Raw genomic sequence first — 54,820 nt, 5'->3', positions numbered from 1 at the left:
GCGCTACGTGAACGCCGGCGGCGCCACCATCCGCGGCATCGAGCTGCAGGTCAACCACGGCTTCAGCAACGGCTTCGGCGTCAGCGGCAACTACACCTTCACCGAAGGCAAGGCGCCGGCCAGCAGCTACCTGGACGCGCTGGGCGTGTTCACGCAGGCCTCCAAGCACAACGTCAACCTGGTCGGCTACTACGAGGACGCCAGCTACACCGCCCGCCTGGCCTACAACTGGCGCTCCAAGTACATGATCCGCGAAGGCGCCTTCTGGTACGGCAACCGCATGCACGACGCGTTCGGCTCGCTGGACGCCTCCTTCGGCTGGAACATCAACAAGTCGCTCCGGCTGAGCCTGGACATCGTCAACCTGCTGAAGGACGACGACGTGCAGTACGGCGCCGCGGCGGCCAGCAACACGGCCATCAAGACGCCGCTGCGCGCCGGCTTCCCGGCCTGGTCCTTCCAGGGCGAGACGACCTACAAGCTGGGCCTGACCGCCAAGTTCTGATCCCTGACCGCTTGTCTCCTTCAAGCCCGGCAGCCGCCGGGCTTTTTTTCGTGGCAGGTCGGCGGCTGACCACAGGGCGACGTCACGAATTCCGCCTGGTTGGGGATGCGCTGGGGCGCACAGGCGCGCAATTGCTCCGTGTCCCCCGGCCCGCTACGCGGGCCTCCTCCTTTACCTGCGCAATTGCGCGCCTGTGCGCCCCAGCGACGCCACCACGGCTTGTCTCGACGAAGGAGGGACGCAACGCAGCAGGAGGCTGACCTTCCGGGCATCAACGGGCAATGCACGAGAAGCCTGCTCTTGCCCCGCGCCGCAACGGCTCAGAAGTCGTAGAAGGTATTGACCGTCAGCCGGCCCTGGCGCGGGTCGCTGGCCAGCCCGGTGGCCGGGTGGACGATGGCCGAGTGCAGCAGGCTGCCGCGGTAGAGGGCCAGCCGGTTGAAGCGCGCGGGCAGCATGCCCAGCAGCTCGAAGCGGTCATCCGAGTCGCCGAAGTAGCGCGGCGGCGGCGCGCGGCCGTCCACCTCGGCGTAGACCCGCTCGCCATAGGCGTCGCGGTTGTCGGCCGTGATCTGCTGCAGGCCGCTGGCGCGGTGGCGGTAGAACGCCGTGCCCCCGTGCCGCTCGTCGCACAGGTACAGCAGCACGGCCATGTAGTGCGGCGTGCTGGCATCGAAATGCGGCACGCGCTGCAAAGGGCCCAGGTCGTGCGGCGCCACCGTCGTCAGCGAGAACGCGCAGGGCGTCTTTTTCAGCGGCAGCGCCTCGGGCACGCCGAAGTTGACGCGGATCAGCGGGTCCATCAGCGCCGTCAGGCTCTCGGTGTACGCCCGCGGCGCCGGCGCGCGCACGCCGGGGTAGCCGCGGCGCTCATCCGCGCCCGGGCAGGGCCGGAACGCAGCCTGGCAGGCGGCGTCGACGAGCGCCTGCGGGTCTTCGAGGAAGTCGTCGATGAAGACGACCTGGTGCTCGCCCACCTGCACGGACCGGATGTCCGGCGGCATGCGGACGGCGAAGGGATCGCCCGCCATGGCCTCAGATCTTCCAGTACCAGCCGCGCCGGTCCAGCACCCAGACGACGGCGGCCCAGACGGCCACGAAGGCCAGCGCGAACGACAGCGACTGCGCCTCGGGCCCCAGCCGCGCGCCCACCGGCGCGAACACGCCGCGGTACAGCGGGTCCATCCAGCCCGTGGCCGCCAGCAGCACGGTGCACATCCAGGCGCCGGCGTAGGCGCCGATGGCGTTCAGCCCGAAAGCGCGGCCCCAGGGGCGGTGGCCCAGGCGGTCCATCCAGCCATGCGCGGCAGCCAGCGCGATGGCGGCCAGGCCGCCGGTCCACAGCACGAAGGACGGCGTCCACAGCGGCTTGTTCCACGGCAGCCAGGTCGACCACCACCAGCCCACCGCGGCCGCCGCCACGCCGGTCAGCAGCAGCGCGCGCGGCTGCCCGCGCCGCAGCAGCCCGCCGCACAGCAGCCCGAACACCGTCGTCGCCAGCGCGCCCAACGTGGACAGCACGCCCTCGGGGTCGAACGCGACGCCGGTCTGCGGGTTCCATTCGTAGGCGAAGCGGCCCAGCACGGCCGTGTCCACGCGCTGCGCGAGGCTGCCCGCCTTCTCCAGCGGGCCGCCCCACTGCAGCAGCGCGCCGTAGCCGGCCAGCAACGCCACCAGCAGCAGCCATTGCCCGCGCTGGCGCAGCTGGATGGCCACCAGGCCCACGGCGATGAAGCACAGGCCGATGCGCTGCAGCACGCCCAGCACGCGGAACTCGGGCTTGTGCATCAGCCACCAGGCCAGCAGGTGCAGCAGGAGGCCCAGCGCGACGATGCGCAGCCCGCGCTGCACGACGCCGGCTCGCAGCCGCGCCATGTCGGCACCGGCGTCCACGCGCGGCCCCAGCGCCAGCGCGGTGGACACGCCGACGATGAACAGGAAGAACGGGAAGATCAGGTCGGTGGGCGTGCAGCCGTGCCAGGCCGAGTGCTCCAGCGGCCCGTACACATGGCCCCAGTCGCCCGGGTTGTTGACCAGCAGCATGGCCGCGACAGCCAGGCCGCGCAGCGCGTCGACCGAGGCGATGCGACGAGCAGAGTTCATCGAAGACCCTTCAACAGGATGTATTCCGGGCCGAGCGCCGGGCCGCCCCAAGCCGGCCCGCCTGAGGCCGCTGACGGCTCAATGCCGTCGGTGGCCTCGCCCCCTTGGGGGACCGACCAGGTTTGCCCGCGTTCAGCGCGGCAAGACTGGGCGAGGGGCATCACCTCGTCATCAGATTCATCGCGTCCAGCAGCCGGCCGTCATCCTGCGTCAGCTCCCACGCGAACACGCCGGCCAGGCCGGCCCGCTTCGCGAACGCGACCTTGGCGCGCACGGCGCGCGGGTCGTCGTAGCCGACGAATCGGCCGTTGCCCACCATGGCCCAGGACTGCGTGGCCTTGTCGAACCGCGGCTTCATGCCCTGCGCCTTCAGCGCGTCGATGTCCTTGAACGCGACGGACCCGTCGGCGTTGGGCCAGGGCTTGTCGTAGCTGCCGTCGGCCTTCACGCCATCGAAGCCGCGGCCGTACATCGCCACGCCGGCCACCATCTTGGCGGCGGGCACGCCCGCGGCCTTCAGGCCGGCCACCTGCGCCTCCAGGCTGGCATCGCCACCCGGCCGGGCGCTGCGCAGCGCGGCATGGTTGCCGGCGTGCTTGGTCCACGGGCCGGTGAAGTCGTAGGTCATCATGAAGACGAGGTCCAGCGACGCCGCCGCGCGGCCCATGGGCATGCGCGCCAGCTGCTCACGGGACGAGTTGATGGCCACCGTCAGCGCATAGCGCCGGCCGGTGTCACGGCCCAGCGCGTCCAGGCCCGTGCGCAGGTCCTGCAGCAGAGCCACGAAGTGTTCGCCGTCGGCCGGGCTGCCCAGCTGCACGCCGTTGGACGCGCCGTTGTTGCCGGGGTGCTCCCAATCGATGTCCAGCCCGTCGAAGCCGGGGTGGGCGCGCAGCCAGTCGGTCGCGTGCTTCACGAAGGCCGCGCGGCCTTCGCGGCTCGCGGCGAGATGGAAGAACGGGTCCGACCCGCCCCAGCCGCCCACCGAGGCCAGCACCTGCACCGCCGGGTCGCGTTGCTTCAGGCGCTGGAAGGCGGCGGAGAACGTGTCCTGATCGGCATGCGGCGCGATGCTGAAGCCGGGCTTGCCGGCGCAGGCGGAGGCCTCCTCCTGGCGCTGGCCTTCGCCGCAGATCAGCAGGAAGGCATACAGGATGTGCGACACGCGGCCGGGCTTCAACTGCTCGACGACGCCCACGCCGCGCTCGGCCAGGATGTAGGTGCCGACGACGGGCTGGGGCTGTGCCTGCGCGGTGACCGCAGCAGCCAGCGTCAGCGCGGCGATCAGGATCTTCTTCATAGGTTGCACTCGCTCGTCAGGCCCGCATCGGGCACGGTGTCCTGGCGCGCGACGCCCTGCTTGCGCAGTTGCTCGGCACGCGCCTGCATGGCGTCGGGCTCGACGGTCTTGCCGGCCTGGTGCAGCACCCAGTCGACGTCGAACTCGTAGTCGCGCACCGCGCCGGGCACGGCACCGGCCGAGATCCAGTGGTTGAAGCTGATGGCCATGGGCTTGGCCGGCACGTTGCGGCCGGTGTGTTCGCCAAGCAGCCGGCCGTTGACGTAGTGGCGCGTGCGCGTGGCCTCCACCTGCACCGTCAGCAGCTGCCAGCCGTCGTGCGAGCCGGGCACGATGGAGGCCTGGTTGAACGACTGCCAGGGGTCCACGCGCACGGTCTGCCAGCTGACGCCGTACAGCCGCGTGTCCGGGCTGCCCCAGCCGCCGTGCGGCAGGTACTCGAAGTCGACCTCGCTGAAGTCGGGGTCGTAGTCGTGGCGCAGCGGGCCGGCCAGGTAGAAGGCCTGCACGATGGGGTCGCGCGAGCCGGCCGTGTCGCGCAGGCGCACGCGCGCCGTCGTCGTGCCGATCAGGAACTTGCGCGCCGCGCACAGCTGCGACAGCGTCGTGTTGGCCGGCGTGCCGTCGGTCGTCAGCTTGAGCCTGAGCAGGCCGGCGTCCAGCGCGAGCTGAGCCGGCGAGAAGCGCGAGCCCGGCAGGCCCGGGTGGCCCGTGCCGTCGCGCAGCACCCAGCCGCTGGCGCGCAGCGCGTCGAGGTCCTTCTGCGCGAAGTCGTCGAAGAACTCGCCGCCCGTCGACGTGGCGAACGCCGGCGCGGCGGCCAGCAGCAGCCCGGTGACCCAGACACCGGACTTCATGCCGGCACCGCCTCGCCGGGCGCCTTGTCGCCACGCGGCATGGGCACCCACAGCAGCAGCAGCAGCGGCAGCACGCCGCAGGCGATGGTCCACGCGAAGAAGTGCTCGTAGCCAACGCTGACCTGGATGTCGCCGCTGATGAACTTGGCGAAGATGAAGCCCAGCTGCATGACGCCCGAGCCCAGCGCGTAGTGGGCCGTCTGGTAACGGCCCGGGGCCACGGCCTGCATGATGTACAGGATCATGCCGACGAAGCCGAAGCCGTAGCCCAGCATCTCGATGCCGACGGCGGCGCCGATGTGGATCATGTCCTGCGGCAGCGCGCTGGCGAGGTAGTAGAACGTCGCGTTGGGCACCATCATCGCGACGAGCAGCAGCGGCATCGCGCGCTTCAGGCCCAGCGCGCTGGTCAGGTAGCCGCCCAGCACCGAGCCGACGAGGAAGGCGCCCGTGCCCACCCAGCCGTACACATCGGCCACCTGACCCGTCGTCAGGCCCAGGCCACCCTTGTCGCGGGCTTCGAGCAGGAACAGCGGGCCGATGGTCTGCACCTGGCCCTCGGCAAGGCGGAACAGGATGATGAACAGCACGGCCAGCCAGATGCCGGGCTTGCTGAAGAAGTCGCTGACGACATCCTTCAGCATCGTCGTGACGCCCGCGGCCGTCAGGTCGCTGTGCTCGGTGCTCAGCGTGCCGGGCAGGAACTTGGCGTTGTAGGTGGCCAGCACGGTCACCAGCACGCACAGCATCAGGAATACGCTGGACCACGCGTTGAACGCGCCGACCTGGCCTTCCAGGTAGCCCGCCAGCTTCAGCACCACACCCGTGATGAAGAAGCGCGCGCCGTTGAAGAAGGCGCCCTGCCAGCCCGCGTAGCTGGCCTGGCGCTTGCTGTCCAGCGACGCCATGTAGAGCCCGTCGCAGGCGATGTCGTGCGTGGCCGACGCGTAGGCGATCAGGAACAGCACGATGATGGCCGCGCCGAACCAGTGCGGCAGGTGCAGCGCCAGCGCCATCAGGCCCAGGCCGGCGGCGCCCACGTACTGCGCGGCGACGACGATGAGCTTCTTGCTGCGCAGCAGTTCCAGGAACGGGCTCCACAGCGGCTTGATGGCCCAGGCCAGGCCCAGCACCGCCGTCCAGCGCGCGATCTGGTCGTTGGCCACACCCAGGTTCTTGAACATCAGCCCGGCGATGAGCATGACGACGAAGAACTGCATGCCCTGCACGAAGTACAGGGTCGGGATCCACCTCATCGGTGTCTTGGCGTCCATCACTGCAGCCCCTGCGGCGCGTGGCCGGTGGCCTGCGTGCGACCTTCCAGCCACGCCTTGAGCGCGGCCAGCGCGCCCGGTGCGAAGCCCCAGCTCAGCACCGTAGGGCCGGCGACGTCCAGCGCCTGGTAGGGGTTCCACAGCGACAGATGCAGGTCGGGCCGCCACTCGGCAGCCGTGAGGCCGTAGCGCGCGCGGCGCGTGGACACCAGCACGTTGACGCGGCCGTCCTGCGGCACGCGGCGCCAGTCCAGCTGCGCGATGTCGTCCACCATCTGCACCTGGGCATCGGTGAAGGCGTCGAACAGCGCGACGGCCTGGCGGCCCGTGGGGCCGGCCTCGGAGACCATGTCGGTGGGCACGTCGCCCTGCACGATGACGCGGATGGGCGCGGACAGCGCCGGCGGCCTGGCGCCGCGCAGCGCGGTCAGGCCGGCGGCCCAGGCCTCGGCCATCAGCGCATGGTCGGACGCTCGCGCGGCGGCATCGCCCACCACGCGGGCGGGGTAGGCCGCGGCCAGCTTGTCCAGCCGCGCGTTGGCGACCTCGCCCTGCTGCGCCGTCAGCCGGCCGCTGGCGAAGGCGTCGCGCAGCGCGTTGATGGCGACCAGCTGCTCGGCCAGCGAGCCCTGGGCCAGCACCATGTCGGCGCCGGCCTCGATGGCCATCACGGCGCTCTTGGCGTAGCCGAAGCGCTCGGCCACGGCCTTCATCATCAGCGCGTCGGTGATGACGACGCCATCGTAGCCCCAGTCCTGGCGCAGGATGCCGCCGATCAGCGCCGGCGACAGCGTGGCCGGGCGGTCGGGGTCGATCTGCGGGTAGACGATGTGGGCCGTCATCATGGCCGGGGCCTGGCCGGCCAGCGCCTTGAACGGCGCCAGCTCCAGCGCGTTCAGCTCGGCGCGGCTCTTGTCGACGGTGGGCAGCGCGTGGTGCGAGTCCACATGCGTGTCGCCATGGCCGGGGAAGTGCTTCACGCAGCAGGCCACGCCGGCCGACAGCGAGCCGCGCATCCACGCGGCGGCCAGGCGGCTGACCTCCACCGGGTCGTTGGAGAAGCTGCGCTCGCCGATGACCGGGTTGGACGGGTTGTTGTTGACGTCCAGCACCGGCGCGAAGTTCCAGTTGATGCCCAGCGACTTCAGCCCGCGCGCGACGGCCGCGCCCACGGCCTCGGCCCGCGCGGCGTCACCGCTGGCGCCCAGCGCCATGGCCGACGGCGGCTGCGGCAGGAACGTGGCGCGCACGACGGCGCCGCCTTCCTGGTCGATACCGATGAGCGCCTCGGGGCCCAGCACGGCGATGAGGTCGCCCACCAGCGCCCTCACCTCGTCCTCGGTGCCGAGGTTCTTGCGGAACAGGCAGACCGAGCGGATCTTCTGCTCGCGCAGGAAGGCGGCGGTCTCGGCGTCGAGGCTCTGGCCCGGGATGTCGACCATCACGAGGCGGCCGGGATCGAAGTTGCTCATGGCAGTCCTCAGTGAGTCTTGGTGACCTTGGCCAGGTTGGGCGGCACGTCCGGGTTGAAGCCGCGGGCCCGCGCCAGCGCCTCCACCATGGGATAGAAGCTCTGCACGAGCGCGATGGGGTCGAGGTCCTCGCTGCCGGTGGTCACCAGCGGCAGCAGCTGCACACCGGCCGGGCACGGCGTGCCGATGGGCGCGGCCAGCAGCACGCGGCCGCCGCGCGAGCTCATCTCCTCGGCAATGGCCAGCAGGCCAGCCTGCGCTGGGCCGCGCGGCGCGAACACCAGCAGCGGGTAGCCGTCGCGCACCAGCGCCATCGGGCCGTGCTTGACCTCGGCGCCCGAGAACGCCTCGGCCTGGATGCCGCAGGTTTCCTTCAGCTTCAGCGCCGCTTCCATCGCGACGGCGAGGCCCGTGCCGCGGCCCAGCACGAACAGGCGCTCCTCGTTCTGCAGTGCCGGCAGCGCGGCGCTCCAGTCGAGCTTGCTCGCCTGCTCCAGCGCGATGGGCAGCACGTTCAGCGCGGCGCGCAGGGAATCGTCCTGCTGCCAGGCCGCCACGACGCGCGCACCGGCCACCAGCTGCGCGATATAGCTCTTGGTGGCGGCCACGCTCTTCTCGGGGCCGGCGTGCAGCTCGAACACATGCTCGGCCGCAGCCGCGAGCGGCGAGCCGCTGGCGTTGACGAAGGCCACCGTGCGCGCACCGCCGGCGCGGAAGAACTGCGTCGGCGCGACCAGGTCGGGGCTCTGGCCCGACTGCGAGAACGCCAGCGACAGCAGGCCCTCGCAGTGGATGCGGCTCTGGTACAGCGTGATCAGCGACATGGGCAGCGACGTGACCAGCCGGCCCAGCCGCGCCATCACCAGGTAGGCCAGGTAGTGGGCCGCGTGGTCGGAGCTGCCGCGCGCGATGGTCAGCACGCTGGTCGGCGGCACCTCCTGCAGGGCCTGGCCCAGGCGGGCATAACTCAGCGGGTCGGCAGCCAGCTGGCGGGCCACCACGTCCGGCGCACTCAGCGCCTCCTCAAGCATCAGCGACGACATCGATTTCCTCACCTTCCACAAACACGCGCCGCAGCTCAAGCCCGGCATCCATCACGACCACATCCGCCCACGCGCCGGTGGCCAGGCGGCCTCGGTCCGCGAGGCCCAGGTAATCCGCCGCCGCGGTCGACACGCGCCGCACGGCGTCGGGCAGCCGCAGGTCCAGCTTGTGCACGAGGTTGCGCAGCGCCTGGTCCATCGTCAGCGCGCTGCCGGCCAGCGTGCCGTCGGGCAGGCGCACGCCGCCCAGGCACTTCTGCACCATGTGCTCGCCCAGGCGGTACTCGCCATCGGGCATGCCGGCTGCGGCCGTCGAGTCGGTCACGCAGAACAGGTGGGGGATGCAGCGCAGCGCGGCGCGAATGGCGCCGGGGTGCACGTGCAGCAGGTCGGGGATGAGCTCGGCATGCTGGCCGTGGGCCAGCGCCGCGCCCACCATGCCGGGCTCGCGGTGATGCAGGCCCGTCATGGCGTTGAAGAGGTGGGTGAAGCCCGACGCGCCGGCGTTCAGCGCCGCGACGCCGTCGTCGTAGCTGCCGTTGCTGTGGCCGATCTGCACGCGGATGCCGGCGTCGCGCAGCGGGCCGATCAGCGCCAGGTGGCCTGCCATCTCGGGCGCAAGCGTCAGCACCTTGATGGGCGCAAGCGCGTTCAGACGCAGCACCTCGTCCAGCGTGGCCGGAATGGCGTAGGCGGGCTGCGCACCCAGCCGGCCGGGGCTGATGTAGGGGCCTTCCAGGTGCACGCCCAGCACACGGGCCGACTGCGCGCCGCGCTCGCGGCACACCGGGCCCAGCGCGCGCAGCGCCGCCTCGATGTCGGCCAGCGGCGCCGTCATCGTCGTCGCCAGCAGGCCGGTCGTGCCATGCCGCACATGGCGGCGCGCGATGGCATCGATCGCGTCACCGCCCTCCATCGTGTCGCGGCCGCCGCCGCCGTGCACATGGATGTCGATGAAGCCGGGCAGCAGCACGGGCCGGCCGCGCTCGCCCGCCCGCGTCGCCGCGATGGGCGTGCCGTGCACGGCCTGGATGCGGCCGTTCGCGAAGTCCAGGTGGCCGGCGATCACGCCCTGAGGCGTGACGATGTCGCCTTCGAGTCGTGTCACGTCAATCCCTGCGCATCTCGGCCACGAAGTCGTAGTAGTCGCTGCGGCAGTAGGAATGGGTGAGTTCGACAGCCTGCCCGGAGGCCAGGTAGCCCACCCGGGTGATGAACAGCACCGCGGCGCCCAGCGGCACCTCCAGCAGGCCGGCCAGCTTGGCGTCGGCGTTCAGCGCGCGGATGTGCTGCAGCGCACGCACCGGCGCGCGGTCGCCGAGGTGGGTGTACAGCGACGCCTCGACCTTCTGCGGATCGGGCAGCACGCTCTGCGGCAGCACGCTCACCTCGTAGGCCATGACGACCGAGTCCGCCAGCCGCAGCCGCTCCAGCCGCGCGACGCGCTCGCCGCTCTTCAGTTCCAGCGACAGCTGCTCGTCCGGCGCCGCCGGCGTGAAGCCGCGCAGCAGCCAGCGCGAGCCCGGCACGAAACCGCGCTGGTGCAGCTCTTCGGAGAAGCTGGTCAGGCGCGTCAGCGGCTGCTCCAGCTTGGGCGCGATGTAGTTGCCCGAGCCGCGCTTGCGGATGATCAGCCCCTGCTCCACCAGCCGGTCGATGGCCTTGCGCGCGGTCACGCGCGACAGCTCCAGCTGCTCGGCCAGCACGCGCTCGCTGGGCAGCGCCTCGTCGGCGTGGAACACGCCGTCGCGGATGGCCGTCGCCAGGCTCTGCGCCAGCTGCATGTAGAGAGGCGACGCCGCGTTCGGGTCGGCCTTGAAGTCGAAAACTGCGCTCATGCGGTGGTGGTTCTTTGTTGTTGAATCAGCCAGAGCGCGCCGGCAACGGCATCGCCCTGGGGTTCGACACGGCGGGACTGCAAGGCCGCGCTGAAGCGTGGCGCCAGGCGCAACGCGATGCTGCCGGCCAGCGCCAGCGGCAGGGTGGGATGCAGGGACAGTGCCAGCTCGTCCAGCGCGCGGGCGCCAGCATCGAGGAGGGCCGCCGCGGCGGGGTCGCTGGCGTCGTTGTCGAACACCAGGCGCGCCAGCGCCGCGTAGCCGCCCTGCCCGGCCTGGGCGCAATAGGCCAGCAGGTCTTCGCGGGTGGGGCCGGTCACCGAGTAAACGCTGTCGGCCAGCGTGCCGCGCGGCGCGCGGTCGTCGTAGGCGGCCTGCGCCACCTTCATGGCCTGCTGGCCCAGCCAGGCGCCGCTGCCTTCGTCGCCGATCTGCCAGCCCCAGCCGCCGGTCATGCGGTGCGAGCCGTCTTCCAGCAGTGCCTCGGCCACCGAGCCGGTGCCTGAGATCAGCAGCCCGCCCGGCCGGCCGCCATGCGCGCCCAGCAGGCCGGCAAAACCGTCGGTGACCAGCGCCAGCCGCGCCACACCCGGATCGGCCGCCACGAAACCCTGCAGCTGCGCCGGCACGCCGGTGCCCGACAAACCCAGCCCGAGCGCACAATCCCTCAGTTGCAGATCCGGCACGCCGGCACGCTCGATGGCCTCGGCGATATGCCGCCAGGCCTGTTCCACGCCCTGGTTCAGCGCCGACGCGCCGGACTCGCCACGGCCCAGCACCCTGCCGTCGGCATCCGCCACCAGCGCACGCGTGCTGGTACCGCCACCGTCGATGCCGACCCACCAGCGTGCGGGCCGACCGGAGTCGCGGGAAGTCACAAGAGAGGGATCGAGGGCAAGCGGCATGGTCGACGGGAATCAGTCGATACCACTCTAATACCAACGACCAGGGTCGTCAATTGGTTTTAAACTGGTCTGCGGCCACTCAAGTAGGCTACGGACCGGCCCCAGGACGGGTTTGGCAAGCTCTCGGATGAACAAGAATACCAGTGAGAAACCAACCAGACGCCGCCGCCGTGTTCACGCTACAACCCGCCGCCAGCGACGCGCTGGCCGACCTGCTGGGCCGCATTGCCCGCGTCGCGCACCGCCACCCCGCGCTGGCCGACCGGCTGCTGGAGCGCCTGAGCGCCCAGTCGTTCGCGGCGGGCGACACCGCTGTCGGCGCCGACGCGCTTTACGCCCGCTTCGGCCTGCTGGAGCCGCGCGGCCGCGCGCTGGAGCTGCTGCCGGCGCTGGAGCAGGCCGGCGCGCTGGCCGCGGCGGGGCACTTCCCCGTGCAGGCCGCGCGCGTCTGCGAGGCGCTGGGCCGCATCGCCTATCAGCAGGGCGAGTACCAGCTCGCCAGCGAGCAATGGTCGCGGGCGCTGGACCTCGCCGAGGTCAGCGGCCACCTGCAGACGGGCGTCGCCGCGCGCATCGGCCTGGGCCAGATCCACTACGCGCAGGCCGACTGGGCCCGCGGCCTGCGCCAGATGCGCGACGCGGCCGAACACCTCGCGGGCACCGATGACAGCTACCTCGCCGCCAAGCTGGCGCTGAACATCGGCGTCGGCAGCTTCGAGACCGGCGACCTGCCGGCAGCCGAGCGCCACTTCAGCCACGGCCTGGCCGCGGCGCGGCGTGGCCAGCACCGCGTGTTCGAGGCCGAAGCGCACTGGCACCTCGCCCGCGCCGCGCTGGCCCGCCAGCGCATGGACTGGGCCGTGGCCGACTGCCGCCTGGCGCTGGACATCGCCGCGCGCCAGGGCTACCCCTGGCTGGAGGCGGCCGCCAGCCGCACCTGGACCGAGATCGCGCTGGCCCGTGGCGACAACGCCGCCGCCGTGCGCTCCACGCGCCACGGCCTGCAGCTCGCGCAGCGCATCCAGGCCCGCGCGCAAGCCCGCCAGGCCCACCTGCAACTGGCCGAGCTGCTGCAGGCCGAGGGCGACGCGCCCGGCGCGCTGGACCACCTCTGGCAACACCTGGCCCTGCAGTCCGAGATCGAGCGGCTGAGCCTGCCCGCGCGCACCACGCTCGCGGCGCCGCCCGCCGAGGAAGCCGGCGCGCCGGTCACGCCCGAGGAGCTGCTGCTGCACCTGTGCGGCCAGCGCCAGCGCCTGGCCACGCTGCCGCCCACGGAGGCGCTCGCCGAGCTGAAGGCGGCGAGCACGCGCATCCTGGGCCTGGCCAGCGTCATCCGCTGGCCGCTGGGCCCGGGCGGCCTCACCCCGGATGCCCAACCGCGCTACCTGGACCTGCTGACCCGCCACGGCGCCCCGCTGGCGCTGCCAGACGCCGCGCTGCACCCCTGCCACGCCGAACTGGCCGGCCTGGCCGGCGCCGCCGAGGCGCGCATCGAGGTGCCGCTGTACGACGGCGCCCAGCTGGCCGGCGCGCTGTGGCTGGTGGACGCCCGCGCCACACGGGCCTGGACGCGGCAGGAGCTGCTGATCGCGAGCCAGCTGGCGCTGCTCTTCGAAAAAGGCTGACGAGCCCCTCGCCCCGCCGTGCGTCACACTCCGCGCATGCGCCCCTCGCGCCGCGGCGCGTCCTTGATCAGCTCGCTGATGAGCTGCGTCTCCGGCATCTGCGCCCAGTAGCGCACCGGCATCTCCTTCTTCATCGCCGCCACCTTGACGCGGGCGGGGTTGAAGATGCTGCGGTAGTAGGTCAGCCACAGCGCCTCGCCGGCGTCTTCGGGCGGCGCGTCCTCGCGGCTGGCGGGGCCGGCACCGGTGAGGCGCTGGCCGTCCCAGTGCAGGCAGCCCAGCGGCGTCAGGATGGCCCAGGCGTGCTGCGCGAAGCGGTCCACGAAGAACGGCGCCGCCGCGCGCAGCACGTGGTGCACCGGCTCGAACCAGGCCACATGCCGCCGGCCGCCCGGCGCCTGCGCGTCGGCCACCTCGCGAAAGCGCACGAAGGCATGCATCTTGTGGATCTCGCGGCCCACCTGGCGGGCCATGGACTGCAGCCGGCGACGGTCGGCGTCCAGCACGTCGGCCCACAGCCCGGGCTCGCGCTGCAGCCGGCGCGCAAAGGCCAGCAGGCGCGCGTAGCGGTCGTCGTCGGCATGCATGGCCACCGCCCGGCCCAGTGCGTCCCAACCGGCGGGTGCGCGCCACGCGGCGGCCTCACCGGCTTCCGTCGCCGCCGCCTCGCCGAACAGGCCGGCCTGGGCGCCGACGTCATGCGTCCAGCCGGCACCGTCACCCGCTAGCAGCGCGGGCAGCTGCGCGGCAAAACCATCCCAGTCCGCCGGGTAGCGCAGCGGCAGCTTCATCAGAACAGCGCCACCTGCTGCGGCGCCGCCGCGGGCCGCGCCAGGGCCTGCACGTCGGCGGGGCGGGGGCGATGGTCCACCGCGACGACGAAGGGCAGCGCCTTGCGCGCCAGCGGGCCCAGCGCCAGCAGGTCGGCACGGCGCAGCCGGCGGTGCTGGCGGGCGGCCAGCAGCTTGTCCACCGAGCCCACGCCCAGGCCCGGCACGCGCAGCAGCTGCTCGCGCGGCGCCTGGTCCACGTCCAGCGGGAACTGCGCCGGATGGGCCAGCGCCCAGGCCAGCTTTGGATCGTGCTGCAGCGACAGGAAGCCGGCGTCGGTGACGATCTCGTCGGCCCGGAAACCGTAGAAGCGCAGCAGCCAGTCGGCCTGGTAGAGCCGGTGCTCTCGCAGCAGCGGCGCCGCCTGCGCCGGCAGCGCGCGGCTGGCGTGCGGGATGGGGCTGTAGGCCGAGTAGTAGACGCGCCGCAGGCCCTGGCCCGTGTAGAGCCGGCTGGACAGCTGCAGCACGGTGCGGTCGTCGGAGGCGTCGGCGCCGACGATGAGCTGCGTGCTCTGCCCGGCCGGGGCGAAACGCGGCGGCGGCGCGGTGCGCGCGGCCGCGCCGGGCAGCGCGCGGACTGCCTGGGCCTCGCGCTTCGCCTCGCGTGCGGCCTGCAGCCGCAGGTGGATGCGCGACATCGTGCGCTCGATGCCCGCGGCGTCCTTCTCCGGCGCCAGGTGTTGCAGGCTCTGCGCGCTGGGCAGCTCGACGTTGATGGACAGCCGGTCCGCGTAGCGGCCCGCGCGCTCCACCAGCTCGGGCGACGCGTCGGGAATGGTCTTCAGGTGCAGATAGCCCTTGAAATGCTCCTCCTCGCGCAGCCGGCGGGCCACCTCGATGACCTGCTCCATCGTGTAGTCGGGCGTGCGGATGATGCCGCTGGACAGGAACAGCCCCTCGATGACGTTGCGCCGGTAGAACGACAGCGTCAGCTGCACCACCTCGTCGATGCTGAAGCGCGCGCGCTTCACGTCGCTGCTCTTGCGGTTGATGCAGTACAGGCAGTCGTAGACGCACCAGTTGGTCAGCAGCACCTTCAGCAGCGACACGCAGCGACCGTCCGGCGTGTAGGCGTGGCAGATGCCGTTGCTGGTGGAGCCCAGGCTCTGGCCGTCGCGCGAGTGGCGCTTCTCGGTGCCGCTGCTGGCGCAGGAGGCGTCGTATTTGGCGGCGTCCGCCAGGATGGCGAGCTTGTCCTGAACTTCCATGCGGATACTGTAATTGCATACAGCACCAAGACCGCACATCGTCACGCCGCCGTCACGGCTTTTCATCGTCGATTCACGCGCCGCCACCACAGTGCGGCGCCAGTGCACGCCACGACCTCCAGCGCCGCCGCGCCCTGCCGCCCCCCCGCGCTGCCGCGTGGCTTCGGCCTCGTCATCGGCGCGCAGTTCGCGTCGGCGCTGGCCGACAACGCGCTGCTCATCGTCGCCATCGCGCTGCTGCTCGAGCAGGGCTTCGCGCCCTGGTGGGCGCCACTGCTGAAGGTGGGCTTCATGGCCGCCTACGTCGTGCTGGCGCCCTGGGTGGGGCCGCTGGCCGACGCCTTCGCCAAGGGCCGCGTGATGGCGGCGATGAACCTCGTCAAGATCGCCGGCCTGGCGCTGATGGTGCTGGGCCTGCACCCGGTGGCCGCGCTGGCCGTCGTCGGGCTGGGCGCAGCGGCCTACGCGCCGGCCAAGTACGGCCTCATCACCGAGCTGGCCGCGCCCGAGGCGCTGGTGAAGGCCAATGGCTGGATAGAGATCAGCGTCGTGTCCGCCGCGCTGCTGGGCGCGGTGCTGGGCGGCCTGCTGGTGAGCCCGCTGTGGCTGGGCTCGCCGCTGGCCTTCTTCTGCGACGGCTGGGACCTGCCGGCCGACAAACTGACCGGCTCGCTGGCGGCGCTGCTGCTGATCTACGCGGCCAGCAGCGCGCTGAACGCCGGCATCCCCGACAGCGGCCGGCGCCAGCGCAGCGCGTCGCACGGCGCCGCGACGCTGGTGCGCGAGTTCCGCGCCGCCAACCGCATGCTGTGGCGCGACCGCGAGGGCGGGCTGTCGCTGGCCGCGACGACGCTGTTCTGGGGCGTGGGCGCCACGCTGCAGTTCGCCGTGCTGCGCTGGGCCGGCGAGGCACTGGCGCTGCCGCTGAGCCAGGCGGCCTATCTGCAGGCGGCGGTGGCGGTGGGCGTCATCGCCGGCGCCGGCGCGGCCGGCCGCTGGCTGGCTCTGCACCAGGCGCGGCACGGGCTGTGGGCCGGCGTGGCGCTGGGGCTGCTGATGCCGGTGGTCGCGCAGGTGCACGACCTCGCGCTGGCCGCCGCCGTGCTGTGCCTGGTGGGCGCCGTGGGCGGCGCGATGGTGGTGCCGCTGAACGCGCTGCTGCAGCACCGCGGCGCCACGCTGCTGAGCGCGGGGCGCTCCATCGCCGTGCAGGGCTTCAACGAGAACCTCAGCGTGCTGGCGATGCTGGCCGTCTACGCCGGCTGCGAGGCGGCGGGGGTGGCGATCGGCGTGACGCTGAGCGGGCTGGGCGTGCTGGTGGCGGTGGCCATCCTGGCGCTGATCGGCGTGGACCGGCGCTCGCGCGCCTGAGGCGCGCAGCGCGCGTCAGTGCACCGCCGCGCTGCCGCTGCGCGCGGCGGCGAGTTCCTTCTCGGCCGCCGCCCGCGGGTCCTCGCTGTCGAGCAGGCGCGGCAGCGCCAGCGCCAGGCGCTGCGCGTCCGAGCGCAGCACGCGCTGCTTCACGGCCGGGATCTGGGACGGGTGCATGGAGAAGCTGCGCAGCCCCATGGCCAGCAGCAGCTCGGTGAAGTCGGGGTCGCCGGCCATCTCGCCGCAGACGCTGACGCCCTTGCCCGCCGCGCGGGCCTGCGCGATGGACTGCGAGATCAGCTGCAGCACGGCCGGGTGCCAGGGGTCGTAGAGGTGGGCCACGGCCTCGTCGGCGCGGTCGATGGCCAGCGTGTACTGGATCAGGTCGTTGGTGCCGATGGAGACGAAGTCCACGTGGCGCAGCAGCAGCGGCAGCATGACGGCGGCGGCGGGGATCTCGATCATGACGCCCAGCTCCACGCGCGTGTACGCGTGGCCGGCATCGGTCAGCTGCTGCTGCACCTTGCGCAGGGTCTCGATGATCTGCCGCACCTCGGCCAGGTGGGCCACCATCGGGATCAGCAGCCGCACCTTGCCGAAGGCGCTGGCCCGGTAGATGGCGCGCAGCTGCTGGCGGAACATGCTGGGCTCGGCCAGGCTCCAGCGGATGGCGCGCAGGCCCATGGCCGGGTTCAGCACATGCTCGTGGCGCAGTTCGGAAACGCTGAGCCGGTCCAGCGGCTTGTCGGCGCCGATGTCGACGGTGCGTATCGTCACCGGCATGCCCTTCATCGCCTCGACGGCGGCCTTGTAGGCGATGAACTGCTCCTCCTCGCTGGGCAGCTCGCCGTCGCGGTTCATGAACAGGAACTCGCTGCGGAACAGGCCCACGCCGGTGGCACCGGCGCCGACGGCAGCCTCGGCGTCGGCCGGCATCTCGATGTTGGCGTGCAGCTCGATGTGCTCGCCGTCCAGCGTGACGGCCGGCGTGTGGCGCAGCCGCGCCAGGCGGGCGCGCTCCAGCTCGCTCTGGCGCTGGCGGAAGCGGTACTCCTCCAGCACGATGGGCGACGGGTTGACGATGACGGTGCCGGCATCGCCGTCGATGATGACCCAGTCGTCCTGCATGATGAGGCGCGACGCCTCGCGGGTGCCGACCACCGCCGGGATGTCCATGCTGCGGGCGACGATGGCCGTGTGCGAGGTCTTGCCGCCGATGTCGGTGATAAAGCCGCGGAACACGCTGCGCTTGAACTGGATCATGTCGGCCGGCGAGATGTCGGCGGCCACCAGCAGCAGCGGGTCCTCGCCGCCGAAGTCGCGCGCCGTGACGGGCACGGCGCCGCCGCCCTCCTCGTGCGTCAGCGCCCCCAGCACGCGCTCGACGACCTGCTCCAGGTCGGCCTTGCGCTCGCGCAGGTAGTCGTCCTCCATCTCGTCGAACTGGCGCGCCAGCACTTCCAGCTGGGCGGACAGCGCCCACTCGGCGTTGTAGTGGCGCTCGACGATCCACTGGCTGGCACTGCCGGTCAGTGCCTCGTCGTGCAGCAGCATCAGGTGCACGTCCAGCAACGCGGCCAGTTCGTGCGGCGCGTCGTCTGGCAGTTCGTCCTTCAGCGTCTCCAGCTCGCGCGCAACGGCGTCGCGGCCGCGCAGCAGGCGTGCGATCTCGGCCTGGATCTGGTCCGGCGCAACGAAATAGTGCGCGACGTCGACACGGCTGGACGCCACCAGCACCGCGCGGCCGATGGCCACGCCACGCGAGACCGCAATGCCGAACACCTGGAAACTCATCAGCAGCGCCCTTTCGCAGATCGAGCGGCCAATGTAGCCGCTCACGCCGGCGCCGGGCGTCATGGTTTTTTCATAGGACCTTCACCGCTGCGTCAAGCCGGCCGCCCAGCATGGCGGCATGAACCGCAGCCAAATCGTCACGCATGCGCTGATGCATGCCCCCGCTCTGCCGCGTGCCGAGCGCGCCACGGCCACCCGCCTCACGGTGAGCTGGGCCGCCAGCGAGTCCGAGGTCCGCGAGGCGCAGGCCCTGCGCTACCAGGTCTTCGCCGTCGAGATGGGCGCCCGCCTGCCGACGCCCCGCCACGCGCCGGCCGGGCTGGACGTGGACCTGTTCGACGCCTACTGCGAGCACCTGCTGGTGCGCGCGGCCGGCGAGGACGGTGACCCCGGCCCCGTCGTCGGCACCTACCGCGTGCTAACGCCGGCCGCGGCCAAGCGCGCCGGCGGCCTGTACAGCGACACCGAATTCGACCTGACCCGGCTGCGCAACCTGCGCTCACGCGTCGCCGAGATCGGCCGCTCCTGCGTGCATGCCGACCACCGCAGCGGCGGCGCCATCATTGCGCTGTGGGGCGCGCTGGCCGAGTTCATGGCCCGCAACGGGCTGGACACCGTCATCGGCTGCGCCAGCGTCAGCATGCGCGACGGCGGCCATTTCGCGGCCAGCCTGTGGAAGCAGATCGCCGCGACGCACCTCGCGCCCATCGACTGCCAGGTGCGCCCGCGCCTGCCGCTGCCCATCGCCCACCTGCGCCAGGACCTCGTGGTGGAGCCGCCGGCGCTGATCCGCGGCTACCTGCGCTGCGGCGCCAAGCTGATGGGCGAGCCGGCCTGGGACCCCGACTTCAACACCGCCGACCTGCCGCTGCTGCTGCGCACGGCGGACCTGCCGGCGCGCTTCAAGCGAATCGGCTTCTAAGCCAGTTGGGGACAGAGCGACTCGCTGCGCTCGATCGGTCTGTCCCGCAAGGTCTTATTGACCTTCGCCGAACTTGTCGTTGACGAGCGCGGTGATCGCGTCCTGCGCGGCCTGCTCGTCCTCGCCGTCGGTCTCCAGCTCCACCGTGGCGCCCAGCCCGGCGGCCAGCATCATGACGCCCATGATGCTCTTGGCGTTCACGCGCCGGCCGTTGCGGCTCATGAAGACGTCGCACTTGAAACTGCCGGCCAGCTTGGTCAGCTTGGCCGAGGCGCGCGCGTGGAGACCCAGCTTGTTGCTGATGGTGAGGGTGGAGGTGATCATTCGTCGGGGGGCAAGGGGGGCGTGGCGACGATGCCGGTGACCGCGCCCTGCACGGCCCGGCGGGCCAGCTCGGTCAAGGGCTTCTGGCTGGCGTAGCACAGCGTGCGCCACAGCATGGGCACGCTGACGCCGGTGAGCACCTGCACCCGCTCGCCCGCCAGGCGCTGGGCGCCGTTGCAGGGCGTGGCGCCGAAGACGTCGGTCAGCACCAGCCATTCGGGCTGGCCGGCCTGGGCCATCAGCGCACGGGCGGCCGTTTCGACATCCTCGGCGCACTGGCCGGGATGCACGTCCAGCACCGTCAACGTCGGCGCGCAGTCGGGAAAGGTGTGCTCGGCCACCTGCCGCAGCGCGGAGGCCAGCGGCGCGTGGGCGATCACGAGCAGGTTGGGCATGGGGCGCGATGTTAGCGGGCGGGCTCGATGCGCAGCCCGGCGATGAACGCGTCCCACGCCGGCGCGTCGTCCCGCGCGCCCGACATCACCGCCTGGTAGACGCGGCCGCCGTGCGCGAACACCGCCACACGGGTGGCCGCGCCGTCGCCGCCCAGGCGGTGCTGGCCGGCCTCGGGCAGCGGCGTCATGCCAGCCACCTGCAGCGGCTGCGCCGGCGGCAGCGGCTGGCCCAGCTTGGCGGCCAGCGCCTGCGCCATGGCCTTCAGCGCGGCGCCGGCCTGCGCGGCGTCCGGCGTGTCGGCCCAGGACAGCGCAAAGCGGCTGCCGGCCGCCTCGCACTGCGCCAGCCCCATGCCGGCGCGCTGCTCGACGTCGGGCTTGCACGGGAACAGCGCCACCGCGCCCGACTGCGCCGGCCGCACCTCGCGCCAGTTCAACGCCGGCTGGCAGGCGGCCAGCAGGCCGAGCATTAGGGCAAATCCGGCGACGAAGCGATGAGGCATCGCCGAATTATCGACAGCCGCCCCCTGACAATTCCGTGATGCAAAAACTGCCAACTCCACAAGCGCTGGCGGGCGTGCGCGTGCTGGACCTCTCACGCGTGCTGGCCGGCCCCTGGTGCACCCAGACGCTGGCCGACCTCGGCGCCGACGTCATCAAGATCGAGCGCCCCGGCAGCGGGGACGACACGCGCGCCTGGGGCCCGCCCTACCTGAAGGACGCCGACGGCCAGGACACGAGCGAGGCCGCCTACTTCCTCGGCGCCAACCGCAACAAACGCTCGCTGGCCGTGGACCTGGCCACGCCCGAGGGGCAGGCCATCGTGCGCAAGCTGGCCGGCCAGGTGGACGTGCTGGTGGAGAACTTCAAGGTCGGCGACCTGGCCCGCTACGGGCTGAACGCGCAAAGCCTGCTGGCCGAGCACCCCGGCCTCGTGATCTGCTCCATCACCGGCTTCGGCCAGACCGGCCCCTACGCCGAGCGCGCCGGCTACGACTACGCCGTGCAGGGCATGGGCGGGCTGATGAGCGTGACCGGCGAGCGCGACGACCTGCCCGGCGGCGGCCCGCAGAAGGTGGGTGTGGCGGTGGCCGACCTGTTCACCGGCATGTACGCCACCGTTGCGATCCTGGCCGCGCTGCGCCACCGCGACGCCACCGGCCAGGGCCAGGTCATCGACATGGCGCTGTTCGACACGCAGCTCGCCATGCTCGCCAACCTGGGCAGCAACTACCTGTGCAGCGGCAAGGCACCCGGCCGCATGGGCAATGCGCACCAGAACATCGTGCCCTACCAGGTGTTCGAGGCCAGCGACGGCCACCTGATCCTGGCCGTCGGCAACGACCGCCAGTTCGCCAAGTTCTGCGACATCGCCGGCCACCCGGCCTGGGCCACGGACCCGCGCTTCGCCACCAACGCCGAACGGGTGCGCCACCGCGCCACGCTGGTGCCGCTGCTGGAGGACGCCATCCGCCAGCGCCCGCGCAACGACTGGCTGGCCGCGCTGGAGGCGGCCAAGGTGCCCTGCGGCTCAATCAACTCCATCGCCGAGGCGCTGGCCGACCCGCAGGCGCAGGCGCGCGGCGCCGTCATCGGGCTGGACCACCCGCTGACGCCCGGGCTGCGCCTGGTGGCCAGCCCCATGAAGCTGTCGGCCACGCCGGTGCAGTACCGGCAGGCGCCGCCGCTGCTGGGCCAGCACAGCGACGAACTGCTGCGCGAGGCCGGCTGCAGCGCCGACGACATCGCCGCCTGGCGGGCCGCCGGCGTCATCGCCTGAACCCAGGCATGCGGGTTGCGAGGGTAAGCCCACCCCTGAACCAAGGGTTTCCACCCGGCTGGGGGATGGAGAAAGGGGCTCCCAGTCCCCAGCATGCGCTTTCACATCGCGGTGGGCCCACAACCTAGAACCATCCGCCGCGGATCTGCTTTCCCGGGGTCATGTCCACACCGCCTTCTTCAGCGCCAGTCAGCGCCGCCAACGATGTCATGCCTGAGCCCACGCCAGTGCAGTGGGCCGACATCGTCCAGCAACTGGGCGCCGAGATCGCCGGCCCGCTGAGCGCGGCGCTGGAGCAGATCCAGAACCTCGCCACCACCGGCCAGATCGACCGCCGCGGCCTGCGCCTGCTGCGCCGCAGCGTCGATGACGCCCGCACCGCCGGCATGCTGGGCCAGCAACTGGCCCGGCTGGCCTCCGGCCGGCTGCGCCTGAACCGCGAGCGCCAGCACCTGTCGCAGATGCTGCGCAGCGTGCTGGCCCAGCGCAGCCGCGAGACGCAGGCGCGCGGCGTGCAGGTGCGCCAGTCGCTGAAGCCGGTGGAGATCTGGGCCGACGGCGCGCTGCTGTTCGCGCTGCTGAACGCGCTGATGGACTGGGCGCTGGCCAACACGCACTCCTCCGTCGACCTGCGGCTGGACCTGACGCCCTGGCCCGTGAAGGCACGGCTGTCCTGCCGCTTCGCCCACCGCTCGCTGGAGCTGCTGGGCGAGCCGCCCGAGCCGCAGGCGGCGTCGACGGGGCTGGATTCGCTGGCCTGGAAGCTGCTGGAGCAGACCGCGCTCACGCTGGGCGTGCTGCCGCTGCGCGAGCAGGAGGCCGGCATCACGCTGCTGACGCTGGAGTTCAACCAGCTCGCGCCCGAAGAGGCGCCGCCGCCCGACAGCACGCACGCCAAGCTGGAGGCCGAGGCAGAGCGGCTGGGCGGCAACTCGCGGCCGCTGGCCGGCTGCCAGGTGCTGATCCTGACCGCGCACCGCGAGCTGCGCGCCGAGGCGCAGGCGTCGCTGCGCCACATGGGCATGCTGGTGGACGCCGTCGGCAGCGTGGCCGAGGCCGAGCAGTTCTGCCGCGAAGGCCTGCCGCACGTGCTGCTGTTCGATGCGGCACAGATGGACGAGGCGCTGCTGCACCTGATCGCCGGCATCAGCCGCGACGCGCCGGACTTCGCCTTCGTCGAGATGTTCGACGGCGAGCACCGCACGCAGCTGTCCACCGCCACCAGCGACGGCGTGGCCCGCATCTCGCGCCGCCACCTGGCCGACGCGCTGCCGTCGCTGCTGATGTTCGAGCTGGCGAAGAGGAATTGACGCCCCTTCTTAGAATGCGACCATGCTGACCCGCCGCCTGCTCGCCGCCCTCTGCTTTGCCGCCCTGGCCGGCTGCGCCAAGGAGCCGGCACCCGCCGTGAACTACGTACTGCTGGATGGCAGCAAGGCCAGCTCGCAGCAGTGGGCCGGCAAGGTCATGCTGGTGAACTTCTGGGCCACCAGCTGCGCGACCTGCGTGAAGGAAATGCCGCAGATCATCGCCACGCACGGCAAGTTCAAGGACCGCGGCTTCGACACGCTGGCGGTCGCCATGAGCTACGACCCGCCGGCCTTCGTCGCCCGCTTCGCCGAGACGCGCAAGCTGCCGTTCGGCGTCGCCATCGACAACACCGGCGCCGTGGCCAACGCCTTCGGCCCGGTGCAGATGACGCCGACGACCTTCCTCATCAACAAGCGCGGCGAGATCGTCAAGCGCTACGTCGGCGAGCCCGATTTCGCCGCGTTGCACGGCTTGATCGAGCAGCTGCTGAAAGAGGCTTAGGCCGCCGTCGGGTTCAGCACGCCGTGGGCCTGCTGGTCGGCGTGGTAGCTGGAACGCACCATGGCACCCACGGCCGCGTGCGTGAAGCCCAGCTCGTAGGCTTCCTTCTCGAACTGCTTGAAGGCGTCGGGCGTCACGTAGCGGCGCACCGGCAGGTGGTGGCCCGACGGGGCCAGGTACTGGCCGATGGTGATCATGTCGATGTTGTGCGCGCGCATGTCGCGCATCACCTGGCGGATCTCGTCGTCGGTCTCGCCCAGGCCCACCATGATGCCGCTCTTGGTCGGCACGCCCGGCACTTCTTCCTTGAAGCGCTTCAGCAGGTTCAGGCTGAACTCGTAGTCGGAGCCCGGGCGCGCTTCCTTGTACAGGCGCGGCGCGGTTTCCAGGTTGTGGTTCATCACGTCCGGCGGCGCGGCCTTCAGGATGTTCAGCGCGCGGTCGGCACGGCCGCGGAAGTCGGGCACCAGCACCTCGATCTGCGTCGTCGGGCTCAGCTCACGCGTCTTCGTGATGCACTCGGCGAAGTGCGCCGCGCCGCCGTCTTTCAGGTCGTCACGATCGACACTGGTGATGACGACGTACTTCAGCTTCAGTGCAGCAATTGTCTTGGCCAGGTTCAGCGGCTCGTCGACATCCAGCGGGTCCGGCCGACCATGGCCCACGTCGCAGAACGGGCAGCGGCGCGTGCACTTGTCGCCCATGATCATGAACGTGGCCGTGCCCTTGCCGAAGCATTCGCCGATGTTGGGGCAGGAGGCTTCCTCGCAGACGGTGTGCAGCTTGTGCTCGCGCAGGATCTGCTTGATCTCGTAGAAGCGGGTGCTGGGCGAGCCGGCCTTCACGCGGATCCAGTCGGGCTTCTTCAGCACCTCGGCCGGCACGATCTTGATCGGGATGCGCGAAGTCTTGGCTTCGGCTTTTTGCTTCACGCTCGGGTCGTAGGTCGTGTCCGTCATGGTCAGGGAGTCAACTGGGCCGAGAGGCGCTCGGCGAGCCGGCCGGCCGCGGTGGGCCAGTCCGTGAAAACCCCGATTTTATCGAGGGATGTGGTTTCCAGGCCCTGGTAGCCACAAGGGTTGATGCGCTGGAAGGGTTCCAGGTCCATCGCGACGTTCAGCGCCAGGCCGTGGAAGCTGCAGTGGCGATTGATCTTGATGCCTAAAGCGGCGATCTTGGCCAGCCCCTTGAACGCGTTCGCCGGGTCCGCCGGACCGGCCGGTGCGGCATGGCCGCCGGGGTCGGCCGGGCGCACGTAGATGCCAGGGGCACCGGCCACGCGCAGGCCGGTCACGCCGTAGCTGTCCAGCACCTGGATCAGCGCCGTCTCCAGCCGGAACACGTACTCCTTCACGTAGATGCCCAGCCGGCGGAGGTCGATGAGCGGGTAGGCCGTGACCTGGCCGGGGCCGTGGTACGTGACCTGGCCGCCGCGCTCGGTGGGCACGACCGGGATGTCGCCCGGCAGCAGCAGGTGTTCAGGCTTGCCGGCGATGCCTTGCGTGAAGGTGGGCGGGTGCTCGCAGAGCCAGAGTTCATCCGGCGTGTCCGCATTCCGCGTCGCCGTGAAGGCGCGCATGGCCTCCAGCGTGGGCAGGTATTCCACCGGCCCCAGGGTCTTGACGATCATGCGCGGCATCATAGGGACGCCCCGTAAGCCTTTGCCGTCGCTGGCCGACTCACGCCGATGAAGATCCCGCTGATTGCCCTGCTGCTCACCACCTCGCTGGCCCAGGCCGCGCCGCTGGACGACGCCATCGCCGCGTATGAAGACGGCCAGTTGACCGTCGCCGCGAAAGGCTTCACCGCGGCGGCTCGGCGCGGCGAGGCGCTGGGCCAGTTCAACCTGGCCATGATGCATCTGCGCCGCGAGCTGCCCGGTGCGACCGATGCGCAGGCCTGGCGCTGGCTGCAGCGTGCCGCGGCACAGAAGTTCGCGCTGGCCGAGAACGCGCTCGGCGAAATGATCGAGCAGGGCCGCCATGGCAAGCCCGACGCCGCGGCGGCGTGCGACTGGTTCGAGCGCGCCGCCGGGCATGGCCACGCCGACGCCGCCCAGGACATCGCCACCTGCTTCTACCTGGGCCGCGGCCGGGTGCAGGACATGCGCCAGGCGCACCGCTGGTACCTGGACGCCGCCAAGGCCGGCGACGTCGGCGCGCAATACCTCGTCGCGTCGATGTTCGAGACCGGGCTGGGCGTGGAGGCGGACGCGCGGCTGGCGCGCTACTGGTACGAGGCGGCGGCGAAGAACGGGGACGTGGCCGCCAAGGGCAAGCTCAAGGCGCTGCAGGACGCCGACGCGGCCAGCTGATCAGAGCACCACCTTGACCATCGGATGCGTCGTCAGCGTCCGGTAGATCTCGTCCAGCTGCTCGCGGCTGGTGGCGGTGATGGTGATGGTCAGGCCCAGGTAGTTGCCGCCCTTGCTGGGGCGCTGCTCGATGGTGGCCGCGTCGAAGCCGGGGTCGAACTGCAGCGCCACGTGCGTGATGGCCTCGATGAAGCCCTCGACGTGCGCGCCCATCACCTTGATGGGGAACTGCGACGGGTACTCGATGAGCGACTGCTCGGGCGGGATGTCAGGGGGCAGGTTCATGCGGCGTCTCCGGTCACTTGATCCACAGGCGGATGGAGTCGAACGCGCGGCCGAACAGGCCGGCGACGGGCACGGACTCCTGCACGATCAGCGGCACCTCGGCCACCGGCGCGCCGGCCGTCGTCGTCACGCGCAGCGTGCCCACACGCTGGCCCTTGTTCAGCGGCGCGACCAGCGGGTCGGTGTGCTCGACCTGGGTCTGCAGCTTGCTGCCATCGCCGCGCGGCACGGCGACGAAGACGGCATCCGCCGCGCCCAGCTTCACTTCCTTGGCCTCGCCCTTCCAGACCGGCACGGTCTTGATGGCCTTGCCGGCGTCGAAGATCTTGACGGCGTCGTAGGCGGTGTAGCCCCAGTTCAGCAGCTTCTGGCTTTCGCTGGCGCGCGCGTCCTTGGAGCTGGTGCCCATGACGACGCTGAGCAGCCGGCGCTTGCCGTTGGGGAACTCGCGGTTGGCGCTGGCCACCAGGCAGTAGCCGGCGGCCTCGGTGTAGCCGGTCTTCATGCCGTCCACGGTGGGGTCGCGGCGCAGCAGCAGGTTGCGGTTGTCCTGGCGGATCTTGTTGAAGGTGTAGTCGCGCTGCGAGTAGTAGCCGTAGTACTCGGGGAAGTCCGCAATGATGCGGGCGGCGATGGTGGCGATGTCGCGCGCGCTGGACTTGTGGCCCGGCTCGCTCATACCGGTCACGTTCTTGAACTCGGTGTTCTTCAGGCCCCAGGCCTGGGCCTGGCGGTTCATCAGCTGCACGAAGCCCTCGACGCTGCCGGCCACGCCCTCGGCCAGAGCCACGGCAGCATCGTTGCCGCTCTGGATGATCAGGCCGCGCAGCAACTCGTCGACCTTCGGTGTCATCGTCGTGTCGATGAACATCAGCGAGGGCTCGCCCTTGCGCTCGTCCCAGGCGCGCTTGGAGACGGGCAGCGTCTGGTCCAGCGTGAGCTTCTTGTCGCGCAGCGCGTTGAAGACGACGTAGGCCGTCATCAGCTTGGTCAGCGACGCCGGGTCCTGCGGCGTGTCGGCGTCGCGCTCGGCCAGCGTCTTGTGGGCCGAGAGGTCGATCAGCACGTAGTTGCGCGCGGCGATCTCGGGGGGTTGCGGGGCCTGGGCCCGAGCGGTCAGCGAAGACGTCGCCAGCACCGCGGCGAGGAAGGAAGCCAGCAGTCGTTTCATCAATTCAGTTCAGGCACGCGCCGGGTCGAAGGCGCGCACCACCAGGGACTTGAGCAGCGGCAGCTGCCCATGGAAGAAATGGCCCACGCCGGGGACGACGGTGACGGGCAGGCTCTGCGGCCGCGCCCAGTCGAGCACGGACGACAGCGGCACCACGTCGTCGACCTCGCCGTGGATGACCACGGTGTCGGCCGGCACGGGCGCGGTGTCGAAGCGGCTGGTGGCGGGGCCCACCAGCACCAGCCGCTGCGCGGCCGGCTCCACGCGCTGCGCGGCGCGCGACGCGACAAAGCCGCCGAAGGAGAAGCCCGACAGGATCAGCGCATCGCCGGGCGCATGCACGGCGGCCAGCACGGCCAGCGCGTCGTCCACCTCGCCACGGCCCTCGTCCCAGCCGCCTTCAGACTTGCCGATGCCGCGGAAGTTGAAGCGCACGGCGCGCCAGCCCAGCTGCAGGAAGGCGCGGGCCAGCGTCTGCACGACCTTGTTGTCCATCGTGCCGCCCTGCGTCGGGTTGGGGTGGCAGATCAGCGCGGTGCCGAGCGGCGTGACACCGCCGACGGGCAGGTCGATGGCGACTTCGATCTGGCCGGCCGGGCCGGGCACGAGGCGTTTCTCGGTCTGCGCGTTCATCGGCCGACGGATTCCGGCAGCACCAGGCGCTCGACGACCTTGCCGTCGCGCAGATGGCTTTCGACGATCTCGTCGATGTCGCTCTGGTCCACCCACGAGTACCAGACGGCCTCGGGGTAGACGACGGCGACGGGGCCGCCCGCGCAGCGGTCCAGGCAGCCGGCCTTGTTGACGCGGACACCGTCCTTGCCAGCCAGGCCCAGCTGCTTCACGCGGGACTTGCAGTGATCGAAGGCGCCTTGCGCGTCATGGTCGGCACAACTGGCCTCGCCATTGGCGCGCTGGTTCAGGCAGAAGAAGACGTGGCGCTGGTAGTAACTCATCGCGATCGATTCTCTCTCACTGTGATTTCTGCACGAGCCGAGCCGCGAGCCAGATCAGGGCGACGAAGGGCCAGGTCCAGGCCACCCAGCGCGTCAGGCCGTACAGGTTGACGAAGCGGCCATGCTCCCAGGCCTGCAGGTTCAGCGCCAGGTAGGGGTCACTGGGCGCCACGCTGATGAGGCCCACCAGCGCGCACAGCACGAACAGTCCCAGCGCCGCCGCGACGCGCGACGGCAGCAGGCACGCCAGCACCGCCAGCGCCAGCCCCAGGCCCACGCCGGGCCGGGTGGCCTCGCTGAGCCAGGCCCAGGCGTGGTCGGGCCCGAAGGCCATCGCCGTGGCCGTGGCGGTGGCCAGCAGCCCCAGCAGCACCGCGCCGCCGGCCAGCACCACGCGGCGCAGCCCCGGGCGCGCGACCGTGATCATCAGCAGCACCGGCGCCACCAGCCCCAGCCCGATGGCCAGCGCCTGCAGGCCTGGCGGCAGCTCGTGTTCCACCGTGACCGCGTCGCCCCAGTTCAGCGCCCAGGGCGTGCCGTCCAGCGCTTCCAACAGCGTCTCGCGCCACCAGGGCAGCCACTGCCCCAGGCCGAACGGCAGCGGCGTGGGGTACAGCAGCGCCACCGGCCACAGCGCCAGCAGGGCCAGCGCCGGTGCGCTGCTGCTGCCGAACCAGTGGTCGCGCATGTCCTCCCAGCGCCGCAGGCCGCCCACCGCGTGCAGCAGCAGCCCCAGCACGGCGCCCACGCTGCTGCCCGCCGAATTCAGCGCCCAGTCCGACAGCGACGGCACGCGCCCCGGCAGGAAGAACTGCAGCGTCTCCATCGCCAGCGACAGCAGCGGCCCGGGCAGGAAGCCCAGCAGCAGCCCGCCCCGCAGCCCCCAGCCCGAGCGCATCGCCGCGGCAAAGCCCAACAGGCCCAGCGGGATGTAGCCGATCAGGTTGGCTTCGAGGTCGTAGGCGAAGAACTGCCGCGGCCAGGGCAGGCTGAACAGCCACGGCCACCCCATGCCGGGCGGCCAGCGCCACGGAAAGAACGGGTAGAGGCTGGCGTAGATGACCAGCCCGATGTGGGCCAGCAGCAGCCAGGTGGCGGAACTCTGCCGTCGCGGCATCGGGAGGGGGTCAGAAAGGTTTGACCGTCACCAGCACGACGATGGCGGCGAACAGCAGCACCGCCGTCTCGTTGTAGACGCGGAACCACTTGTGGCTGCGCCGGTTGGCCAGCTCCTCGAAGCCCCGCAGCAGGCGGCGGTTCATGTGGTGGTAGCCGATGGCGCCGAGCACCAGCAGCATCTTGGCGTGCAGCCAGTAGCTGCCGGCGAAGCGGCTGGCGCCCCAGCCCACCAGCACCCAGACGCCCAGCAGCAGCGCCACGCCCATCAGGATGCTGCTGAAGCGGTGCAGCTTGTGCGCCATCAGCAGCAGGCGCTCGCGTTCGGCATGGCTGTCGGCCGGCACCATGGCCAGGTTCACGAAGATGCGGGGCAGGTAGAACAGGCCCGCAAACCACGCGGCGACAAAGACGATGTGAAAAGCTTTGACCCAGAGCATGGCGGCGATTATGGGCAGGGTTTCCACTGCCCATGCCGAGCCACCGAAAGGGCGCCGGGAATAAAAAAGGCCCCGGTAAAAACCGGGGCCGAGAAAGCCTTATCGCTGTCATCACGCTAAGGCTCCTGCTCAGGGAGGAAAAGCAGGGAACGACCACCTTGCGGCTATCATTCGCGGACAAGTTTAGCGCGCTTGAGCGGTGGCGTCACGAATAAATGATGCCGGGATGTGTCGTCCATCACGCACCGGGCCGCGTCCCCCGCCGTTTGAGGATCCGCCTTGGCCCGCTCACTTCTGACACCCGCCGCCTTTCCCGCCGCCCGCCCCCGCCGCCTGCGCCGCGACGCCTTCACCCGCGCACTGGTGCGCGAGCATTCGCTGCAGGCCAGCGACCTGATCCTGCCGGTGTTCGTGCACGAGGGCGACAACGTGGCCGCGCCCATCGCGTCGATGCCGGGCGTGTCGCGCCTGAGCCTGGACCTGCTGCTGCACACCGCCGACGAAGCCGTGCGGCTGGGCATCCCAGTCATCGCGCTGTTCCCGGCCATCGAGCCGCACCTGAAGACCGTGGACGGCTCGGAGGCGTTCAATCCTGACGGCCTGATCCCGCGCGCCGTGCGGGCGCTGAAGTCGCGCTTCCCGCAGCTGGGCGTGCTGACCGACGTGGCGCTGGACCCCTACACCAGCCACGGCCAGGACGGCCTGCCCGACGAGAGCGGCTACCTGATGAACGACGCCACCGTCGAGCTGCTGGTGCGCCAGGCCATGACGCAGGCCGAGGCCGGCGCCGACATGGTGGGCCCCAGCGACATGATGGACGGCCGCATCGGCGCCATCCGCCAGGCCTTCGAAGGCGCCGGGCACATCCACACGCGCATCATGGCCTACAGCGTGAAGTACGCCAGCGGCTTCTACGGCCCGTTCCGCGACGCGGTCGGCTCCAAGAGCGCGCTGGGCAAGGCCGACAAGAAGACCTACTACGTCGACCCCGGCAACAGCAACGAGGCGCTGCGCGAGGTGGCGGCCGACCTGGCCGAGGGCGCGGACATGGTGATGGTCAAGCCCGGCATGCCGTACCTGGACGTCGTGCGCCGCGTGAAGGACGAGTTCGGCGTGCCGACCTTCGCCTACCAGGTCAGCGGCGAGTACGCGATGCTGAAGGCCGCCGCGGCCAACGGCTGGCTGGACCACGACACCGTCATGATGGAGTCGCTGCTGGCCTTCAAGCGGGCCGGCGCCGACGGCGTGCTGACCTATTTCGCGCTGGACGCGGCCCGGCTTCTGAAGCAGGCCTGAGCCCCATGCGGGTGTTCCACATCCAGGCCGACAGCTTCACGGAGCTGCCGGCACTGCCCGACGCGCTGCCGGAACGCGGCTTCCTGTGGCTGGGCTACGGGCGGCGCGAGTTCGAGGTGGGCGAGGCGGCCGTGCAGCAGGCGCTGTCGCGCTGGGGCTGCGGCAACATCGTCGACCTGCATGTGTCGGACCTGATCAACAACCAGCTGCCCTCGCACTTCGACTACACGTCCTGGTACGACATGCTGGTGTTCCGCCGCCTGGCCGCGGCGCCGGGCAGCCAGGACCTGTTCGTCGACGACGAGCACGGCACGCTGGCCTCGGCGCAGCGCGCGCTGCGCGCCATCGACACCAGCCCGGTGGGCTTCGCGGTGTTCGACCGCGTGCTGGTGACCGTGCACCCGACCGACTGCCAGGTGCGCGAGTTCTTCGCGCAGAAGCTGGACCGCCTCATCGAAGGCCGCGACAAGGCGCCCGCACGCGGCAGCGCCCGGCTGCCCGCGAGCCCGGCCGACCTGATGCTGCGCATGGTCAACCACATGGTGGACAGCTACCTGGAGCTGCGCCGGCTGCTGACGCGCCAGCTCGGCACGCTGCAGCGCGTGCTGCTGGACCAGAGCAGCGAGTTCGACGACTGGCCGCTGCTGCTGGAGAGCCGCGATGCGCTGCACCGGCTGGAAGACACCTGCGAAGACCAGCGCAGCGCCATCCAGGAATGGATAGACGCGCTGGACGAATGGCCGGCCGACGGCGACCCGCACGTGACGCGCGAGCGCGAGCTGCTGCGCGTGCGCTCGCGCGACGTGCTGGAGCATGTGGAGCGCGTGCTGACGCATGTGCGGCGGCTGGAGTCGTCGGCCGAATCGGCCGTGCAGATGCACTTCAGCGCGCTGGGTCACCGCACCAACAGCATCATGCGCACGCTGACGGTGCTGACCGCCATCTTCCTGCCGCTGAACCTCATCACCGGCATCTTCGGCATGAACTTCGAGTGGATGCCGCTGATCAAGAACCCGAACGGGTTCTGGGAGTCCATCGCGCTGATCGGTGCGCTGGCCATTGGGCTGTGGCTGCTGTTCCGCAGCAAGCGCTACCTGAGCAGTCGCTAAGCCTTGCGGTAGGGGTCGGCCACGCCGAGGCCGGCGAGGATCTCGGTCTCGCGTGCCTCCATGCACTCGGCCTCGTCGTCCACCTCGTGGTCGTAGCCCTGCGCATGCAGCGTGCCGTGCACCAGCAGGTGGGCGTAGTGATCCAGCAGCGGGATGCCCATCTCGGCGGCTTCCTTCTCCACCACCTCGGCGCAGATGACCAGGTCGGCGCCGACGACCGGCTCGTGGCTGTAGTCGAAGGTCAGCACGTTGGTCGCGTAGTCCTTGCTGCGGTACTCGCGGTTCAGCGCGCGGCCTTCCTCGGCATCGACGATGCGCACGGCGATCTCGCCCGGCAGCTCCAGCGCCGCGCGGATGAAGCGCTGCACCTTGTGGCGCGGCAGCAGCGCGCGGTGGCGCGGGTCGGCGAATTGCAACGACAGGCTCAGTTCGGGACGGGTGCTCATGCTTCTCTCGCTTCGCGCTTGGCGCGCGCCTCGTAGGCCTCGACGATGCGGGCCACCAGCGGGTGGCGCACGACGTCGGCGCTGGTGAAGCGCGTCATCGCGATGCCCTTGACCTTGGCCAGCACGCGCTCGGCATCGATGAGGCCGGACTGCACGCCGCGCGGCAGGTCGATCTGGCTGGTATCGCCGGTGACGACGCAGCGGCTGCCAAAGCCGATGCGGGTCAGGAACATCTTCATCTGCTCGGGCGTCGTGTTCTGCGCCTCGTCGAGGATGACGAAGGCATGGTTCAGCGTGCGGCCGCGCATGAAGGCCAGCGGCGCGACTTCGAGCTGGCCCTTCTCGAACGCCTTGGTGACGCGGTCGAAGCCGAGCAGGTCGTACAGCGCGTCGTACAGCGGGCGCAGGTAGGGGTCGACCTTCTGCGTCAGGTCGCCCGGCAGGAAGCCCAGGCGCTCGCCGGCCTCGACGGCCGGGCGGGTCAGGATGATGCGCTGCACGCTGGCGCGTTCCAGCGCGTCCACCGCGCAGGCCACGGCCAGGAAGGTCTTGCCCGTGCCGGCCGGGCCGAGGCCGAAGGTGATGTCGTGCGCCAGGATCTGCTGCAGGTACTGGTGCTGGCGCGGCGTGCGGGCGGACAGGTCCGCGCGGCGCGTGCGCAGCACCAGCGGGCCGTCGCTGCCGGGCGTGGCGGGCTCGGGCGCCTTGGCCTCCACCAGCGCCAGCTGCAGCGTCTCGGCGGGCAGCGGCCGGCGGGCGCGCTCGTACAGCGCCTCCAGCAGCGATTGCGTGCGCTCGGCGGCCGCCTTGACGCCGTTGATGCGGAACTCGGCGTCGCGGCGCGTGATCTTCACGCTCAGCGCGGCCTCGATGTCCCGCAGGTGCGAGTCCAGGCTGCCACAGACACGGGCCAGGCGGGTGTTGTCGACGGGTTCGAAGGCGAAGCGCAGGATCACAAGGTGACGGCAGAAAGAAGTGAACGCGGATTGTCGCTGGTGCATTCCCCGGCGCGGCAGGCACCGGGCCTCCCTCACAATGCCGGCCCATGATTGCCTCCACCGCGCCGAGGGTCCGCAAGCCTCTGCGCCTGCCCCCTGCCCTGTTCCTCGCCGCGGCGCTGTGCTGGCCCGCCGTCGCCCATGCCCAAGCCATGGCCGGCCCCGACTGGGCTGCCATCCTGCGCGGCTGGGTGGCCGCCATGCTGGCGCTGATGGCCACCGTCGTCGGCCTCGTGGCCGGCCTGCACCACCGCGAGCGCCCGGCCAACTTCCTCGTCGGCATGATGCTGAGCTGGGTGGTGCTGCGCGCCGCCGGCGCGCCGGCCGCCGCCGGGCTGCGGCCGTTGCTGATGACGCTGCTGGTGCTGTGCGGCGTGCAGTACCTGCTGCGCCAGATGAACTGGAAGCGCAGCTGGATCGATCACGCGCTGCTGATCCAGTGCCTCATCGTGCCGGCCAGCCTCCTGCTGACCGGCGGCCAGGTGGGCGTGCTGCCGGCCGTCTGGAACGTCGTGCTGAGCCTGGAGCTGGTGGCCGCCATGGGCTGGGCGCTGTGGCTGCGCCGGCTGCGGCTGCAGGCCGGGCCGGACGAGGCGCTGGCGCGCGAGTTACGCCTGATGGCGCTGCTGCTGCTGCCCACCATGCTGGCGCTGCTGGCCGAGCTGGCGCTGGCGCCCGTCAGCGAATCGCTGTGGCTGACCGCCTCGCCCTGGCTGAGCCTGGCGCTGCCGGTGCTGATGCTGGGCCTGGGCCTGCAGGTGGTGAACCAAGTCGCGCACGCCCGCGTCGACGCCGAGAAGCGCACGGCCACCATCGAGCAGCGCATGGCCGAGCGCATCGCCGATGTGGAGCGCACCCACAGCCAGCTGGCCGAGCAGAAGCTGGAGCAGGTGACCGAGCGCGAGCGCAAGCGCATCGCCGCCGACCTGCACGACGACCTCGGCGCCAAGCTGCTGACCATCGTGCACACCAGCGAGTCCGACCGCATCTCGACGCTGGCGCGCGAGGCGCTGGAGGAGATGCGGCTGTCGGTGCGCGGCCTGACCGGCAAGCCGGTCCACCTCATCGACGCGCTGGGCGACTGGCGGGCGGAGGTCGTCTCGCGGCTGGGCCAGGCCAACATCCTGGCCGAGTGGAAGAGCCCCGCCGAGGACATCGAGCACACCTTCCAGGCCCGCTCCTACGTGCAGACGACGCGCATCCTGCGCGAGTCGGTCAGCAACATCATCAAACACAGCGGCGCCACCAACGCGACGATCTCCAGCGCGGTGCAGGACGGCGACTTCATCCTGACCATCCAGGACAACGGCCAGGGCATCCCGACCGAACTGGACGGTCGCCTGGACCGCGGCCACGGCATGGCGAGCATGAAATCACGCGCCAAGCAAATGCACGGCCAGTGCCTGGTTGAATCCGGCCCCGGCTGGGGTACCGTCATCCGTCTGACGATCCCGCTCTAGTTTTCGTTCCCCCGAGGCTCCCATGAACCACATCCTGCTGCTCGAAGACATCCCGGAGATCCGTGCCTGGCTCAAGGCCCTGGTCAAACAGGTGTTCGCCAACGCGCAGATCACCGAATGCTCGCGCGTGCAGGATGCGCTGTCGCTGGTCAACGGCCAGCGCTTCACGCTGGCGCTGCTGGACCTGGGCCTGCCGGACGGCTCGGGCGTCGAGGTCATCGCCGCGCTGCGCGAGAAGCAGCCGGAGGTGCAGTCCGTCATCGTCACCATCCACGACGACGACGAGCACCTCTTCCCTGCGCTGCAGGCCGGCGCCTTCGGCTACCTGCTGAAGGAACAGTCGCGCGAGCTGCTGGTGGAACAGCTGCAGCGCATGAGCGGCGGCGAACCGCCGCTGTCGCCGTCCATCGCGCGCAAGGTCATCGCCTACTTCGCCGCCCAGGTGAAGAAGCCGGCCGCCTCGCTGCTGCACGAAGTGTCGCTGACCGACCGCGAAACCGAGGTGCTGCTGCGCGTGGCCAAGGGCTTCACGCTGCCGGAGATCGGCGTGCAGCTGGGCCTGTCCCGCCACACCATCGCCGACTACGTGAAGCAGATCTACCGCAAGCTCAACGTGAGCTCGCGCGCCGAGGCCGCGCTGGAAGCGCAGCGCCTGGGTTTGTTCGGTCGCAACTGAGGCTGAGGTGGCCCGGATAATCCGGGCATGATTGGAAGACTGACTGGCGTCATCGCCGAAAAGACGCCCCCGCAGGTCGTCATCGACGTCGCGGGCGTGGGCTACGAAGTGGACGTGCCGATGAGCACGTTCTTCAACCTGGGCGGCCTCGGTGAGCGTGCCGTGCTGCTGACCCACCTGACCGTGCGCGAGGACGCGCACCAGCTGTTCGGCTTCCTCACGCACGAGGAACGCGCCACCTTCCGACAGCTCATCAAGATCAGCGGCGTCGGCCCGAAGATGGCGCTGGGGCTGCTGTCCGGCCTCTCCGTCGCCGAACTGGCGCAGGCCGTCTCCCGCCAGGAAATCGGCCGGCTGACCAAGGTGCCCGGCATCGGCAAGAAGACTGCCGAGCGGCTGCTGCTGGAGCTCAAGGGCAAGCTGGGCCCCGACCTGGCCCTGCCCGCCACCGTCGCCAACGACAACCAGGCCGACATCCTGCAGGCACTGGTCGCGCTCGGCTACAGCGAGAAGGACGCCGGCGCCGCGCTGAAGGCGCTGCCGCCTGACGTGGGCGTCAGCGACGGCATCAAGCTCGCGCTGAAGAAACTCTCATGAAGTTAGCCCCCACGCTCACTTCGTTCACTGTCCCCCTATGGGGCACTCGCCTTTCTTGGGGCGGCCCGGCGAAAGGTCGGTCATGAGCATCCAGACGGACGACTTCGCGCCGGCGCCACGCATCGTCAGCGCGGCGCCCGAGTCCAGCCGCGAGGAAGCGCTGGAGCGCGCACTGCGGCCCAAGCTGCTGGACGACTACGTCGGCCAGAGCAAGGCGCGCGAGCAGCTGGAGATCTTCATCGGCGCCGCCCGCAAGCGCCGCGAGGCGCTGGACCACGTGCTGCTGTTCGGCCCGCCGGGCCTGGGCAAGACGACGCTGTCGCACATCATCGCGGCCGAGCTGGGCGTGAACCTGCGCCAGACCTCCGGCCCGGTGCTGGAGAAGCCCAAGGACCTCGCGGCCATCCTCACGGGGCTGGAGAAGAACGACGTCCTCTTCATTGATGAGATCCATCGCCTCAGCCCGGTCGTGGAGGAGATCCTGTACCCGGCGCTGGAGGACTACCAGATCGACATCATGATCGGCGAAGGCCCGGCCGCCCGCTCCATCAAGCTGGACCTGCAGCCCTTCACGCTGGTCGGTGCGACGACGCGCGCCGGCATGCTGACCAATCCATTGCGTGATCGTTTCGGCATCGTCGCGCGGCTGGAGTTCTACACGCCGGCCGAGCTGCAGCGCATCGTCACGCGCTCCGCCGGGCTGCTGAACGCGCCCATCGACGCCGACGGCGCGCTGGAGATCGCCCGCCGCTCGCGCGGCACGCCGCGCATCGCCAACCGCCTGCTGCGCCGCGTGCGCGACTACGCCGAGGTGAAAAGTGACGGCCGCATCGTCGCCGGCATCGCCGACAAGGCGCTGGCCATGCTGGACGTCGATCCGCAGGGCTTCGACCTGATGGACCGGAAGTTCCTGGAGGCCGTCGTGCACCGCTTCGACGGCGGGCCCGTGGGCCTGGAGAACGTGGCCGCGGCCATCGGCGAGGAAGCCGGCACCATCGAGGACGTCATCGAGCCCTACCTGATCCAGCAGGGCTTCCTGCAGCGCACGCCGCGCGGCCGCGTTGCGACGCTGGCGGCCTACCGCCACCTCGGCGTTGCGCCGCCCGGCGGCAAGAACTCGCCCGACCTGTTCGGGGAATGAAAAAAGCGCCCCGAGGGGCGCTTTCTTTGTTTCTGGTCCCGAAGGATCAGAAGTTGTGGCGGATGCCGGCAGCCAGCGAGTTGAAGTCGCCCACCTTGTTGGACAGCTTCTGGTCGATCTGGGTGTAGTAACCGTAGATCTTGGTGCGCTTGCTCAGGTTGTAGTTGTAGCCCAGCGTCCACTGCGAAGCGCCGGCGTTCTTGAACGTGCCGTCGCCACCGGACTTGGTGCCGCCGATGTTGAAGTGGAACTCCGACTGACCCATCGTGTACATGGCCGACACGCGGCCGATGTCGCGCGAGCGGGTGCCGTCGATCTCTTCACGCTGGTAGTAACCGGCCAGCAGGAAGGGGCCGAAGGCGTAGTCGGCTTCGATGGTGTAGTTCTTGCGCTTGGCGACGGTGTCAGCCTGGGCGTAGGTTGCGCCGATGTGCAGGCCGTTGGCTTCGTAGTTGCCCGACAGGTCGAACGCGCGGGCATCGCCAGCGGCGCCTTCGCCGGCGTGGGCGCTGGCGATGAAGCTGAAGCCGTCGATGTTCGGCGAGAAGTAGCCGACCTTGTTCGAGCGGAAGCCGAAGGCGAACGACGAGAACAGCGCGTCGGAAGACGAGCCGGTGTCGTGGTTGTGGTTGCTAACGCGGTCAACGGTCGAGAAGTACGAATCCGGGAACCAGGTGCCCAGGCGGACGGTACCGAACGAGCCGGACAGTTCGACGTTGGCCTGACGGTTCCAGAACTGCGTGCCACCCGAAGCGGCGCCGGTGTCGGATTCCAGACCGTGTTCCAGGTTGAAGCCAGCCTTCAGGCCGCCACCCAGATCTTCCGTACCGCGGAAACCCAGGCGCGAGTTGTTGTTCGCGACGACGACCTTGCGGTCCTGGTTGCCCAGCTTCTGGCTTTCAACGGTGGTGTTGAGACGGCCCCACAGCGTGACAGAGCTTTGGGCGAAAGCCGGAGCGGCCGTGACGGCGGCCAGGGCGGCAACGAGGGCGATCTTCTTCATCGTGAGCCTTTTCGAGTGAGTTGCGGCGGGTCCGGAAACCTACCTTGGAGAACAAGTGGAAACGAGTATAGGAGCGACTTTCGGCGCAACCGACACGGACGATGTGCCGATGCAACAGTCGGCCTAGGGGTCCGGTCAGGCGGCAACGTCGTCGGCAGCCAGGCCCGCGAGGTGTCGGTCGTCGTTCCAGCCCACCAGCGTGAAGCCCTCGGAGGTGGCGAGCAGGCGGTTGATGGTGGCGTTGCCGAGTTGCCAGCTGCGCGGCGCGTCCAGCGCGGTGCGGGTGGCAGCGCGGTAGAGACAGTCCAGCACGCCGCCGTGGGCGACGAGGGCGATGCTCTGCCCGGGGTGGGCCGCCACGGCCCGGGTGGCCGCCTGCAGGCAGCGGGCGCTGAAGACGGTCAGGCTCTCGCCACCGCCGACCGGGAAGTCCGGCTCGCGGCGGCGCCAGCGGGTGGCGTCGTCGGGGTAGGTCTGCGCGATCTCTTCCCAGCTCAACCCCTCGAAGCGGCCGAAGGCGCGTTCGCGCAGGCCGGCGTCCAGCCGCACCGGCAGGCCCTGCACGCCGGCCAGCGCCTCGGCGGTCTGGCGGGCGCGGCTGAGGTCGCTGGCGTAAATGGCAGCCAGCGGCTCGTCGGCCAGCGCTTCGGCCAGGCGCTGGGCCTGGGCCAGGCCCAGCGGGCTGAGCGGGATGTCGGTGTGGCCCTGGATGCGCGTGGCGCGGTTCCAGGCGGTCTCGCCGTGGCGGATGAGGATGACGCGCGTGGCCTCTTCCAGCATCAGACGCCCCAGACGACGTCGGCGCCTTCCTTCTGGCTGCGCACCATCAGTTCGCGCAGCGGCCAGGCGCGTTGGCGCAGCGACACGCCCTGGCGGCGCGGCACGGCGTCGCCGGCGGCCTTGGCGGCGTCGACGGCCTGCTGGAACTGTGCCTCATCGGCGGCAACGCCGGCTTCCAGCGCCTGGATCAGCGCGGGCAGCTGGGCCGATTCGAGGATGCCTTGCGGCGCGGGCTCGCGGCCCAGCAGGCGCAGCACGTCACCGCCGGAGTCGCCCAGCATGACGACGTCGGCACCAGCCTTGGATTTGAAGCGGTAGAGCATGGGCGCATTGTGCGCGCCCACCCGGCTCAGCCGGTGCTGGCCAGGCCCAGCCAGCCGGACACCGCAGCGTCGACGACATGACGGCGCGGGCGCACGCGCTGCTCGAACTCCTCGGGCCGCAACGCGGGTGCGAACAGATAGCCCTGGAACTCGTGGCAGCCGGCCTGGGCCAGGAAGTCGCGCTGCGCCTCGGTCTCGACGCCCTCGGCGATGACCTGCAGGCCCAGCGCCCGGCCCATCTGCACGATGGCGTTGGCAATGCCGACGTCGCTGGGGTCGTTGGGCAGGCCCTGCACGAAGCTGCGGTCGATCTTGAGGCGCTGGATGGGGAAGCGCTTGAGATACCCCAGCGACGAGTAGCCGGTGCCGAAATCGTCGATGGACAGCGTGACACCCAGCGCGGCCAGCGCCTGCATGCGCTTGAGGCCTTCGTCGGCGTCGCCCAGCAGCACGCCTTCGGTGAGCTCCAGCTCCAGCATGCTGGCGGGCAGGGCCGCGTCGCGCAGCGCGGCGGCGACGCTGTCGACGAAATGGGCCTGCTGGAACTGCAGCGCCGACACGTTGACGGCGACCGGCATGCGCAGACCGCGGCTGAGCCAATGCGCGGCCTGGTCAATGGCTTCGCGCAGCACCCAGTCGCCGATGGCGACGACGAAGCCGCTTTCCTCGGCCAGCGGGATGAATTCGGCCGGCGAGATGTCGCCGCGCTGCGGGTCGCGCCAGCGGATCAGCGCCTCGGCGCCGATGACGCGGTCGCTGCCCAGCTCGACCTGCGGCTGGTAGTGCAGCCGGAAGCGACCTTCGGCGAGCGCCTGGCGCATCGCATGGTCCAGCCGCATGCGCGACAGCAGGTCGACTTCCTTGCGCGGCACGTGGAAGCGGAAGCCCGCGCGGCCGCTTTCCTTGACCCAGTGCATGGCGCGCTCGGCGCTGGCCAGCAGCTCGTCGGGCGTGCCGCCGTCGCCGGGGTACAGCGCGATGCCGCAGCTGGCGGTGACGGTGAAGCTCAGCGTGTCGAAGCTGAAGGGTTCGGCCAGCAATTGCTGCACGCGGCGGGCGGCGGCTTCGGCCTCGAACATCTGGGCGCCGTCGACGAGCAGCGCGAACTCGTCGCCGCCGACGCGGGCCAGTGTGTCGTTGGCGCCGACGGCGCCGCGCAGCCGCTCGACGACCTCGCGCAGCACGCGGTCGCCGTAGCTGTTGCCCAGCGTGTCGTTGATCTGCTTGAAGCGGTCCAGGTCCAGGTGCAGCAGCGCGAACGACGGCGGTGCCTCGCCGCTGCTGACGACAGCCATCTGCTGCACGATGCGGTCGGCCAGCGCGCGGCGGTTGGGCGCGCCGGTCAGCGCGTCGGAGCGGCCCAGTTCCTCGATGCGCTGGTGGGCGGCGAGCTTTTCGGACAGGTCGCGGAACGAGAACACGCGGCCGATGGGCTCGCCGCGGCTCATCTGCGGCAGCGACACCTGCTCCAGCACGCGGCCGTCGGCCAGGCGCAGCATGTCGCTGGAGCGCATCAGCGGCGCGTCCAGCAAGGCCTCGATGCGCAGCCGGTACTGCTCGCCGTCGCGCATGACGCGCTGCAGGCTCAGCCACAGGCCGGCGTCGCCGGGCTCGTGCAGCAGGCCACCGGGCAGGCCCCACAGCTTGGCGAAGCGGCGGTTGAAGCTGCGCACGCGGCCGGCGAGGTCGACGACGAGGATGCCGTCGGCGGTGGATTCGAGCGTCGCGCGCAGCTCGGCCAGCAGCGTCTCGCGCTCGGCCTCGGCGCGGCGGCGGCGCGTCTGGTCGTGCAGCAACACCAGCCAGTAGCGATCGCCCTCGGGCGTGTGGATGGGGCTGATGGCGCGGCTGACCCAGCGCGGCTGGCCGTCGCTGTGCGTCAGCACGGTGTCGGAGCGGATGCGGGCGAAGGGGTCACGCGCGGCGCCCTGCCAGAAGGCCTCGTCTTCCAGCGAGCCGCACAGCAGCGCCGGGGCCTGGCCCAGTGCGCGCTCGGGCTTGAGGCCCAGCAGGCGCAGCGCAGCGCGGTTGATGGCGCAGACGGTCAGGCTGGCACCGTCGACGAGCCAGGCGGGTTCGGGCAGACCTTCGAGCAGCGCGCCGATCAGGGACGGCGCCTCGGGGACGCGAGGCAAGGCCGGGTTCGCCTCGCGGCTGGCGTTCACGCGGTCAGCTCCCCGGGACCGGTGCTGACGGCGTCGAAGAAGTAGGCGATGCGGGCACGCGGGCTGAGGTAGTCCAGCGCGGCACGGGGCAGGAACTGCGGCTTCAGGCTGCGGCGGATGCCGAGGTCGGGCATCTCTTCCAGGTTCAGGATGAGCGCGTCTTCCTTGGGCACCTTGGGGTCGTGAACCATGACGCGGGGCTTGAGCGGCCGCGCCGAGTTGACGGACACGACCAGCGCATAGCGGTCGTCGGTGAGCTGCACGGTGGAGCCGGGCGGGTAGACGCCCATCATGCGGATGAAGGCGTTCAGCATGGTCGCGTCGAAGCGGTTGCGGCCCTGGGCGAACATCAGCGACAGCGCCTCGTGCGGCGTCATCGCCTTGGAGGTCAGCAGCGGGTTGCACAGGCCGTCGAAGCGGTTGACCAGCGCGACGATGCGCGCGCCGGTGCTCATGCGGTCCATGTTGATGCGCTGCGGGAAGCCGCTGCCGTCGGCATGCTCGTGGTGCTGCGCAATGATGAGCAGCGGCGCGGGCGGCAGGCCCATGGCCTGCGCGATGGCCACGCCCTTGGCGACGTGCTGCTGGTAGGCCTGGGTCTCGGCGGCGGTGAAGCTCTCGTCGCGGTGGCGCAGGCGCGCGGCGACCTCGAGCTTGCCGACGTCGTGCAGCAGCGAGCCGACGCCCAGGTCCATCATCTCGTCGCGGCCCAGGCCGAAGGCGCGGCCCAGCAGCAGCGCGATGATGCAGACGTTCAGCGCGTGGGCGGTGGAACGGTCGCCGGCAGCCTCGTTGAGCAGGCGCATGTTGAGGTCGCCCTCGACCAGCATCTTGTCGAGCAGCGCGGCGGTCAGCGTCTCGGCCTCGGTGCGGGCCTGGTGGGGGTCGCTCTGGACGTGCTCCATGACGCTGCGAAAGCCGTCGGCGGCTTCGCCGTACTGCTCTTCGCACAGGCGCAGGGCCTCGCGCTGGGCCGCCAGCGCGCGGCGGTGCGCCTCGCGGGCCAGTTCCTCGGGCGTGGGCGCGCTGGGTTCGGCGGTGGCAGCGTGCGCCTCCACCGCGGCGACGGGGGGCAGATCGGCCTGGGCCTGCAGGGTCAGATCGCTCTTGGCAGGGCTCCAGCGCACCTGCGTCAGGCCGAGCCGGCGCAGGATCAGCAGTTGATCGGCCGAGGCGATCTTGAAGCTCGACAGCGGAAACGGATGCGACATCCAGCCCAGGTCCAGGTGGATGAACATCCCCACGGTCAATTGGCTGACATCGATCAGCGGATCGTTTGATCTATCCTGCATTCACTCAACACCCGCGCCCGGGCACCCCTCGACTCGACCCGGGCGACGACACCGCTGCCGAAGAACCCGAGCCGGCCTCCTGTTCTATACGTCAAATCGGCCAGTTGCGTCCGGGACCATGCGGGAAAATTCCCTGGTGCGGCGCAAGGCGGAGCTTAGCGCCTGAACGTGACCGAAATTCCGTGCCTTTGTCGGGGCAAACGCGGAGGAATGCATGTCCGCACGCGCTGCGGACGCCGCGCGGGAACTCAGCGGCGCGCGCGGTGCTTGGCGATGAAGTCGCGGTACCAGTGCGCGCTGTCCTTGGGCAGGCGCTCCAGCGTCTCGTAGTCGACGTGGATGAGGCCGAAGCGCTTGGCGTAGCCGGAGTTCCACTCGAAGTTGTCGAGCAGGCTCCAGTAGAAGTAGCCCCGCACGTCGGCGCCCAGGTTCATGGCCATGGACAGCGCCTGCAGGTGCGCCGACAGGTAGGCGATGCGTTCCTTGTCCGGCACGCGGCCGTCGACGACACGGTCGGCATTGGCCATGCCGTTCTCGGTGATGAACATGGGCGGCGGGTTGTACTCGCGCGCCAGACGCACGAGGTGCTGCGCGAAGACCTCGGGCACGATCTCCCAGCCCATGTCGGTGAAGCCCAGCTTGCCGGGGCCCTTGACGGTCTTGCCGTCGGCGCCGAACAGGCTGCGCGTGTAGAAGTTGATGCCGAGGAAGTCCAGCGGCTGGCGGATGCGCTCCAGGTCGCCGGGCTGGACCTGAGGCGCGTCGGCGCCGACGAAGTCGATCGCATCCTGCGGGTAGGCGCCGCGGAAGATCGGGTCCATGTACCAGCGCACGTTGAGGCCGTCGTCGATGCGGGCGGCGCGGCGGTCGGCCTCGGTGGGCGTGGCGGGGAAGGACGGCGTGTGGTTGAGGACGATACCGAGCTTGGTCTTCGTTTCGGCGCGCATCGCGGCGATGGCGTCGCCGTGCGACAGCATCAGGTGGTGCGCCACCTGCAGGCTCTCGGCGCGGCTGGTGTGGCCGGGCGCGAACTGGGCGGTCTCGTAGCCCAGCGTGGCGGTGCACCAGGGCTCGTTGTGGGTGGCGATGCTGGCCAGGCGGTCGCCGAAGCGGCGCGCGACCTCGGCGCCGTAGTCGGCGAAGCGGGCCACGACCTCGCGCGACAGCCAGCCGCCCTGGCCGTTCTCGTCCAGCGCCTGCGGCAGGTCCCAGTGGTAGAGCGTGGCGTGCGGCTGCAGGCCGGCCTGCAGCAGCTCGTCGATGAGGCGGTCGTAGAACGCGAAGCCGGCCTCGTTCCAGGCGCCCTGCCCCAGCGGCTGCACGCGCGGCCACGAAAGGCTGAAGCGGTAGCAGTCCAGGCCCAGGCGCTTCATCAGCGCCACGTCGTCCTTGTAGCGGTGGTAGTGGTCGCAGGCGACGTCGATGTTGGAGCCGTCGTTGATGCGGCCCGGCTGGCGGCAGAAGTGATCCCAGATGGACGGCCCCTTGCCGTCCTCGGCCCCGGCGCCCTCGATCTGCGCGGCGCTGGTGGCCACGCCCCACAGGAAGTCGGGCGGGAAGGACTGCGCCAGCGCGGCGAGGTCGAGGCGGATGGGGTCGAGAGGATTCATGGTGTGCGGGAGCCGGTCATGGCCGGCGCGGGAAGTGACGATGCGGATCGGGGTGGGCCGCAGTCCACCCCGATCCGGGAAAGCGGCACCCACCGTGGTGCCGCCGCGCCGCTTTCTGGCGCGGCGAATTCATCATCCCCGATCATTGACAACGCTGTCAATATGAAATGACAGCGGTGTCTTCTCGCTTGCGAACGCCGCTCAGGACGCGCCTGCCGCGGCACCGCCGTGGGGCAGCGCCGCCCAACGGCGGGCGCCACGCCCTGCCGCACAGGCTTCTAGATCTCGACCTTGGAGCCCAGCTCGACGATGCGGTTGGTGGGCAGGTGCAGGAAGTCCGCCGCCGCGGCCGCGTTGCGGTGCATGCTGGCGAACAGCTTCTCGCGCCACAGCGCCATGCCCGAGCCGATGGTGGGGATGACGATGTCGCGGCTGAGGAAGTAGCTGGTCTCCATGTCTTCCAGCTGCACGCCCTGCTTCTTCAGCAGCTGCAGCGCCTCGGGCACGTCGGGCTCGTTCTTGAAGCCGAAGTGCAGCGCCACCTGCCAGCACTGGTTGCCCAGCGACTCGACCTCGATGCGCTTCTCGAAGCCTATCCAAGGCACCTCGTGGTGCTTCACCGTCACGAAGATGTTCTGCTCGTGCAGCACCTTGTTGTGCTTGAGGTTGTGCAGCAGCGCGTTGGGCGTGCTGCCCTTCTCGGCCGACAGGAACACCGCCGTGCCGGACACCCTCGTAGGCGGGTTGATGAACACGGCCTCCAGGAAGGCGGTCAGCTCGATGGCGTCCTCGCGCAGCTTGTCAGACAGCTGCTTGCGGCCCTGCTTCCACGTCAGCATCAGCGTGAACACGCAGATGCCGATCAGCAGCGGGAACCAGCCACCGTGCAGCAGCTTGAGCAGGTTGGACGCGAGGAAGGTCACGTCGATGACGAAGAAGACGCCTGTGGCCGCGACGCACAGCGCCAGCGGGTAACGCCAGCCGAAGCGGATGACGAAGAAGGTCATCACGGTCGTGATCGTCATGTCGATGGTGACGGCCACGCCGTAGGCACCGGCCAGCTTGCTGGACGAGCCGAAGAACACCACCGCCACCACCACCAGCGCGAACAGGCTCCAGTTGATGAAGGGCACGTAGATCTGGCCGGTGTCGCGCACGCTGGTGTGCAGGATGCGCAGCCGCGGCATGATGCCCAGCTGGATGGCCTGCTTGGTCACCGAGAAGGCGGCCGTGATCAGCGCCTGCGACGCGACGATGGCCGCCAGCGTGGCGAGCAGGAACAGCGGGATCTCGGCCCACGACGGCGCCAGCAGGAAGAACGGGTTCTTGATGCCCGCCGGGTCGTCCAGCAGCATGGCGCCTTGGCCGAAGTAGTTGATGACCAGCGACGGCATGACCACGCCGTACCAGGCGATGCGGATGGGCTTCTTGCCGAAGTGGCCCAGGTCGGCATACAGCGCCTCGCCGCCGGTCACGACCAGCACCACCGCGCCCAGCGCGACGAAGGCCACCCAGCGGTACTCCAGGCAGAAGTTCAGCGCGTAGACCGGGTTGATGGCCGCCAGCACGCGCGGGTTGTCGACGATGTGCGGCAGCCCCAGCAGCGTGAGGCTGGCGAACCAGGCCAGCATGACCGGCCCGAACGCCTTGCCGATGCCGCCGGTACCGAAGCGCTGCACCGAGAACAACCCCATCATGACGATGAGCGTGATGGGCAGGATGGCGTCGTGCAGCTGCGGCTCGTAGACGTCGATGCCCTCGACGGCGCCCAGCACCGTCATGGCCGGCGTGATGACGGCGTCGCCGAAGAAGATGGCCGTGCCGAACAGCCCCACCAGCATCAGCCCGCGGCGCAGCGGCGGCTTGTCGTTCACGGCGTTGGTGGCCAGCGCCAGCATCGCGATGAGGCCGCCCTCGCCGTTGTTGTCGGCGCGCAGGATGAGCAGCACGTACTTGACCGAGACAATGGTGGTCATCGTCCAGAACAGCAGCGAGAGCACGCCGAGGATGTTGTCCGGCGTCGTGGCGACGTGGCCGCCGTGGAAGACTTCCTTGAGCGCGTAGAGCGGGCTGGTGCCGATGTCGCCATAGACCACGCCGAGGGCGCCAAGGGTCAGGCCCGCCATCGCCGAGGGGCTGCGGGCCGCGTGGGAAGAACTCACTGCGCAGGGGCCACCGGCGTCAGCGGTGGCTTCGTTGTTCGAAAGTGGGGATTCTGCGCCCGGTTTCGGGATTTTGTGCAGCGCAGCAAACCCGCAACTTCGAGGCTTGACGCCCCGCAGGCCTCGGCGTATTGCCGGCGTAGAGCCGGATAACCCTAGGCCGCCTCTTCCGTCTCGGCCTGCGGGTCGGTCGCTTCCAGCTCGTAACTGGCGGCCAGCATCGCCAGCCGGCCGATGACGCCGTACATGTAGAACCGGTTGGGCGCGCTGGCACCGGGCTTCTCGCCCGGGCGCGGCAGGTGCGGCGAGTCGGCAAAGGCCAGCGGCACGTAGCTGGCGCCGGGGGCGTTGAGGTTCTCGTCGATGCCGCGGCTGGCGTGCACGCGGTAGTAGCCGCCCACGACGTAGCGGTCCATCGTGTAGACCACCGGCTCGGCCACGGCCTCGTGCACGCGCTCGTGGGTGGGCACGCCTTCCTGCACCAGCACCTCGGTGCCCAGGTCGTCGGGCAGGCGCTGCGCCAGCGCCTCGATGTCCTTGGCGTCCCGCACGGTCAGCACGGCGCGGCCGTAGCTGCCCACGTCGCTCTTGATGACGACGAAAGGCTTCTCGTTGATGCCGTATTCCTTGTACTTGCGGCGCACCTTGGTGAGCTGCGCATCGGCGGCCGTCTGCAGCGCCTCCAGGCCCTTCTTGCCGTGCATGTCGACGCTCTGGGACATGGGCGTGATCAGCCACGGGTCCATGCCCAGCAGCTTGCCGAAGCGCTTGGCCACTTCCTCGTAGGCGCGGAAATGCTGGCTCTTGCGGCGCACGCTCCAGCCGGCGTGCAGCGGCGGCAGCAGGTATTGCTCGTGCAGGCCCATCAGCTGCGGCGGCGTGCCGGCGGCGAGGTCGTTGTTGAGCAGGATCGTGCAGGGGTCGAAGCCCTTGATCGTCAGGCGGCCGCGCTTGCGCACCAGCGGCTCGATGACGATGCCGGCGCCGTTGGCCGTCTTCAGCTCGGTGGGCCCGGTGATGGCGGTGTCCAGCGTGCCGAAGCGCACGTTCAGGCCGGCCTGCGTGAAGATGCGCGCCAGCGTGGCCAGGTTCTCCAGGTAGAAGCTGCAGCGCGCGCCGGTCTCGGGGATGACGAGCAGGTTGCGCGCCTCGGGGCAGATCTTCTCGATGGCCGCCATGGCCGCCTGCACGGCCTGCGGCAGCATCTGGTCGGTCAGCAGGTTGAAGCCGCCGGGGAACAGGTTGGTGTCCACCGGCGCGAGCTTGAAGCCGGCGTTGCGCAGGTCCACCGACGCGTAGAAGGTGGGCGTGTGCTCCATCCACTCCAGGCGGAACCAGCGCTCGGTGGCCGGCATGGATTCCAGGACGCGCGCCTCCAGTTCGTTGATGGGGCCGTTCAGTGCGGTGATCAGATGGGGAACCATGGCCGGATGATCTCAAACTCGACAGAGGCGGGCCACATGGGGGCGCCCGGCGGGATCACAAGACGCCGTCGGCGCAGCAGGTGCGGCCGCGGCCAGCATGCTTGGCGCGGTAGAGCTGGTCGTCGGCGCGCTGGATGGCCGCAGCCAGCGATTCGCCCGGCTGCAGCCGCACCGCGCCGGCGCTGAAGTCCACCGCGAAACCCAGGCTGGCCTCGCAGCGACGCCGCATCGCCTGGTGCAGCCGGGCATCCAGCCGGCCGAAGGCCTCGGGGTCGCACTGGCGCAGCAGCAGGCAGAACTCCTCGCCACCGTAGCGGCCCACGAGGTCGCTGGCGCGCAGCTCGCCGCGCAGCACCTCGCCGGCGAGCTTGAGCACCTCGTCGCCCACCGGGTGGCCGCGCTCGTCGTTGATGCGCTTGAAGTGATCCAGGTCCAGCATCAGCAGCACGGCGGCATCGCCGGCCGCGCTGCCCACGGCGCCGAGGGCGCGGCCGGCGCGCTGCATCCACTCGCGGCGGTTGAACAGGCCGGTCAGCGTGTCCAGCGAGGCCAGCCGCACCAGCGCCTGCTCCGCCGCGTCACGGTGCGCCAGCAGGAAGCCCATGGTGCCCAGCACCAGGCTGGCGTTGAGCAGCATCAGGTGCGCGATGTTCAGCGGGTGCGGCACCAGGAAGCGCGGGTAGATCTCCGGCCAGCCCAGCACCAGCACGCCGCGCGCCACCGTCAGCAGCGAATTGCCCAGCGCCGCGACGCCGCACAGCCAGCGCCAGCGCGCGCGGCCCACGCCGGTCAGCAGCAGCCAGCTGGCCCAGCCGATCTGCAGGCCGATGGTGAGGTTGGTGACCCCGGTGGTCTGCTTCAGGTTGGGAAACAGGAAGACGTGCGCCGCGCCGAGCAGCAGCGGCGGCAGCCACAGCCCGCGGCGGGACACCGCCACGCCGAGAAAGCGCGCCGACGTCAGCACCATCGCGGATGCCGAGGCGCTCAAGGCCATCACGCCCAGCGTCGCCGTCACCAGCGGCACCAGCTGCGTCGCGGCGATCAGCAGGCCGAACCCCAGCGCCTGGCCCGCCAGCATCAGCTGCCAGGCCTGCAAGCCGCCGCGTGCGCGCACGCCGACGCAGACCGCCAGCGCCAGCAGCATCAGCAGTGCATTGACCAGCACCGCCGCGAGCAGGGTGATCACGTCCATGGCGGGGCAGCATAACGGCGCCCTCGGGAGGCAAAAACGAAAAAGCCGCCCCGGAGGGCGGCTCGGCGTGAAGTAGGTCTGAGGGCGCTGACTCTTGCGGGCCGAGCGCCGGGCCGCCCCAAGCCGGCCCGCCTTGGGCGATGTGCTTGCGGCTCAATGCCGCAAGCATCGCCGTCCCCTCGGGGGACCGACCGGACCGCGCGCGTTCAGCGCCGCGGGCCGGGCGAGGGGTCACTTGTGATAAGCCGTCTCGCCGTGCGACGAGATGTCCAGGCCTTCGCGCTCTTCCTCTTCCGTCACGCGCAGGCCGATGGTCAGGTCCACCAGCTTGTAGGCGATGAAGGAGACGACGCCCGACCAGACGATGGTCAGCAGCACGGCCTTGGTCTGCGTCCAGACCTGGCCGGCGATCGTGTAGGCGTCCGGCGCGATCATCGCGGCGGTCACCCAGTCGCCGACGGCGCTCGGGCCGCCCAGGTTGGGGCTGTTGAACACGCCGGTCAGGATGGCACCGACGATGCCGCCCACGCCGTGCACGCCGAACACGTCCAGCGAGTCGTCCGCGCCCATCAGCTTCTTCAGGCCCGACACACCCCACAGGCAGGCGAAGCCGGCGACGATGCCGATGACCAGCGCGCCACCGATGCCGACGTTGCCGGCGGCAGGCGTGATGGCCACGAGGCCGGCGACGGCGCCCGACGCGGCCCCCAGCATGGACGCCTTGCCCTTGAGCAGCGCCTCACCCACGCACCAGGCCAGCACGGCAGCGGCCGTGGCGGCGAAGGTGTTGATGAAGGCCAGCGCGGCGAAGCCGTTGGCTTCCAGCGCGGAGCCGGCGTTGAAGCCGAACCAGCCCACCCACAGCAGCGAGGCACCGACCATCGTCAGCGTCAGGCTGTGCGGCGTGAAGGCTTCCTTGCCGTAGCCGACGCGCTTGCCAACCATGTACGCACCCACCAGGCCGGCAACGGCCGCGTTGATGTGCACCACGGTGCCGCCGGCGAAGTCCAGCGCGCCCCACTGCCAGATCAGGCCGGCCTTGGCGTTCGTCGCATCGACGACGTCAGCGGCCGTGTAGGCGTCCGGGCCCGCCCAGAACCACACCATGTGGGCGATCGGCAGGTAGCTGAACGTGAACCACAGCGTCAGGAAGGCCAGCACGGCCGAGAACTTGATGCGCTCGGCGAAGGCACCAATGATCAGGCAGGCGGTGATGCCGGCGAAGGTCGCCTGGAACGCCGCGAACACGATCTCGTACATCGGCACACCCTTGGAGAAGGTGGCGCCCAGCGCGAAGGTGCCGGCGACGTTGTCCCAGATGCCCTTCATGAACAGCCGGTCTGTGCCGCCGATGAACTTGTTGCCCTCGGTGAACGCGAAGCTGTAGCCGTACAGGAACCACAGCACGACGATCAGCGAGAAGCCAACCATCACCTGCATCAGCACGGACAGCATGTTCTTGCTGCGCACCAGGCCGCCGTAGAACAGCGCCAGGCCCGGGATGGTCATCAGGATGACCAGCAGCGTGGACAGCAGCATCCACGACGTGTCGCCCTTGTTGGGCACCGGCGCGGGAGCCGCCGCCGCGGAAGCGGCTTCGGCCGGCGCGGCGGCGGCGGGTGCAGACGCCGCATCGGCGGCAGCAGGCGCGGCGGAGGCCGCCACGGCGGCCGGCGCCGAGGCCGCATCCTGGGCCCAGGCGGCTGGCGCGAGCAGGCCGGCGGCAAGCGCGAGGCCGGCGAGGAGTTTCTTCATTTGAGGTTTCTCCAAACGGTTGTTATGAGCGCGCTTCAGAGCGCGTCGTTGCCGGTTTCGCCGGTGCGGATGCGGACGACCTGGTCCAGCGGCGACACGAAAATCTTGCCGTCGCCGATCTTGCCGGTGCGGGCAGACGACTCGATGGCCTCGATGACGCGCTCGACGACGTCGTCGTTCACGGCTGCCTCGATCTTGACCTTGGGCAGGAAGTCGACGACGTACTCGGCGCCGCGGTACAGCTCCGTGTGGCCCTTCTGGCGGCCGAAGCCCTTGACCTCGGTGACCGTCAGCCCCTGCACGCCGATGGCGCTCAGGGCTTCGCGCACCTCGTCGAGCTTGAACGGCTTGATGACGGCAGTGATCAGTTTCATGTCGCGCTCCAGTGAGTTCTTAGAAGGTCTTCTTCAGGCCGACGACCACCGACGTCTTGCCGAGGAACTTGTCGCCGACAGCGCTGGTGTAGGTCGACTTCTTGGCATCCGTGCCGATGACGGCGGCGCTGACCACGAGGCCGGAGAAGTCCTTGGCCAGCGTCAGCGAGTAGTCGGTGTACGACGCCGCGCTGTTGCGATGGACGGTCTGGTGGCCGACGTGCGGCGCCAGCGTCATGCCGTCGCCCAGGTCGAACGTGGCCGTCACGTCGAAATAGCCCGAGCCCTTGCTGTCGGCGAAGCCGAACAGGTTGGTGGTGCTGTGCGAGTACTTGGCCGTCACCGGGCCGAAGCTCAGCGCGCCGTAGATCTCCAGCGTGTTGGCGCTGGGGTTGAGCTTGTTGCCGGAATAGAGGTACTGCAGCAGACCCACGTCCAGCGTCAGGCCCTTGGAGACTTCGGTCTTGTAGCCACCGTACAGGTCCACCTCGACCTTGGAATCGCCACCGGCGTCCTTGATCCACTTGATCGTCGAGGCCCAGGCGCCGACGTAGAAGCCATTGGGCGCCGCATAGTCCACACCGCCCTGCAGGGCCGGCTTCAGGCGGGTCTGGCTGATGCCGCGGTAGCGGTACTCGCTGACGGCACCCACGTTGAAGGACAACGGGTCCGGCGCCGGCTCATCGGCGAACGCGGGCAGGACGACCGCGGACAGCGCGAGTGCGATCAGCGAAGGGGACAACTTCATGGCGGGGCTCCTGTTTCGAAAAATGAGGGTGACGACAGTCAGACGGTTCATTGCAGCTTCCGTGCCAAGCGCCGCACCTTGGTGGCTCCGCACAAATCTGGGCGAGCCGCACCCGCAACGCCGGCAATTGCACCAAATTGGCGCCAGCCTGGGGCGGTGCGCACATCGCCGGTGCAGACCTGGGAAATACTCCGCGGCAACAGCCCCCGGACCCGCGGCTAGACTGGCTCGCCCACGTCATGCCGGTGCATGGCCAGGCCTCCATCCATGACCTCACGCTATCGATGAGCCTCGCCACGGTCCACAGCCGCGCCCTGGACGGGCTGGCCGCCGCGCCGGTCACCGTGGAGGTGCACCTGGCCAACGGGCTGCCGTCGTTCACGGTCGTGGGCCTGGCGGACACCGAGGTCAAGGAGGCCCGCGAGCGCGTGCGCGCCGCGCTGGCCAACAGCGGACTGGGTTTTCCGGCCAACAAAAGAATCACGGTGAACCTGGCACCGGCCGACCTGCCCAAGGAAGGCGGCCGCTTCGACCTGCCGATGGCGCTGGGCCTGCTGGCCGCCAATGGCCAGCTGGACGCGGCCCGGCTCGCGCGCTTCGAATGCGCCGGCGAGCTGTCGCTGGCCGGCGAACTGCGCCCGGTGCGTGGCGCGCTGGCCATGGCGCTGGCGCTGCGTCAGGCCGGCGGCGAGCGCGAACTGCTGTTGCCCGAGGCCAGCGCCGCCGAAGCCGCGCTCGTCGACGGGCTGGCGGTGCGGCAGGCGCGGCATCTGCTGGACGTCGTCGCCGCGCTGCAGCCCGACGGCGACGCGCTGCCCCGCGCCACCGCCCTGCCCCGCGAGCCCCGCGGCGGCCTGCCCGACCTGGCCGACATCAAGGGCCAGGCCGGCCCGAAGCGCGCGCTCGAAATCGCTGCGGCCGGTGGCCATTCGCTGCTGATGGTGGGCCCGCCGGGCACCGGCAAATCCATGCTGGCGCAGCGGCTGGCGGGCCTGCTGCCGGCGCTGGACGACGACGCCGCGCTGGAATCCGCCGCCGTGCTGAGCCTGGCGGGCCAGTTCGACATTGCCCGCTGGGGCCAGCGGCCCGTGCGGGCGCCGCATCACTCGGCGTCCAGCGTGGCGCTGGTGGGCGGGTGGCGACAGCAAAACTAGCCAAGAAATTCATCAACATTTTCTAGAATTCAGAATTATTCTGGAATTCTCTGCGGCCTCACTTCAGGCGGAATCGCAGAGCCAAAGGTGCCGAAGAACAATGCCTGAAGCCCCGCCAGACTGAGCAGCGCGCGGTGACGATTCCGCGCGACCAACTCCGCGGAACCAGCCTATCCCGCGGTCTTGGCTAGGTAGCTTTACCGGCCGGACCATCGAGCAAACCGCATGTCGTCATGGCGGAAGCTGTGATACGTTCACAAACGATTACACATAAGGGAGAGTGGGGGTAATGGCGACTTCGTTCAGCGATCCACGGTGGCTGCAAGACCTCCGGCGCTTCCTGCCGCTGAAGAGCCAGTTCGTCCTAACAGGCAATGTCCGCGACCTCCAAGCCAGCGAACTGGCGGGCGGGGTCACGCCCCTTCGCTTCGACCAGGCTTTGGCCAACGCGCTTTTCGCGCACGGCTATGGTCAGGTCGTTCTCTTTGACCTCGTCCGGGGTTTCCAAGAACTCGCTCCGACCCTTCCCTCCGCTGAGCCGAGGGACGTTGGCGGAACGCTGACGGTGCCAGCGACCACGAACCTTCCCGCCGGCCCGGATGCGTTGTCAGGCTTCCTCAGTCAGGTTGCCCGCCACAACCAAGCGCCAGTAGTGTTGACGCTCGCGACCGACTGACCCGGCTGCTCGTTCAATACTGACCCACCCCTGAAGGCTACCCGAGGGAGCCTGAGTCTGTGGATATCTCTGAGTTCTTGGGGTCTCCTTTCTTGCGTTGAGTGGGTCGGGCACGTGCCGCCGCGACAGTCGTGCTGCTGTGCTTGAAGCGCCAGGACTCGTTGCCGGTCTCGACGATGTGGCAGTGGTGCGTAAGCCGATCCAGCAAGGCCGTGGTCATCTTGGCGTCGCCGAAGACGCTGGCCCATTCACCGAAGCTCAGGTTGGTCGTGATGACCACGCTGGTGTGCTCGTAGAGCTTGCTCAGCAGATGGAACAACAGCGCCCCGCCGGCCTGGCTGAACGGCAGGTAGCCCAGCTCGTCCAGGATGAGCAGGTCCACATACATCAGCCGGTGCGCGATCTGCCCGGCCTTGCCGGCCGCCTTCTCCGCTTCCAGCGCGTTGACCAGCTCGACGGTCGACTGGAAGCGCACCCGTTTGCCATGCCGCTGGATTGCTTCAATGCCGAGCGCCGTGGCCAGGTGCGTCTTGCCGGTGCCCGGTCCGCCGATCAGCACCACGTTGTGCGCGACCTCGGTGAACTGGGTCGTGTGCAGCTTGCGCACCAGCGCTTCATCGACCGCGCTGGCCTCGAACTCGAAGCTCGCCAGGTCGCGGTGCGCCGGGAAGCGCGCTGCGGTCATCTGGTACGCGATGGAGCGCACGTTGCGCTCGGCCCCTTCGGCGTTCAGGAGCTGTTCGATCAGCTGCTCGGGCTCCAGCGCCGCGTGGCGGCAATGCGCCACGAGCTC

The 54,820-nt window shown here is 70.3% G+C and carries 54 protein-coding genes and 1 pseudogene (1 of these 55 cut by a window edge); 16 read left to right on the top strand and 39 right to left on the bottom strand.

Going from position 1 to position 54,820, the window contains the following annotated elements:
- Positions 1–505, top strand: partial view of a TonB-dependent receptor gene (locus tag AC1Q7O_RS23050; RefSeq protein ID WP_492661153.1) — the final stretch only. Its footprint begins 2,117 nt before the window's first position; 505 of the gene's 2,622 nt are visible here — the last part of the coding sequence; its start codon lies beyond the left edge, outside the window; it ends in the stop codon at positions 503–505.
- 320 nt (positions 506–825) lie between these two features.
- Here the strand turns inward: AC1Q7O_RS23050 and AC1Q7O_RS23045 are convergent, their stop codons facing one another.
- The 10 genes from AC1Q7O_RS23045 to AC1Q7O_RS23000 form a co-directional block, all read right to left on the bottom strand.
- Positions 826–1,536, bottom strand: a complete 711-nt coding sequence (locus tag AC1Q7O_RS23045) for a DUF6445 family protein (RefSeq protein ID WP_492661152.1) — start codon at positions 1,534–1,536, stop codon at positions 826–828.
- Positions 1,537–1,540: 4 nt separating this feature from the next.
- Positions 1,541–2,608, bottom strand: a complete 1,068-nt coding sequence (locus AC1Q7O_RS23040; protein ID WP_492661151.1) for an acyltransferase family protein — start codon at positions 2,606–2,608, stop codon at positions 1,541–1,543.
- A 160-nt stretch (positions 2,609–2,768) separates the two neighbouring features.
- Positions 2,769–3,908: a glycoside hydrolase family 18 protein gene (locus AC1Q7O_RS23035; RefSeq protein ID WP_492661150.1), complete on the bottom strand. Its 1,140-nt coding sequence runs from the start codon at positions 3,906–3,908 to the stop codon at positions 2,769–2,771.
- Positions 3,905–4,765, bottom strand: coding sequence for a glycoside hydrolase family 16 protein (locus AC1Q7O_RS23030; protein ID WP_492661149.1), 861 nt, complete (start codon positions 4,763–4,765; stop codon positions 3,905–3,907). The genes AC1Q7O_RS23035 and AC1Q7O_RS23030 overlap by 4 nt, the downstream gene beginning before the upstream one ends.
- Positions 4,762–6,039: an MFS transporter gene (locus AC1Q7O_RS23025; RefSeq protein WP_492662751.1), complete on the bottom strand. Its 1,278-nt coding sequence runs from the start codon at positions 6,037–6,039 to the stop codon at positions 4,762–4,764. Before AC1Q7O_RS23025 ends, AC1Q7O_RS23030 begins: the two co-directional genes overlap by 4 nt.
- The gene (nagZ, locus tag AC1Q7O_RS23020) at positions 6,039–7,511 is read right to left on the bottom strand and encodes a beta-N-acetylhexosaminidase (RefSeq protein WP_492661147.1); all 1,473 of its coding nucleotides are present in this window, start codon (positions 7,509–7,511) and stop codon (positions 6,039–6,041) included. Before nagZ ends, AC1Q7O_RS23025 begins: the two co-directional genes overlap by 1 nt.
- Before the next feature lie 8 nt (positions 7,512–7,519).
- Positions 7,520–8,554: an SIS domain-containing protein gene (locus tag AC1Q7O_RS23015; protein WP_492661146.1), complete on the bottom strand. Its 1,035-nt coding sequence runs from the start codon at positions 8,552–8,554 to the stop codon at positions 7,520–7,522.
- Complete coding sequence (gene nagA, locus AC1Q7O_RS23010; protein ID WP_492661145.1) at positions 8,535–9,662, bottom strand: N-acetylglucosamine-6-phosphate deacetylase; 1,128 nt, start codon at positions 9,660–9,662, stop codon at positions 8,535–8,537. The genes AC1Q7O_RS23015 and nagA overlap by 20 nt, the downstream gene beginning before the upstream one ends.
- Before the next feature lies 1 nt (position 9,663).
- Positions 9,664–10,392, bottom strand: a complete 729-nt coding sequence (locus AC1Q7O_RS23005) for a GntR family transcriptional regulator (protein ID WP_492661144.1) — start codon at positions 10,390–10,392, stop codon at positions 9,664–9,666.
- Positions 10,389–11,270: a glucosamine kinase nucleotide-binding domain-containing protein gene (locus AC1Q7O_RS23000; RefSeq protein ID WP_492661143.1), complete on the bottom strand. Its 882-nt coding sequence runs from the start codon at positions 11,268–11,270 to the stop codon at positions 10,389–10,391. Before AC1Q7O_RS23000 ends, AC1Q7O_RS23005 begins: the two co-directional genes overlap by 4 nt.
- 170 nt (positions 11,271–11,440) lie before the next feature.
- On the opposite strand from AC1Q7O_RS23000, the gene AC1Q7O_RS22995 reads away from it, so the two are divergent.
- A complete protein-coding gene (locus AC1Q7O_RS22995; protein WP_492661142.1) occupies positions 11,441–12,925 on the top strand; it encodes an ATP-binding protein in 1,485 nt (494 codons plus the stop codon).
- A gap of 23 nt (positions 12,926–12,948) precedes the next feature.
- Here the strand turns inward: AC1Q7O_RS22995 and AC1Q7O_RS22990 are convergent, their stop codons facing one another.
- Both AC1Q7O_RS22990 and AC1Q7O_RS22985 read right to left on the bottom strand, forming a co-directional pair.
- Positions 12,949–13,716, bottom strand: a complete 768-nt coding sequence (locus AC1Q7O_RS22990; RefSeq protein ID WP_492661141.1) for a TIGR03915 family putative DNA repair protein — start codon at positions 13,714–13,716, stop codon at positions 12,949–12,951.
- The gene (locus tag AC1Q7O_RS22985; RefSeq protein WP_492661140.1) at positions 13,716–14,966 is read right to left on the bottom strand and encodes a putative DNA modification/repair radical SAM protein; all 1,251 of its coding nucleotides are present in this window, start codon (positions 14,964–14,966) and stop codon (positions 13,716–13,718) included. Before AC1Q7O_RS22985 ends, AC1Q7O_RS22990 begins: the two co-directional genes overlap by 1 nt.
- A gap of 102 nt (positions 14,967–15,068) precedes the next feature.
- On the opposite strand from AC1Q7O_RS22985, the gene lplT reads away from it, so the two are divergent.
- On the top strand, positions 15,069–16,337 hold the full coding sequence (gene lplT, locus AC1Q7O_RS22980; protein ID WP_492661139.1) for a lysophospholipid transporter LplT: 1,269 nt from the start codon (positions 15,069–15,071) through the stop codon (positions 16,335–16,337).
- 15 nt (positions 16,338–16,352) lie between these two features.
- On the opposite strand, the gene ptsP is transcribed toward lplT, so the two are convergent.
- Positions 16,353–18,131 (bottom strand): phosphoenolpyruvate--protein phosphotransferase, encoded by a 1,779-nt coding sequence (gene ptsP / locus AC1Q7O_RS22975; RefSeq protein ID WP_492661202.1) that lies wholly within the window; start codon positions 18,129–18,131, stop codon positions 16,353–16,355.
- A gap of 118 nt (positions 18,132–18,249) precedes the next feature.
- Between ptsP and AC1Q7O_RS22970 the strand changes: the two genes are divergently transcribed.
- Positions 18,250–19,053: a GNAT family N-acetyltransferase gene (locus AC1Q7O_RS22970; protein ID WP_492661138.1), complete on the top strand. Its 804-nt coding sequence runs from the start codon at positions 18,250–18,252 to the stop codon at positions 19,051–19,053.
- Positions 19,054–19,107: 54 nt separating this feature from the next.
- Here AC1Q7O_RS22970 and AC1Q7O_RS22965 read toward each other — a convergent pair whose 3' ends face one another.
- The 3 genes from AC1Q7O_RS22965 to AC1Q7O_RS22955 are packed head-to-tail and all read right to left on the bottom strand — an operon-like array spanning position 19,108 to position 20,275.
- Positions 19,108–19,377: an HPr family phosphocarrier protein gene (locus AC1Q7O_RS22965; RefSeq protein ID WP_394513386.1), complete on the bottom strand. Its 270-nt coding sequence runs from the start codon at positions 19,375–19,377 to the stop codon at positions 19,108–19,110.
- Positions 19,374–19,772: a PTS sugar transporter subunit IIA gene (locus AC1Q7O_RS22960; protein ID WP_492661137.1), complete on the bottom strand. Its 399-nt coding sequence runs from the start codon at positions 19,770–19,772 to the stop codon at positions 19,374–19,376. The genes AC1Q7O_RS22965 and AC1Q7O_RS22960 overlap by 4 nt, the downstream gene beginning before the upstream one ends.
- Before the next feature lie 11 nt (positions 19,773–19,783).
- Positions 19,784–20,275, bottom strand: a complete 492-nt coding sequence (locus AC1Q7O_RS22955) for a hypothetical protein (protein WP_492661136.1) — start codon at positions 20,273–20,275, stop codon at positions 19,784–19,786.
- 38 nt (positions 20,276–20,313) lie between these two features.
- On the opposite strand from AC1Q7O_RS22955, the gene AC1Q7O_RS22950 reads away from it, so the two are divergent.
- The 3 genes from AC1Q7O_RS22950 to AC1Q7O_RS22940 all read left to right on the top strand — a co-directional run bounded on the left by AC1Q7O_RS22950 (position 20,314) and on the right by AC1Q7O_RS22940 (position 23,364).
- Positions 20,314–21,552, top strand: a complete 1,239-nt coding sequence (locus AC1Q7O_RS22950) for a CaiB/BaiF CoA transferase family protein (RefSeq protein WP_492661135.1) — start codon at positions 20,314–20,316, stop codon at positions 21,550–21,552.
- 209 nt (positions 21,553–21,761) lie between these two features.
- Positions 21,762–22,862, top strand: a complete 1,101-nt coding sequence (locus AC1Q7O_RS22945; RefSeq protein ID WP_492661134.1) for a hypothetical protein — start codon at positions 21,762–21,764, stop codon at positions 22,860–22,862.
- 22 nt (positions 22,863–22,884) lie between these two features.
- Entirely contained in the window at positions 22,885–23,364 is a 480-nt protein-coding gene (locus AC1Q7O_RS22940; protein WP_492661133.1) for a TlpA disulfide reductase family protein, read from the top strand.
- Here AC1Q7O_RS22940 and lipA read toward each other — a convergent pair.
- Together lipA and lipB are read right to left on the bottom strand one after the other, a co-directional pair.
- On the bottom strand, positions 23,361–24,323 hold the full coding sequence (gene lipA, locus AC1Q7O_RS22935; RefSeq protein WP_492661132.1) for a lipoyl synthase: 963 nt from the start codon (positions 24,321–24,323) through the stop codon (positions 23,361–23,363). The two genes, AC1Q7O_RS22940 and lipA, sit on opposite strands and share 4 nt — an antisense overlap.
- Positions 24,324–24,325: 2 nt before the next feature.
- Positions 24,326–24,994, bottom strand: coding sequence for a lipoyl(octanoyl) transferase LipB (lipB, locus tag AC1Q7O_RS22930; protein ID WP_492661131.1), 669 nt, complete (start codon positions 24,992–24,994; stop codon positions 24,326–24,328).
- Between the two features lie 57 nt (positions 24,995–25,051).
- On the opposite strand from lipB, the gene AC1Q7O_RS22925 reads away from it, so the two are divergent.
- Entirely contained in the window at positions 25,052–25,678 is a 627-nt protein-coding gene (locus tag AC1Q7O_RS22925) for a tetratricopeptide repeat protein (RefSeq protein WP_492661130.1), read from the top strand.
- Here AC1Q7O_RS22925 and AC1Q7O_RS22920 read toward each other — a convergent pair whose 3' ends face one another.
- From AC1Q7O_RS22920 to AC1Q7O_RS22895, 6 genes are read right to left on the bottom strand one after another with little or no spacing between them, the layout of a single operon-like run.
- Positions 25,679–25,963, bottom strand: a complete 285-nt coding sequence (locus tag AC1Q7O_RS22920; RefSeq protein ID WP_492661129.1) for a DUF493 family protein — start codon at positions 25,961–25,963, stop codon at positions 25,679–25,681.
- 13 nt (positions 25,964–25,976) lie between these two features.
- Positions 25,977–27,134 (bottom strand): D-alanyl-D-alanine carboxypeptidase family protein, encoded by a 1,158-nt coding sequence (locus AC1Q7O_RS22915; RefSeq protein WP_492661128.1) that lies wholly within the window; start codon positions 27,132–27,134, stop codon positions 25,977–25,979.
- A 9-nt stretch (positions 27,135–27,143) separates the two neighbouring features.
- Positions 27,144–27,767, bottom strand: a complete 624-nt coding sequence (locus AC1Q7O_RS22910) for an alpha/beta hydrolase (RefSeq protein ID WP_492661127.1) — start codon at positions 27,765–27,767, stop codon at positions 27,144–27,146.
- Positions 27,764–28,090 carry a (2Fe-2S) ferredoxin domain-containing protein gene (locus AC1Q7O_RS22905; RefSeq protein ID WP_268168033.1) on the bottom strand — a complete coding sequence of 109 codons (327 nt, stop codon included), beginning with the start codon at positions 28,088–28,090 and terminating at the stop codon, positions 27,764–27,766. The genes AC1Q7O_RS22910 and AC1Q7O_RS22905 overlap by 4 nt, the downstream gene beginning before the upstream one ends.
- A 16-nt stretch (positions 28,091–28,106) precedes the next feature.
- The gene (locus tag AC1Q7O_RS22900) at positions 28,107–29,207 is read right to left on the bottom strand and encodes a VanZ family protein (protein WP_492661126.1); all 1,101 of its coding nucleotides are present in this window, start codon (positions 29,205–29,207) and stop codon (positions 28,107–28,109) included.
- Between the two features lie 10 nt (positions 29,208–29,217).
- Complete coding sequence (locus tag AC1Q7O_RS22895) at positions 29,218–29,646, bottom strand: CopD family protein (protein ID WP_492661125.1); 429 nt, start codon at positions 29,644–29,646, stop codon at positions 29,218–29,220.
- Between the two features lie 279 nt (positions 29,647–29,925).
- Between AC1Q7O_RS22895 and hemB the strand changes: the two genes are divergently transcribed.
- Together hemB and AC1Q7O_RS22885 are read left to right on the top strand one after the other, a co-directional pair.
- Positions 29,926–30,942: a porphobilinogen synthase gene (gene hemB / locus AC1Q7O_RS22890; RefSeq protein WP_492661124.1), complete on the top strand. Its 1,017-nt coding sequence runs from the start codon at positions 29,926–29,928 to the stop codon at positions 30,940–30,942.
- Between the two features lie 5 nt (positions 30,943–30,947).
- Positions 30,948–32,051, top strand: a complete 1,104-nt coding sequence (locus AC1Q7O_RS22885) for a magnesium transporter CorA family protein (RefSeq protein ID WP_492661123.1) — start codon at positions 30,948–30,950, stop codon at positions 32,049–32,051.
- Here AC1Q7O_RS22885 and ybeY read toward each other — a convergent pair.
- Both ybeY and AC1Q7O_RS22875 read right to left on the bottom strand, forming a co-directional pair.
- Entirely contained in the window at positions 32,048–32,497 is a 450-nt protein-coding gene (ybeY, locus tag AC1Q7O_RS22880; protein WP_492661122.1) for an rRNA maturation RNase YbeY, read from the bottom strand. The two genes, AC1Q7O_RS22885 and ybeY, sit on opposite strands and share 4 nt — an antisense overlap.
- The gene (locus AC1Q7O_RS22875) at positions 32,494–33,453 is read right to left on the bottom strand and encodes a PhoH family protein (protein WP_492661121.1); all 960 of its coding nucleotides are present in this window, start codon (positions 33,451–33,453) and stop codon (positions 32,494–32,496) included. The genes ybeY and AC1Q7O_RS22875 overlap by 4 nt, the downstream gene beginning before the upstream one ends.
- An 89-nt stretch (positions 33,454–33,542) precedes the next feature.
- On the opposite strand from AC1Q7O_RS22875, the gene AC1Q7O_RS22870 reads away from it, so the two are divergent.
- From AC1Q7O_RS22870 to ruvB, 4 genes are all read left to right on the top strand, one after another.
- Positions 33,543–34,955 carry a sensor histidine kinase gene (locus AC1Q7O_RS22870; RefSeq protein ID WP_492661120.1) on the top strand — a complete coding sequence of 471 codons (1,413 nt, stop codon included), beginning with the start codon at positions 33,543–33,545 and terminating at the stop codon, positions 34,953–34,955.
- A 22-nt stretch (positions 34,956–34,977) separates the two neighbouring features.
- Positions 34,978–35,631 (top strand): response regulator, encoded by a 654-nt coding sequence (locus AC1Q7O_RS22865; RefSeq protein ID WP_492661119.1) that lies wholly within the window; start codon positions 34,978–34,980, stop codon positions 35,629–35,631.
- A 27-nt stretch (positions 35,632–35,658) separates the two neighbouring features.
- Complete coding sequence (gene ruvA / locus AC1Q7O_RS22860) at positions 35,659–36,228, top strand: Holliday junction branch migration protein RuvA (RefSeq protein WP_492661118.1); 570 nt, start codon at positions 35,659–35,661, stop codon at positions 36,226–36,228.
- A gap of 82 nt (positions 36,229–36,310) precedes the next feature.
- Positions 36,311–37,369: a Holliday junction branch migration DNA helicase RuvB gene (gene ruvB / locus AC1Q7O_RS22855; RefSeq protein WP_492661117.1), complete on the top strand. Its 1,059-nt coding sequence runs from the start codon at positions 36,311–36,313 to the stop codon at positions 37,367–37,369.
- 46 nt (positions 37,370–37,415) lie between these two features.
- Here the strand turns inward: ruvB and AC1Q7O_RS22850 are convergent, their stop codons facing one another.
- The 12 genes from AC1Q7O_RS22850 to AC1Q7O_RS22795 all read right to left on the bottom strand — a co-directional run bounded on the left by AC1Q7O_RS22850 (position 37,416) and on the right by AC1Q7O_RS22795 (position 52,197).
- The gene (locus tag AC1Q7O_RS22850; RefSeq protein ID WP_492661116.1) at positions 37,416–38,372 is read right to left on the bottom strand and encodes a porin; all 957 of its coding nucleotides are present in this window, start codon (positions 38,370–38,372) and stop codon (positions 37,416–37,418) included.
- A gap of 135 nt (positions 38,373–38,507) precedes the next feature.
- Positions 38,508–39,149, bottom strand: a complete 642-nt coding sequence (locus tag AC1Q7O_RS22845) for a histidine phosphatase family protein (protein WP_492661201.1) — start codon at positions 39,147–39,149, stop codon at positions 38,508–38,510.
- A 2-nt stretch (positions 39,150–39,151) separates the two neighbouring features.
- On the bottom strand, positions 39,152–39,475 hold the full coding sequence (locus tag AC1Q7O_RS22840) for a DUF1840 domain-containing protein (RefSeq protein WP_492661115.1): 324 nt from the start codon (positions 39,473–39,475) through the stop codon (positions 39,152–39,154).
- 26 nt (positions 39,476–39,501) lie between these two features.
- Entirely contained in the window at positions 39,502–41,640 is a 2,139-nt protein-coding gene (locus AC1Q7O_RS22835) for a putative bifunctional diguanylate cyclase/phosphodiesterase (protein ID WP_492661114.1), read from the bottom strand.
- Positions 41,637–42,932, bottom strand: a complete 1,296-nt coding sequence (locus tag AC1Q7O_RS22830; RefSeq protein WP_492661113.1) for an HD-GYP domain-containing protein — start codon at positions 42,930–42,932, stop codon at positions 41,637–41,639. The genes AC1Q7O_RS22835 and AC1Q7O_RS22830 overlap by 4 nt, the downstream gene beginning before the upstream one ends.
- Before the next feature lie 248 nt (positions 42,933–43,180).
- Positions 43,181–44,542 (bottom strand): GH1 family beta-glucosidase, encoded by a 1,362-nt coding sequence (locus AC1Q7O_RS22825; RefSeq protein WP_492661112.1) that lies wholly within the window; start codon positions 44,540–44,542, stop codon positions 43,181–43,183.
- 278 nt (positions 44,543–44,820) lie between these two features.
- Positions 44,821–46,668 carry a potassium transporter Kup gene (locus tag AC1Q7O_RS22820; RefSeq protein ID WP_492661200.1) on the bottom strand — a complete coding sequence of 616 codons (1,848 nt, stop codon included), beginning with the start codon at positions 46,666–46,668 and terminating at the stop codon, positions 44,821–44,823.
- Positions 46,669–46,859: 191 nt separating this feature from the next.
- Positions 46,860–48,128, bottom strand: a complete 1,269-nt coding sequence (gene gshA / locus AC1Q7O_RS22815; RefSeq protein ID WP_492661111.1) for a glutamate--cysteine ligase — start codon at positions 48,126–48,128, stop codon at positions 46,860–46,862.
- Between the two features lie 55 nt (positions 48,129–48,183).
- Positions 48,184–49,320, bottom strand: a complete 1,137-nt coding sequence (locus AC1Q7O_RS22810; RefSeq protein WP_492661110.1) for a GGDEF domain-containing protein — start codon at positions 49,318–49,320, stop codon at positions 48,184–48,186.
- Between the two features lie 231 nt (positions 49,321–49,551).
- Positions 49,552–51,075 carry an ammonium transporter gene (amt, locus tag AC1Q7O_RS22805; RefSeq protein WP_492661109.1) on the bottom strand — a complete coding sequence of 508 codons (1,524 nt, stop codon included), beginning with the start codon at positions 51,073–51,075 and terminating at the stop codon, positions 49,552–49,554.
- A gap of 35 nt (positions 51,076–51,110) precedes the next feature.
- The gene (gene glnK, locus AC1Q7O_RS22800; RefSeq protein ID WP_056192325.1) at positions 51,111–51,449 is read right to left on the bottom strand and encodes a P-II family nitrogen regulator; all 339 of its coding nucleotides are present in this window, start codon (positions 51,447–51,449) and stop codon (positions 51,111–51,113) included.
- A gap of 19 nt (positions 51,450–51,468) precedes the next feature.
- On the bottom strand, positions 51,469–52,197 hold the full coding sequence (locus AC1Q7O_RS22795) for a TorF family putative porin (RefSeq protein WP_492661108.1): 729 nt from the start codon (positions 52,195–52,197) through the stop codon (positions 51,469–51,471).
- A 284-nt stretch (positions 52,198–52,481) separates the two neighbouring features.
- Between AC1Q7O_RS22795 and AC1Q7O_RS22790 the strand changes: the two are divergent.
- Both AC1Q7O_RS22790 and AC1Q7O_RS22785 read left to right on the top strand, forming a co-directional pair.
- Positions 52,482–53,333 (top strand): annotated as a pseudogene (locus AC1Q7O_RS22790) (YifB family Mg chelatase-like AAA ATPase); the annotation flags it as partial.
- Between the two features lie 307 nt (positions 53,334–53,640).
- The gene (locus AC1Q7O_RS22785) at positions 53,641–54,027 is read left to right on the top strand and encodes a hypothetical protein (RefSeq protein WP_492661107.1); all 387 of its coding nucleotides are present in this window, start codon (positions 53,641–53,643) and stop codon (positions 54,025–54,027) included.
- A gap of 37 nt (positions 54,028–54,064) precedes the next feature.
- On the opposite strand, the gene istB is transcribed toward AC1Q7O_RS22785, so the two are convergent.
- Positions 54,065–54,820 (bottom strand): IS21-like element helper ATPase IstB (gene istB / locus AC1Q7O_RS22780; RefSeq protein WP_492662750.1); only part of this gene is annotated, 756 nt, incomplete at its 5' end.

It is taken from the genome of Roseateles sp. GW823-FHT07B05 (assembly GCF_058794515.1).
Note: the sequence above shows the minus strand (reverse complement) of the source record. Positions and strands in the feature narration are given on the sequence as shown.

Bases quoted from the DNA above. Each gene is read 5' to 3' on its own strand.
- AC1Q7O_RS22925 (WP_492661130.1), top strand. From the start codon at position 25,052: ATGAAGATCCCGCTGATTGCCCTGCTGCTCACCACCTCGCTGGCCCAG.
- AC1Q7O_RS22840 (WP_492661115.1), bottom strand. From the start codon at position 39,475: ATGCTCTACCGCTTCAAATCCAAGGCTGGTGCCGACGTCGTCATGCTG.
- AC1Q7O_RS22785 (WP_492661107.1), top strand. From the start codon at position 53,641: ATGGCGACTTCGTTCAGCGATCCACGGTGGCTGCAAGACCTCCGGCGC.
- ptsP (WP_492661202.1), bottom strand. From the start codon at position 18,131: ATGAGTTTCCAGGTGTTCGGCATTGCGGTCTCGCGTGGCGTGGCCATC.
- AC1Q7O_RS23040 (WP_492661151.1), bottom strand. From the start codon at position 2,608: ATGAACTCTGCTCGTCGCATCGCCTCGGTCGACGCGCTGCGCGGCCTG.
- AC1Q7O_RS23035 (WP_492661150.1), bottom strand. From the start codon at position 3,908: ATGAAGAAGATCCTGATCGCCGCGCTGACGCTGGCTGCTGCGGTCACC.
- lipA (WP_492661132.1), bottom strand. From the start codon at position 24,323: ATGACGGACACGACCTACGACCCGAGCGTGAAGCAAAAAGCCGAAGCC.
- AC1Q7O_RS22955 (WP_492661136.1), bottom strand. From the start codon at position 20,275: ATGCCTCATCGCTTCGTCGCCGGATTTGCCCTAATGCTCGGCCTGCTG.
- AC1Q7O_RS22960 (WP_492661137.1), bottom strand. From the start codon at position 19,772: ATGCCCAACCTGCTCGTGATCGCCCACGCGCCGCTGGCCTCCGCGCTG.
- AC1Q7O_RS22920 (WP_492661129.1), bottom strand. From the start codon at position 25,963: ATGAACCTGCCCCCTGACATCCCGCCCGAGCAGTCGCTCATCGAGTAC.
- AC1Q7O_RS22900 (WP_492661126.1), bottom strand. From the start codon at position 29,207: ATGCCGCGACGGCAGAGTTCCGCCACCTGGCTGCTGCTGGCCCACATC.
- AC1Q7O_RS22905 (WP_268168033.1), bottom strand. From the start codon at position 28,090: ATGAGTTACTACCAGCGCCACGTCTTCTTCTGCCTGAACCAGCGCGCC.
- AC1Q7O_RS23015 (WP_492661146.1), bottom strand. From the start codon at position 8,554: ATGTCGTCGCTGATGCTTGAGGAGGCGCTGAGTGCGCCGGACGTGGTG.
- AC1Q7O_RS22825 (WP_492661112.1), bottom strand. From the start codon at position 44,542: ATGAATCCTCTCGACCCCATCCGCCTCGACCTCGCCGCGCTGGCGCAG.
- gshA (WP_492661111.1), bottom strand. From the start codon at position 48,128: ATGGTTCCCCATCTGATCACCGCACTGAACGGCCCCATCAACGAACTG.
- AC1Q7O_RS22940 (WP_492661133.1), top strand. From the start codon at position 22,885: ATGCTGACCCGCCGCCTGCTCGCCGCCCTCTGCTTTGCCGCCCTGGCC.
- amt (WP_492661109.1), bottom strand. From the start codon at position 51,075: ATGAAGAAACTCCTCGCCGGCCTCGCGCTTGCCGCCGGCCTGCTCGCG.
- AC1Q7O_RS22950 (WP_492661135.1), top strand. From the start codon at position 20,314: ATGCAAAAACTGCCAACTCCACAAGCGCTGGCGGGCGTGCGCGTGCTG.
- AC1Q7O_RS23005 (WP_492661144.1), bottom strand. From the start codon at position 10,392: ATGAGCGCAGTTTTCGACTTCAAGGCCGACCCGAACGCGGCGTCGCCT.
- AC1Q7O_RS23025 (WP_492662751.1), bottom strand. From the start codon at position 6,039: ATGGACGCCAAGACACCGATGAGGTGGATCCCGACCCTGTACTTCGTG.
- AC1Q7O_RS22830 (WP_492661113.1), bottom strand. From the start codon at position 42,932: ATGCAGGATAGATCAAACGATCCGCTGATCGATGTCAGCCAATTGACC.
- AC1Q7O_RS22810 (WP_492661110.1), bottom strand. From the start codon at position 49,320: ATGGACGTGATCACCCTGCTCGCGGCGGTGCTGGTCAATGCACTGCTG.
- ybeY (WP_492661122.1), bottom strand. From the start codon at position 32,497: ATGAGCACCCGTCCCGAACTGAGCCTGTCGTTGCAATTCGCCGACCCG.
- nagZ (WP_492661147.1), bottom strand. From the start codon at position 7,511: ATGAGCAACTTCGATCCCGGCCGCCTCGTGATGGTCGACATCCCGGGC.
- AC1Q7O_RS23030 (WP_492661149.1), bottom strand. From the start codon at position 4,765: ATGAAGTCCGGTGTCTGGGTCACCGGGCTGCTGCTGGCCGCCGCGCCG.
- lipB (WP_492661131.1), bottom strand. From the start codon at position 24,994: ATGATCGTCAAGACCCTGGGGCCGGTGGAATACCTGCCCACGCTGGAG.
- AC1Q7O_RS22945 (WP_492661134.1), top strand. From the start codon at position 21,762: ATGCCTGAGCCCACGCCAGTGCAGTGGGCCGACATCGTCCAGCAACTG.
- AC1Q7O_RS22895 (WP_492661125.1), bottom strand. From the start codon at position 29,646: ATGCTCTGGGTCAAAGCTTTTCACATCGTCTTTGTCGCCGCGTGGTTT.
- AC1Q7O_RS22970 (WP_492661138.1), top strand. From the start codon at position 18,250: ATGAACCGCAGCCAAATCGTCACGCATGCGCTGATGCATGCCCCCGCT.
- AC1Q7O_RS22850 (WP_492661116.1), bottom strand. From the start codon at position 38,372: ATGAAGAAGATCGCCCTCGTTGCCGCCCTGGCCGCCGTCACGGCCGCT.
- AC1Q7O_RS22820 (WP_492661200.1), bottom strand. From the start codon at position 46,668: ATGGCGGGCCTGACCCTTGGCGCCCTCGGCGTGGTCTATGGCGACATC.
- AC1Q7O_RS22985 (WP_492661140.1), bottom strand. From the start codon at position 14,966: ATGGAAGTTCAGGACAAGCTCGCCATCCTGGCGGACGCCGCCAAATAC.
- AC1Q7O_RS22865 (WP_492661119.1), top strand. From the start codon at position 34,978: ATGAACCACATCCTGCTGCTCGAAGACATCCCGGAGATCCGTGCCTGG.
- AC1Q7O_RS22990 (WP_492661141.1), bottom strand. From the start codon at position 13,716: ATGAAGCTGCCGCTGCGCTACCCGGCGGACTGGGATGGTTTTGCCGCG.
- AC1Q7O_RS22885 (WP_492661123.1), top strand. From the start codon at position 30,948: ATGCGGGTGTTCCACATCCAGGCCGACAGCTTCACGGAGCTGCCGGCA.
- ruvA (WP_492661118.1), top strand. From the start codon at position 35,659: ATGATTGGAAGACTGACTGGCGTCATCGCCGAAAAGACGCCCCCGCAG.
- ruvB (WP_492661117.1), top strand. From the start codon at position 36,311: ATGAGCATCCAGACGGACGACTTCGCGCCGGCGCCACGCATCGTCAGC.
- AC1Q7O_RS23045 (WP_492661152.1), bottom strand. From the start codon at position 1,536: ATGGCGGGCGATCCCTTCGCCGTCCGCATGCCGCCGGACATCCGGTCC.
- glnK (WP_056192325.1), bottom strand. From the start codon at position 51,449: ATGAAACTGATCACTGCCGTCATCAAGCCGTTCAAGCTCGACGAGGTG.
- AC1Q7O_RS22965 (WP_394513386.1), bottom strand. From the start codon at position 19,377: ATGATCACCTCCACCCTCACCATCAGCAACAAGCTGGGTCTCCACGCG.
- AC1Q7O_RS22910 (WP_492661127.1), bottom strand. From the start codon at position 27,767: ATGAACGCGCAGACCGAGAAACGCCTCGTGCCCGGCCCGGCCGGCCAG.
- AC1Q7O_RS22915 (WP_492661128.1), bottom strand. From the start codon at position 27,134: ATGAAACGACTGCTGGCTTCCTTCCTCGCCGCGGTGCTGGCGACGTCT.
- AC1Q7O_RS22870 (WP_492661120.1), top strand. From the start codon at position 33,543: ATGATTGCCTCCACCGCGCCGAGGGTCCGCAAGCCTCTGCGCCTGCCC.
- AC1Q7O_RS22795 (WP_492661108.1), bottom strand. From the start codon at position 52,197: ATGAAGTTGTCCCCTTCGCTGATCGCACTCGCGCTGTCCGCGGTCGTC.